At 73.0% G+C, this 42,079-nt stretch carries 38 protein-coding genes; 8 read left to right on the plus strand and 30 right to left on the minus strand.

The genetic code is table 11. The features are described 5' to 3' along the window. Positions 1-42: 42 nt before the first annotated feature. The 6 genes from der to ACFVZH_RS35365 form a co-directional block, all read right to left on the minus strand. Positions 43-1,491: a ribosome biogenesis GTPase Der gene (der, locus tag ACFVZH_RS35340; RefSeq protein ID WP_384903985.1), complete on the minus strand. Its 1,449-nt coding sequence runs from the start codon at positions 1,489-1,491 to the stop codon at positions 43-45. Positions 1,492-1,561: 70 nt separating this feature from the next. After that, positions 1,562-2,149 (minus strand): lysophospholipid acyltransferase family protein, encoded by a 588-nt coding sequence (locus ACFVZH_RS35345; protein ID WP_384904049.1) that lies wholly within the window; start codon positions 2,147-2,149, stop codon positions 1,562-1,564. A 53-nt stretch (positions 2,150-2,202) separates the two neighbouring features. Continuing rightward, the gene (gene cmk / locus ACFVZH_RS35350; protein ID WP_384903987.1) at positions 2,203-2,877 is read right to left on the minus strand and encodes a (d)CMP kinase; all 675 of its coding nucleotides are present in this window, start codon (positions 2,875-2,877) and stop codon (positions 2,203-2,205) included. A 693-nt stretch (positions 2,878-3,570) separates the two neighbouring features. Next, positions 3,571-4,659 (minus strand): prephenate dehydrogenase, encoded by a 1,089-nt coding sequence (locus ACFVZH_RS35355; protein ID WP_384903989.1) that lies wholly within the window; start codon positions 4,657-4,659, stop codon positions 3,571-3,573. Further along, complete coding sequence (gene aroH, locus ACFVZH_RS35360) at positions 4,656-5,018, minus strand: chorismate mutase (RefSeq protein WP_384903991.1); 363 nt, start codon at positions 5,016-5,018, stop codon at positions 4,656-4,658. The genes ACFVZH_RS35355 and aroH overlap by 4 nt, the downstream gene beginning before the upstream one ends. A 270-nt stretch (positions 5,019-5,288) precedes the next feature. Further along, positions 5,289-5,723, minus strand: coding sequence for a YidB family protein (locus ACFVZH_RS35365; protein WP_384903993.1), 435 nt, complete (start codon positions 5,721-5,723; stop codon positions 5,289-5,291). Between the two features lie 160 nt (positions 5,724-5,883). Between ACFVZH_RS35365 and ACFVZH_RS35370 the strand changes: the two genes are divergently transcribed. From ACFVZH_RS35370 to ACFVZH_RS35380, 3 genes are read left to right on the plus strand one after another with little or no spacing between them, the layout of a single operon-like run. Continuing rightward, positions 5,884-6,219 (plus strand): DUF952 domain-containing protein, encoded by a 336-nt coding sequence (locus ACFVZH_RS35370; protein WP_384903995.1) that lies wholly within the window; start codon positions 5,884-5,886, stop codon positions 6,217-6,219. Between the two features lie 46 nt (positions 6,220-6,265). Next, positions 6,266-6,775, plus strand: coding sequence for a Rieske 2Fe-2S domain-containing protein (locus ACFVZH_RS35375; RefSeq protein WP_384903996.1), 510 nt, complete (start codon positions 6,266-6,268; stop codon positions 6,773-6,775). A 10-nt stretch (positions 6,776-6,785) separates the two neighbouring features. Next, the gene (locus ACFVZH_RS35380; protein WP_384903997.1) at positions 6,786-7,475 is read left to right on the plus strand and encodes a DNA polymerase beta superfamily protein; all 690 of its coding nucleotides are present in this window, start codon (positions 6,786-6,788) and stop codon (positions 7,473-7,475) included. Here ACFVZH_RS35380 and ACFVZH_RS35385 read toward each other — a convergent pair. The 14 genes from ACFVZH_RS35385 to ACFVZH_RS35450 form a co-directional block, all read right to left on the minus strand. Then, a complete protein-coding gene (locus ACFVZH_RS35385) occupies positions 7,472-8,224 on the minus strand; it encodes a DNA polymerase beta superfamily protein (RefSeq protein WP_384903999.1) in 753 nt (250 codons plus the stop codon). The two genes, ACFVZH_RS35380 and ACFVZH_RS35385, sit on opposite strands and share 4 nt — an antisense overlap. 3 nt (positions 8,225-8,227) lie before the next feature. Then, positions 8,228-9,259: an ADP-ribosylglycohydrolase family protein gene (locus ACFVZH_RS35390; protein ID WP_384904001.1), complete on the minus strand. Its 1,032-nt coding sequence runs from the start codon at positions 9,257-9,259 to the stop codon at positions 8,228-8,230. Beyond that, positions 9,256-9,993: an NUDIX domain-containing protein gene (locus ACFVZH_RS35395; protein ID WP_384904002.1), complete on the minus strand. Its 738-nt coding sequence runs from the start codon at positions 9,991-9,993 to the stop codon at positions 9,256-9,258. The genes ACFVZH_RS35390 and ACFVZH_RS35395 overlap by 4 nt, the downstream gene beginning before the upstream one ends. Further along, positions 9,990-11,069: an AAA family ATPase gene (locus ACFVZH_RS35400; protein ID WP_384904004.1), complete on the minus strand. Its 1,080-nt coding sequence runs from the start codon at positions 11,067-11,069 to the stop codon at positions 9,990-9,992. The genes ACFVZH_RS35395 and ACFVZH_RS35400 overlap by 4 nt, the downstream gene beginning before the upstream one ends. Beyond that, positions 11,066-11,716, minus strand: coding sequence for a nicotinamide riboside transporter PnuC (gene pnuC, locus ACFVZH_RS35405; protein ID WP_384904005.1), 651 nt, complete (start codon positions 11,714-11,716; stop codon positions 11,066-11,068). Before pnuC ends, ACFVZH_RS35400 begins: the two co-directional genes overlap by 4 nt. 137 nt (positions 11,717-11,853) lie before the next feature. Beyond that, complete coding sequence (locus ACFVZH_RS35410; protein ID WP_384904007.1) at positions 11,854-13,257, minus strand: pseudouridine synthase; 1,404 nt, start codon at positions 13,255-13,257, stop codon at positions 11,854-11,856. Continuing rightward, positions 13,257-13,823 (minus strand): SMC-Scp complex subunit ScpB, encoded by a 567-nt coding sequence (scpB, locus tag ACFVZH_RS35415; RefSeq protein WP_384904050.1) that lies wholly within the window; start codon positions 13,821-13,823, stop codon positions 13,257-13,259. Before scpB ends, ACFVZH_RS35410 begins: the two co-directional genes overlap by 1 nt. A gap of 32 nt (positions 13,824-13,855) precedes the next feature. Continuing rightward, positions 13,856-14,908, minus strand: coding sequence for a segregation and condensation protein A (locus tag ACFVZH_RS35420; protein ID WP_384904009.1), 1,053 nt, complete (start codon positions 14,906-14,908; stop codon positions 13,856-13,858). A gap of 45 nt (positions 14,909-14,953) precedes the next feature. Continuing rightward, the gene (locus ACFVZH_RS35425) at positions 14,954-15,460 is read right to left on the minus strand and encodes a hypothetical protein (protein ID WP_384904011.1); all 507 of its coding nucleotides are present in this window, start codon (positions 15,458-15,460) and stop codon (positions 14,954-14,956) included. Beyond that, the gene (locus ACFVZH_RS35430; RefSeq protein ID WP_030212665.1) at positions 15,445-16,470 is read right to left on the minus strand and encodes a ParA family protein; all 1,026 of its coding nucleotides are present in this window, start codon (positions 16,468-16,470) and stop codon (positions 15,445-15,447) included. The genes ACFVZH_RS35425 and ACFVZH_RS35430 overlap by 16 nt, the downstream gene beginning before the upstream one ends. A 449-nt stretch (positions 16,471-16,919) precedes the next feature. Continuing rightward, positions 16,920-18,035, minus strand: a complete 1,116-nt coding sequence (gene ald / locus ACFVZH_RS35435; protein ID WP_384904012.1) for an alanine dehydrogenase — start codon at positions 18,033-18,035, stop codon at positions 16,920-16,922. Positions 18,036-18,183: 148 nt separating this feature from the next. After that, positions 18,184-20,169 (minus strand): AAA family ATPase, encoded by a 1,986-nt coding sequence (locus ACFVZH_RS35440; RefSeq protein WP_384904014.1) that lies wholly within the window; start codon positions 20,167-20,169, stop codon positions 18,184-18,186. A gap of 865 nt (positions 20,170-21,034) precedes the next feature. Beyond that, positions 21,035-21,661 (minus strand): NUDIX domain-containing protein, encoded by a 627-nt coding sequence (locus ACFVZH_RS35445; RefSeq protein WP_384904016.1) that lies wholly within the window; start codon positions 21,659-21,661, stop codon positions 21,035-21,037. An 87-nt stretch (positions 21,662-21,748) separates the two neighbouring features. Then, a complete protein-coding gene (locus ACFVZH_RS35450; RefSeq protein WP_026058638.1) occupies positions 21,749-23,407 on the minus strand; it encodes a CTP synthase in 1,659 nt (552 codons plus the stop codon). 545 nt (positions 23,408-23,952) lie between these two features. On the opposite strand from ACFVZH_RS35450, the gene ACFVZH_RS35455 reads away from it, so the two are divergent. Next, the gene (locus ACFVZH_RS35455; protein ID WP_384904018.1) at positions 23,953-25,755 is read left to right on the plus strand and encodes a glycoside hydrolase family 15 protein; all 1,803 of its coding nucleotides are present in this window, start codon (positions 23,953-23,955) and stop codon (positions 25,753-25,755) included. A gap of 76 nt (positions 25,756-25,831) precedes the next feature. Next, the gene (locus tag ACFVZH_RS35460) at positions 25,832-27,214 is read left to right on the plus strand and encodes an FAD-binding oxidoreductase (protein ID WP_384904019.1); all 1,383 of its coding nucleotides are present in this window, start codon (positions 25,832-25,834) and stop codon (positions 27,212-27,214) included. A gap of 6 nt (positions 27,215-27,220) precedes the next feature. Here ACFVZH_RS35460 and ACFVZH_RS35465 read toward each other — a convergent pair whose 3' ends face one another. Next, positions 27,221-28,861 (minus strand): flavin monoamine oxidase family protein, encoded by a 1,641-nt coding sequence (locus ACFVZH_RS35465; RefSeq protein ID WP_384904021.1) that lies wholly within the window; start codon positions 28,859-28,861, stop codon positions 27,221-27,223. 45 nt (positions 28,862-28,906) lie between these two features. Then, entirely contained in the window at positions 28,907-30,421 is a 1,515-nt protein-coding gene (locus tag ACFVZH_RS35470) for an APC family permease (RefSeq protein WP_384904023.1), read from the minus strand. A gap of 161 nt (positions 30,422-30,582) precedes the next feature. On the opposite strand from ACFVZH_RS35470, the gene ACFVZH_RS35475 reads away from it, so the two are divergent. After that, entirely contained in the window at positions 30,583-32,211 is a 1,629-nt protein-coding gene (locus ACFVZH_RS35475; protein ID WP_384904025.1) for a PucR family transcriptional regulator, read from the plus strand. Positions 32,212-32,289: 78 nt separating this feature from the next. On the opposite strand, the gene ACFVZH_RS35480 is transcribed toward ACFVZH_RS35475, so the two are convergent. The 6 genes from ACFVZH_RS35480 to ACFVZH_RS35505 form a co-directional block, all read right to left on the minus strand. Further along, positions 32,290-33,369, minus strand: a complete 1,080-nt coding sequence (locus tag ACFVZH_RS35480) for a glycosyltransferase family 4 protein (protein WP_384904027.1) — start codon at positions 33,367-33,369, stop codon at positions 32,290-32,292. Positions 33,370-33,478: 109 nt separating this feature from the next. Next, positions 33,479-34,264 carry a hypothetical protein gene (locus ACFVZH_RS35485; RefSeq protein ID WP_384904029.1) on the minus strand — a complete coding sequence of 262 codons (786 nt, stop codon included), beginning with the start codon at positions 34,262-34,264 and terminating at the stop codon, positions 33,479-33,481. Beyond that, a complete protein-coding gene (gene recN, locus ACFVZH_RS35490; protein ID WP_384904030.1) occupies positions 34,261-36,003 on the minus strand; it encodes a DNA repair protein RecN in 1,743 nt (580 codons plus the stop codon). Before recN ends, ACFVZH_RS35485 begins: the two co-directional genes overlap by 4 nt. 90 nt (positions 36,004-36,093) lie before the next feature. Next, on the minus strand, positions 36,094-37,017 hold the full coding sequence (locus ACFVZH_RS35495; protein WP_384904032.1) for an NAD kinase: 924 nt from the start codon (positions 37,015-37,017) through the stop codon (positions 36,094-36,096). Continuing rightward, on the minus strand, positions 37,014-37,829 hold the full coding sequence (locus ACFVZH_RS35500) for a TlyA family RNA methyltransferase (protein ID WP_384904034.1): 816 nt from the start codon (positions 37,827-37,829) through the stop codon (positions 37,014-37,016). Before ACFVZH_RS35500 ends, ACFVZH_RS35495 begins: the two co-directional genes overlap by 4 nt. A 7-nt stretch (positions 37,830-37,836) precedes the next feature. Beyond that, positions 37,837-38,097, minus strand: a complete 261-nt coding sequence (locus ACFVZH_RS35505) for a hypothetical protein (protein ID WP_384904036.1) — start codon at positions 38,095-38,097, stop codon at positions 37,837-37,839. A gap of 42 nt (positions 38,098-38,139) precedes the next feature. Here ACFVZH_RS35505 and ACFVZH_RS35510 point away from each other — a divergent pair, with 42 nt between their 5' ends. Beyond that, entirely contained in the window at positions 38,140-38,487 is a 348-nt protein-coding gene (locus tag ACFVZH_RS35510) for an SCP2 sterol-binding domain-containing protein (RefSeq protein ID WP_384904037.1), read from the plus strand. Here the strand turns inward: ACFVZH_RS35510 and ACFVZH_RS35515 are convergent. Continuing rightward, positions 38,476-39,342: an ABC transporter ATP-binding protein gene (locus ACFVZH_RS35515; protein ID WP_384904039.1), complete on the minus strand. Its 867-nt coding sequence runs from the start codon at positions 39,340-39,342 to the stop codon at positions 38,476-38,478. The genes ACFVZH_RS35510 and ACFVZH_RS35515 overlap by 12 nt on opposite strands. A 137-nt stretch (positions 39,343-39,479) precedes the next feature. Then, entirely contained in the window at positions 39,480-40,571 is a 1,092-nt protein-coding gene (locus ACFVZH_RS35520; RefSeq protein WP_384904041.1) for an HAD hydrolase-like protein, read from the minus strand. Between the two features lie 82 nt (positions 40,572-40,653). Between ACFVZH_RS35520 and ACFVZH_RS35525 the strand changes: the two genes are divergently transcribed. Further along, a complete protein-coding gene (locus ACFVZH_RS35525) occupies positions 40,654-41,946 on the plus strand; it encodes a DUF1015 domain-containing protein (protein WP_384904043.1) in 1,293 nt (430 codons plus the stop codon). Positions 41,947-42,079: the final 133 nt, after the last annotated feature.

The raw sequence follows: 42,079 nt of genomic DNA on the forward strand, positions 1-42,079 counted from the left end.
GGCATGAAGCCCCGGCCCTCGGCCGTTCCCGTCGCGCGGGTGCTACTTCTTGCGGCCGCGCTTCTCGCGGACCCGCACCGAGATGTGGATCGGCGTGCCCTCGAAGCCGAACTCCTCGCGCAGACGGCGCTCGATGAAGCGGCGGTAGCCGGCCTCCAGGAAGCCCGAGGCGAAGAGCACGAAGCGGGGCGGCTTGGTGCCGGCCTGCGTGCCGAAGAGGATGCGGGGCTGCTTGCCGCCGCGGACCGGGTGCGGGTGGGCCGCGACGATCTCGCCGAGGAAGGCGTTCAGCCGGCCCGTGGGGACACGGGTCTCCCAGCCGGCGAGGGCGGTCTCGATCGCCGGGACCAGCTTCTCCATGTGGCGGCCGGTCTTGGCGGAGACGTTGACCCGGGGCGCCCAGGCGACCTGCTGCATCTCGGTCTCGATCTCGCGCTCGAGGTAGTAGCGGCGCTCCTCGTCGAGCTCGTCCCACTTGTTGTAGGCGATGACGATGGCGCGGCCCGACTCGACCGCCGTCGTGATGATGCGCTGGTCCTGGACCGAGATGTTGTCGGTGGTGTCGATGAGGATGACGGCCACCTCCGCCTTCTCGATGGCGGCGGCGGTCCGCAGCGAGGCGTAGTAGTCCGCGCCCGCCTGGAGGTGGACCTTCTTGCGGATACCGGCGGTGTCGACGAACTTCCACGTCACGCCGCCGAGCTCGATCAGCTCGTCGACCGGGTCACGGGTGGTGCCGGCCAGCTCGTTGACGACGACACGGTCCTCGCCCGCCACCTTGTTCAGCAGGGAGGACTTGCCGACGTTCGGGCGGCCGATGAGGGCGATGCGGCGCGGGCCGCCGACGGCGTTGCCGAAACGCTGCTCCGGGGCCTCGGGCAGCTTCCGCAGGACCTCGTCGAGGAGGTCGCCGGTGCCGCGGCCGTGCAGCGAGGAGACGGGGAACGGCTCGCCGAGGCCCAGCGACCAGAGCGTCGACGCGTCGGCCTCGCCGGACTGGCCGTCGACCTTGTTGGCGGCGAGGACGACCGGCTTGCCCGCGCGGCGGAGCAGCCTGACGACGGCCTCGTCGGTGTCGGTGGCGCCGACGGTGGAGTCCACGACGAAGAGACAGGCGTCGGCGGCCTCGATGGCGTACTCGGCCTGGGCGGCGACGGAGGCGTCGATGCCGAGGACGTCCTGCTCCCAGCCACCGGTGTCGACGACCTTGAAGCGGCGGCCGGCCCATTCGGCCTCGTACGTGACGCGGTCACGGGTGACGCCCGGCTTGTCCTCGACGACGGCCTCGCGGCGGCCGATGATGCGGTTCACCAGGGTCGACTTGCCGACGTTCGGGCGGCCGACGACGGCGAGAACGGGAAGCGGGCCGTGCCCGGCCTCCTCGATCGCACCCTCGACCTCGTCGACGTCGAAGCCCTCTTCCGCGGCGAGCTCCATGAACTCCGCGTACTCGGCGTCGCCAAGTGCCCCGTGGTCGTGCTGGTCGTTCATGAAGTCCGTTCCTTGATCATTCGTGGTCGGTGGGTCCCCGGGCGGCGGGGCCCACTACTGAAAGTCTCGCTCAGCGCCCGGTGAGGCGCCTGGCGTTTTCCAGGTGAGCGGTGAGCTGTCCCTGGATCCGTACGGTCGCCTCGTCGAGCGCCTTGCGCGTGCGGCGGCCGGAACCGTCGCCCGCGTCGAACGCGTCGCCGAAGACGACGTCGACGCGGCCGCGCAGCGGAGGCAGCGCCTTGACCAACCGTCCCCGGCGCTCGGTGCTTCCCAGGACGGCCACCGGGACGATCGGCGCGCCGCTGCGGACGGCGAAGTACGCGAGGCCGGCGCGCAGCGAGGCGAAATCACCGTCCCCCCGGGTGCCCTCGGGGAAGATCCCCAGGACACCGCCCTGCTCCAGGACGCCCAGAGCGTTGCCTATCGCGTTGCGGTCGGTGCTGTCCCGGTCGACCTTGACCTGCCCGATGCCCTCCAGGAAGCTGCCGAGCGGGCCGACGAACGCCTCCTTCTTGATGAGGAAGTGCACGGGGCGCGGCGCGGTGCCCATGAGCATGGGGCCGTCGATGTTGTGCGCGTGGTTCACGGCGAGGATGACGGGGCCGGAGGCCGGCACCCGCCAGGCACCGAGGACGCGCGGTCTCCAGAAGCCGTACATCAGCCCGATGCCGATACGGCGGCCGACGGCGGCGCCCTTCCCTGAGGGCAGGGTCACTTGGCGGCCGTCCTCTTCTCGTCCACCAGGGTAACCACACACTCGATGACCTGGTCGAGCGTGAGATCGGTGGTGTCGACCTCGACGGCGTCGCCGGCCTTGGCCAGCGGGGAGGTCTTACGGCTGGAGTCCGCCGCGTCCCGCTTGATCAGGGCCTCCTTCGTCGCGTGCACGTCGACACCCTTGAGCTCGCCCGAGCGGCGGGCGGCGCGGGCCTCCGGCGAGGCGGTCAGGAAGATCTTCAGGTCGGCGTCGGGCAGGACCGTGGTCCCGATGTCCCGGCCCTCGACGACGATGCCGTGCTCCGCGCTCCTGGCGATCGTCCGCTGCAGCTCGGTGATCAGCGCCCGCACCTCGGGGACCGCGCTCACGGCGCTCACCTTGGAGGTGACCTCTTCGGTACGGATCGGGCCGGCCGCGTCGGCGCCGTCGACGGTGATCGTGGGCCGGGCCGGGTCCGTACCCGAGACGATCACCGGCTTGGCGGCCGCGTTGGCCACCGCCTCGGCGTCCCGCACGTCCACCCCGTTGCTGATCATCCACCACGTGATCGCACGGTACTGCGCACCGGTGTCGAGGTAGCTCAGCCCCAGCTTGGCGGCGACCGCCTTCGAGGTGCTCGACTTGCCCGTGCCGGAGGGCCCGTCGATGGCGACGATCACGGATTCCACGGTGGGAACACCTTCCTGGGGTGAGTGGCGGCGCCCGGCGGAGATGCAAGGGCCCCCACAAGGTTACCGAGTCCCCAACCCCCCTTCGGCCCCACCACCGCCCCACCCCCACACGACCCCGCACTTTGGACCGCCCCCACCCCCGTGTGGGCCCGCACCACGGGACCGAGCCCCGCCCTGCCCCACCCTCGTGTGGGCACACGCCATGAGACCGAGCGCCGCCCTGCCCCACCCCCGTGTGGGGCCCGCACCACGGGACCGACCCCCGCCCTGCCCCACCCCCGTGTGGGGCCCGCACCACGGGACCGACCCCCGCCCTGCCCCACCCCCGTGTGGGCACACGCCTTGAGACCGAGCGCCGCCCTGCCCCACCCCCGTGTGGGCAATCGTCCCGCTGGGCGGGACGGGTGGGCACACGGGACGGCGCCCTTGGCGGGTGCGTCCGCCCCTTGTGCCTGGGCCCGCACCAGGTTGTGCGCCGTGCTGTCGGTGCGGGTTCGGGCGCGGAAGCCTAGGCCCGGCAACGGGCGCCGTTCCGTTGTGCCCACCCGTTCCGCCCCAGCGGAACAGTTGCCCACAACGAGGGGGGCCGACCTCCCGGCGGGCGTAGGCCCGCAACGGGGGCGGGCCTACGCCCCGGCTCAGCGGGTGCCCGCGACGGGGCCGCAGGCCCAGCGCGGGGCGCGGGTGGGGTCAGGTTGTGCGGAGGGACCAGCCGCGGTCTTGGAGGGCGGCACCGAGGACGGGCGCGGCATGCGGCTCGACCATGAGCTGGACGAGACCCGCCTGCTGCCCGGTGGCGTGCTCGATACGGACGTCCTCGATGTTCACACCCGCCCGCCCCGCGTCGGCGAAGATGCGGGCCAGCTCGCCCGGCTGGTCGCTGATGAGGACGGCGACGGTCTCGTAGACGGTGGGGGCGGCGCCGTGCTTGCCGGGGACGCGGGCGCGGCCGGCGTTGCCGCGCCGCAGGACGTCCTCGACGCCCGCGGCGCCGTCCCGGCGCTTGTCCTCGTCGGCGGACTGGAGGGAGCGCAGGGCGCGGACGGTCTCGTCGAGGTCGGCGGCGACGCCGGAGAGGACGTCGGCGACCGGGCCGGGGTTGGCGGAGAGGATGTCGATCCACATGCGCGGGTCGGAGGCGGCGATGCGGGTGACGTCGCGGATGCCCTGGCCGCAGAGGCGTACGGCCGATTCGTCGGCCTCTTCGAGGCGGGCGGCGACCATGGAGGACACGAGCTGCGGGGTGTGGGAGACGAGGGCGACCGCGCGGTCGTGGGCGTCGGCGTCCATGACGACGGGGACGGCCCGGCAGAGGGCGACGAGTTCCAGGGCGAGGTTGAGGACCTCGGTGTCGGTGTCCCGGGACGGGGTGAGGACCCAGGGGCGGCCTTCGAAGAGGTCGGCGGTGGCCGCGAGCGGGCCGGAACGCTCCTTGCCGGACATCGGGTGCGTACCGATGTAGGCGGTGAGGTCGAGGCCGAGCGCTTCGAGTTCCCGCTTCGGCCCGCCCTTGACGCTGGCCACGTCCAGGTAGCCGCGGGCGAGCCCGGCGGTCATGGCCTCGGCGAGGGTGGCGGCGACGTGTGCCGGGGGGACGGCGACGATCGCGAGGTCCACCCGTCCTTCGGGTTCCTCGTCGGTGCCCGCGCCGAGGGCGGCGGCCGTGCGGGCGCGCGCCGGGTCGTGGTCGCGGAGGTGGACGGTGACGCCCCGGCCCGCGAGGGCGATCGCGGCGGAGGTGCCGATCAGTCCGGTTCCGATGACGAGCGCTGTTCTCACTGGGCGATGTCCTTGCGCAGGGCGGCCGCGGCGCCGAGGTAGACGTGCGCGATCCGGGACTTGGGCAGTTCGGTCTCGACGTGGGCGAGGAGCCGGACGACCCTCGGCATCGCCCCCTCGATGTCGAGCTCCTGTGCGCAGATGAGGGGGACGTCGACGATCCCGACGTGCCGGGCCGCGGCGGCGGGGAAGTCGCTGTGCAGATCGGGCGTGGCCGTGAACCAGATGCTGATGAGGTCGTCGTGGGTGAGCCCGTTGCGGGTGAGGACGGCGGTGAGCAGTTCCTCGACCTGCTCGCGCATGTGTCCGGCCTCGTCCTTTTCGAGCTGGACGGCTCCTCGGACCGCTCGTACCGCCACGTCGTGCTCCTTCGCCTGCGTCAAGTGCTCCGTTCAGCCTAGTCAGCGGTGGGGTCGGCGCGTCGCGGCGCCCGCCCTCCGAGACGTGCGGGGCGGGGGGGCGGTGCGGCGGACGGTGCCGGGCCGACCGTCCGGAACGGCTGCCGGAGAGTCGGCGCTGCCAGTGGGGAGTCGGCGCTGCCGCCGGGGAATCGGCGCTGCCAGTGGGGGGTCAGCGCTGCCGGTGGGGAAGCAGTCGCTACCGGCGGGGCCAGTCGTTGCCGGCGGGGGTCAGAGCTGCTGCCGGCGGATGATGTCCTCCAGGGAGCCGCCCTGGGGCAGCGAGCCGTTCGGGGTGAGTTTGTCGACGGCCTGCGGGAGTGACTGGGCGATCTCGTCGGCGGCCTCCTGCGGGCTGACGCCGGCCTCGGCCGCGACCTTCTGCAGGGTCTCGTCGGGGAGGGCCTCGGCGATCTGGGCGCCGCTGACGGGCTGGTTGTCGCCGGTGGCGACCCAGGACTGGGCCTGGTCGACGAGGCCGGACTTGGTCAGCATGTCGAGGAGGCCGCCGAGCGGGTTCGTTCCGTTGCCGGCGCCCGCGCCGCCCTTGCCGCTCGCGAGGGCGCCGATCAGGGAGCCGAGGATGCCGCCGGCGCCGCTGCCGCCGCTCTGTCCGCCGCCTCCGAGGAGGCTGCCGAGAAGACTGCCGAGGTCGTTTCCCGCCATGGTTCTGCCTTTCGTACGGTACGGAACACGCCCAATGTCACCCGAACCGGTGTGCTCCGCCACTCGGCGTACACGTCGGGGCCCGCGTCGGCCGAGGCGGGGCGGGGGACGCGGGGCCCGGGGCGCAGGGCGGGGGCATGGGGCGGGGTAGAACTGTCGGATGCTGCTGCACGTCGTACCGCTGGCCGACTGGTCCGCCGCCCCCGAGGCCCCTTACGCTCCTCCGTCGCTCGCCGCCGAGGGCTTCGTCCACTGTTCGCCGGACGGGGCCGCGGCCCTGGCGATCGCCGACGCCCACTACCGGGACGTGCCAGGGCCGCTTCTGGTGCTCGTGATCGACGAGGCCCGGCTCGGGGGCGAGGTCCGCTGGGAGGGCTCGGGGGACGTGCTCTTCCCGCATGTGTACGGACCGGTGGAGCGGGCCGCGGTGACGTCGGTCCTGGAGGTGCGGCGGGACGCGGACGGCCGTGCGAGGGAGCTGGTCCACCGGGCGTAGGCGTGTTGCGGGTGTCCGGCGGCGGCCCGGCGCCAAGCTGGGCCGTATGACTTCACGCGCCACGAACCGCCGTACCGTCCTTTTCGCCGCCGCGGCCCTGACGACGGGCTGCGGCTCGGACGGCGGGGGCGACAGCGGCACGCAGACGTCCGCCGCCCCGGCGCCGACGTCCGTGATCACGACGTCGGGGGCGGCCACCACGTCCGCGCCGGCGTCCCCCACGACGTCCGCACCGGCGTCCCCCACCGCGACCGCGCCGAGCGCGGGCGCCTCGGCGCTGGCCACGACGTCCGAGATCCCGGTCGGCGGGGGCATGGTCTTCGCGGAGCAGAAGGTCGTCGTCACCCAGCCCGCGGCCGGCGAGTTCAAGGCGTTCTCCGCGATCTGCACCCATCAGGGCTGCACGGTGAACAAGGTCGCGGACGGCACCATCGACTGCCCCTGTCACGGCTCCAAGTACCGCATCGCCGACGGTTCGGTGGCGGCGGGACCGGCTCCCCGCCCGCTGCCGGCCGAGAAGATCACCGTCTCGGGGGAGACGATCACTCTCGCGTAGCCTGACCGGCATGACTCCGGACGAGCTGGTGCGCGAACACACGATCTACTCCTGTGTCATGGGCTCGCGCGCCTTCGGTCTCGCGACGGAGGACAGCGACACGGACGTCCGGGGCGTCTACCTCGCCCCGACACCCCTGTTCTGGCACTTCGAGAAGCCCCCGGCCCATGTGGAGGGGCCGGCCGAGGAGCAGTTCAGCTGGGAGCTGGAACGCTTCTGCGAACTCGCCCTGCGCAACAACCCGAACGTCCTGGAGTGCCTCCACTCCCCCGTCGTCGGGTACGTCGACGACCTCGGCCGCGAACTCCTGTCGCTGCGCGCCGCCTTCCTCTCCCGGCAGGCGCACTCGACCTTCGTCCGTTACGCGGGCGGCCAGCGCCGCAAGCTCGACGCCGACGTCCGCCAGTACGGCCACCCCCGCTGGAAGCACGCCATGCACCTGCTCCGTCTCCTCACCAGCTGCCGTGACCTCCTGCGCACCGGCGAGCTGCGCATCGACGTCGGCGAGGAGCGCGAGCGGCTCCTCGCGGTCAAGCGCGGCGAGGTGTCCTGGGCCGAGGTCGAGTCGTGGATGAACCGCCTCCAGGACGAGGCCGACCGCGCCCACGACACCACTCCTCTCCCGGACTCCCCCGACGTCGCCCGCGTCCAGGACTTCCTGATCCGCGCACGCCGGGCCTCGGCCCTGGACGCCTCCTAGGGCCGCCGCGCCCGTACGACGAGCTCGTGCAGCGCGTCGTGGGCACCGGCCGCCTGCTCCGGCAGCCGGGACGTCGCCTGGGCGTGGTCCAGGACCGCGTGCAGGGTCTCCGTCTCGGCCCGTACGTCCTCGACGGCGACCTCGGCGCGGCCGTGCTCGGCCGCCTCCTTCGCCGCGACGAGGTCGGGCAGCCGCGCGGGCGCCTCGGCCACCTCCTCGACGAGGGACGGCAGATGCGCCTGCACCTCGCCCGACCGCATCAGATGGATGCCGGTGAGCAGCGCCCGGTAGGTGTAGAGCAGCGGCTTGAGTTCACCGCTGCTCTCGAAGAGCCGCCACTGCGTGCCGGCGAAACCCCGGTAGTGGTGCGCGTGGTGACGGGTGAGGACCCCGGGTACCAGGGAGACCAGCTCCGCGTGGGTCTGCGTCGTGTGGGCCACGAGCGGGGAGGTGAGCTGTTCCAGGACGTAGCCGTTGCGCCGCAGCATCAGCCGGGCGAACTTGCGCAGGTCGTGGGTGACGAGGTCCATCTCGACGCCGTCCCGGTCCCACATGCGGGTCCGCGTCTCCTCGGGCTCCCGCAGTCCGGTCAGCGCCTCCACCGGCAGCAGGTGCGCACCGCGCAGGTCCACGTCCGAGTCGCGGGACGGGAAGCCGTAGAGGTGCGCGCCGGAGACCGTCGCGAAGAGCAGGGGGTCGGGCTGTTCGGCGACGACGGCCGAGAGGTCGAGGTCCAGGGTGAGCGTCATGGATCAAGCGTCCCAGAGTGCGCCGAAGGTGAGCAGGTCGCTGCGGTACTCGACGCTCTCCGACCATTCCTTCGGCCAGGCGTCGGCGCCGAGGTGGGCGCCGGCGAAGGCGCCCGCGAGGGCGGCGATCGAGTCGGAGTCGCCGCGGGTGCAGGCGGCGCGGCGCAGGGCGGTGAGGGGCTCGCCGGGGAAGAGCAGGAAGCAGAGCAGGCCGGTCGCGAGCGCCTCCTCGGCGATCCAGCCGTCGCCGGTGTACGCGCAGGGGTCGAGCTCCGGGTCGGCCGTGCGCTGGACGGCGTCCAGGCGCTCCAGGACGGCCAGGCATTCGTCCCAGCCACGCTGGACGAAGGAGAGGGCGGAGGGGTCCTGGGAGCGGGTCCAGAGGTCGCCGAGCCAGTGCTCGTGGTAGCGGGAGCGGTTCTCGTACGCGTACGAGCGCAGCTGTCCGACGAGCCCGGCCGGGTCGACGCCCTGGGCGAGCAGGAACACGGCGCGGGCGGTGAGGTCGGAGGCGGCGAGCGCGGTCGGGTGGCCGTGGGTCAGGGCGGCCTGGAGCTGGGCGGCGCCCGCGCGCTGTTCCTCGCTGAGCCCGGGGACGAGTCCGATGGGGGTGACGCGCATGTTGGCGCCGCAGCCCTTGGAGCCGATCTGGCTGGCGTCCTGCCAGGGACGGTCGCCGTCGAGGAGTCCGCAGGCGCGCAGGCAGGTGTTGCCGGGGGCCCGGTTGTTCTCCGGGGAGTGGTACCAGGCGACGAACTCGTCGCGGACGGGCCGGGCGAGCGCGTGCGGGGAGAGCACCTCCCGGTCCATGGCCGTGCGGATGCCCCGGGCGAAGGCGAGGGTCATCTGGGTGTCGTCGGTGACGTACGCCGTCCCCCCGGTGACGGGCAGGGCCATCTCCCGCCAGGGTCCGGCCTTCGCGAGGATCGACGGCACGTCGTGGAACTCGGTGGGGAATCCCAGCGCGTCGCCGAGCGCCAGTCCGATCAGGGAGCCGGTCGCGGCCTGCTTGGTCGCGGTGCGTGCGAGGTTCACGTGGTTCGTCCTTCCGGTCGCAGGAGGGGCGGGTGGAGGGTCGTGGCCTCGCCCGCCCGGTAGAGGGCGGCCGGTTTCCCCCGTCCGCCGGTGAGGCGCGGCGGCCCTTCCACGGCCTGGACGAAGCCAGGCGTGGCGAGGACCTTGCGCCGGAAGTTGGGGCGGTCGAGTTCGACGCCCCAGACCGTCTCGTAGACCTGCCGCAGCTCGCCGAGGGTGAACTCGGGCGGGCAGAAGGCGGTCGCGAGGCAGGTGTACTCCAGCTTGGCGCCGACCCGTTCGTGGGCGTCGGCGAGGATCCGGTCGTGGTCGAAGGCGAGCGCCCGGACGGTGTCGTACGGCACCCAGCGCGCCTGCGCCGCGTCGCCGCCGCCGCGCGGTTCCGGTGGGTCCGGTACGAGGGCGGTGAAGGCGACCGAGACGACCCGCATCCTCGGGTCGCGGTCCGGGTCGCTGTAGGTGCGGAGCTGTTCGAGGTGGAGGCCGGCGACGGTGCTGCCGGACAGCCCCGTCTCCTCGGCGAGTTCCCGGCGGGCGGCCCGTTCGGCGGACTCGCGGGGCAGTACGAAGCCGCCGGGCAGGGCCCAGGAGCCGGCGTAGGGCGACGCGCCGCGCTCGACGAGCAGGACGTGGAGGCGCTCCTCGCGGACGGTGAGGACGGCGAGATCGACGGTGACGGCGAACGGCTCGAAGGCGTGCGGGTCGTACCCCTCGGGTTCGCGGGGCCCGGTCATCGGCGCTCCGGCAGGGGGTCCGCGAGCCGGCTGCCCTCGGCGAGGAGGTCGTCGACGGCGGCGACCGCCGCCGCGAGCCGCTCCTCGTGGGGGCCGGTGAGGACGGCGGTGCGGCGGTGGGTGTGCGCGAGCTGGGTGAGGAAGCGGGCGGTCATCCAGGGCCGCAGGTGCTCACCGTCGCGCAGTCCGTCGTCCTCGAAGTCGACGCCCCGGTGGTCGGTGAGCAGCCAGAGGTGCTGCCGGCCGCGGGCGGCGATCTCGCCGGTGCCGGGGCTGGCGGTGCCCATGTACCGCTCGTGCCAGATGGTGGTGGCGAAGGCGTCGGTGTCGCAGAAGAGGACGGGCGAGCCGTCCCGGGCGGCCGCTTCCTCCAGTTCGGCCTGGCGCTGGGCGATGACGGGGAAGTCGGAGGAGCGGAAGGCGACGTCGGACCAGGTGGCGCCGGGGCGTTCGGCGCGGAGTTCGGCGAGTTTGAGTTCGCTGTACTCGCGCCCGTACTCGGGTACGTACCGTGTCCGGGCCCACACGCCGCCGCGCCGCCGGTAGTGGTCGGCCAGGGCGAGGGCCATGGTGGTGGTGCCGGTGGACTCGGCGCCGAGGACGACGATCCGGCGGGTGAGGGCGGCCCGTACGGGCGGCTCCAGGAAGTCCCAGCAGGCGGCGGGGTCCGCGCGGACGGCGGTGCCGGAGACGGGGAAGCGGGTGCGGTCGGGGTCGACGCAGACGGAGTCGGCGCCGAAGCGGCGGCCGAGCTCCTCCCCGTACGGCTCCGAGGTGAAGACGGCGTCGACGGGTTCGGGCACGGCGGCGCGGAAGACGGCCATGTGGGCGGCCCACACGTCGGGGTCGTGGAGGTCGACGGGGATGTCGTCGACGGCGCCGACGACGAGGACGTCGGGGTGGATCTCGCGCATCCAGGCGACCCGTTCGGCGAGCGGCACGGACTCCACGGAGGCGGCGCAGACGAGCACGGTGAGGCGCTCGCAGCGGTCGCGGGCGGTGCGGACGAGGTGGTGGTGGCCGGCGTGCGGCGGATAGAACTTGCCGAGGACGAGGCCGTGCCCGTAGCGCTTCACGCCGCCTCCCCCACGAGGCGCCGGGAGCCGGCGAGGTCCTTGGTCCAGCCGCGCAGGCCGATGACGCAGAGCGTCATGAAGCCGACGTACAGCAGCGAGGTCAGGTACAGCTCCTTGTACGCGTAGAGCGGTACGTAGACGACGTCGGCCGCGATCCAGAGCCACCAGGACTCCAGCCGCTTGCGGCACTGGCCGTAGGTCGCCATGAGGGAGAGCGCGGTCGTGAGGGCGTCCCAGAAGGGGACGGTCGAGTCGGTGACGCGGTCGAGCAGCAGGGTGAGCGCGAGGGTCCCCACCACCCCCGCCGCGAGCAGCCACGTCCACTCGGTGCGCGTGGTGCGGCGCACCGGGAGGGCGTCGGAGCCTGGTCCACCCCCGTGGGTCCAGGTCCACCAGCCGTACACGGCGAGGGTGATGAAGACGATCTGGAGGCCGGCGTCGGCGTAGAGCCCCGCCTGCGTGAACAGCAGGACGAAGAAGAGGTTGTTGGCGATGCCGATCGGCCAGTTGGCCACGTGCTGGCGGGCGACGAGCCAGACGCAGAGCGCGCCGCTGCCGAATCCCAGGACCTCGGTCCAGCTGACCGGGGTGTCCAGGACGGTGACGAGCGGTTGCTGCAGTGGTTCGAGGATGTTCGCGAGGCTCACGCCCGCCTCCTTAAGAGTCATGTTGACTATAAAGGCGGACGGTCCGCGGCCACAAGCCCGGAATCCCCGGCGGGAGACGGAGAAGCCCGTGACCGCCGGGCGGTCACGGGCTTCCTCGCAGGACGGGCCATGGGGCCTTACATGCCGACTTCCTTCATCAGCATGCCGACCTCGGTGTTGGTGAGGCGGCGCAGCCAGCCCGACTTCTGGTCGCCCAGGGCGATCGGGCCGAAGGCGGTGCGGACCAGCTTCTCGACCGGGAAGCCGGCCTCGGACAGCATCCGGCGCACGATGTGCTTGCGGCCCTCGTGCAGGGTCACCTCGACCAGGTAGTTCTTGCCGGTCTGCTCGACCACCCGGAAGTGGTCGGCCTTGGCGTAGCCGTCCTCCAGCTGGATGCCGTCCTTGAGCCGCTTGCCGACCTCGCGGGGCAGCGGACCGGTGATGGCGGCCAGGTAGGTCTTCTTCACGCCGTACTTCGGGTGCGTGAGGCGGTGGGCCAGCTCACCGTGGTTGGTGAGCAGGATGATGCCCTCGGTCTCCGTGTCGAGCCGGCCGACGTGGAACAGCCGGGTCTCACGGTTGTTGACGTAGTCGCCGAGGCACTGGCGGCCGTCCGGGTCCTCCATGGTGGAGACGACACCGGCGGGCTTGTTCAGCGCGAAGAACAGGTGCGACTGGGTGGCGACGGTCAGGCCGTCCACCTTGATCTCGTCCTTCTCCGGGTCGACGCGCTTGCCCTGCTCCAGGACGACCTCGCCGTTGACCTCGACGCGGGCCTGCTCGATGAGCTCCTCGCAGGCACGCCGCGAGCCCATGCCGGCCCGGGCGAGGACCTTCTGCAGCCGCTCGCCCTCCTGCTCGGCACCCGGGAAGGTCTTCGGGGTCTTGATCTCCGGCCGGCCCTCGTACCGCTCCCGGTTGCGCTGCTCGATCCGGGCCTCCAGCTCGCGCGAACGCGCCGGGGCCTGCCGCTGCCCGTGCGGGCCGCGACGGGGCGGGGTGCCGCCCTGGGGGGCCTTGGGGCCGCCCTTGGCGCCGCCGCGGGCCGCGGAGCCGCGGCCCTTCTTCGGGGCCTCGGCGGGGGGGCTCACGTCGTAGGAGCGCTCCTCGGGGCGGGGCCGACGCGGGTTGCTCGGGCGCTGGTCGTCACGGCCACCGCCGCCGCCCCGGTAGCCGCCGCCGGAGCCGCCGGAGCCACCGGAGTACCCGCCGCCGGAGCCGGAGCCGCCGGAGCCGCTGGAGCCACTGCGGTACCCGCCGCCGCCACCGGAGCCGCTGGAGCCACCGCGGTACCCACCGGAGCCACCGGAGCCACCGGAGCCACCCCGGTACCCGCCGCCGCCACCGCTGCCACCGGATCCGCCGCGGTAGCCACCGCCGCCGGAGCCGCTGCCGCCGGAGCCACCCCGGTAGCCGCCGCCCCCGCCGGAGCCGCTGCCACCACGGCCGCCGCCGCTGCTGCCGCCGCGGCCGCCGCTGTTGCCACCACGGCTCCCGCCGTTGTTTCCGCTGCTGTTCCTGCCGCTGCTGCTTCGCATCAAACTTCCGTCTTGTCGTCGTCCTCACGATCCGGTGCATCCGGATCGAACGTCGGAACCCCTTCGAGCGAGTCCGGCTCGACCGCCTCCGCCTCGGGGAGGAAGGGCGCGAGCTCGGGGAGTTCGTCCAGGCCGCGCAGGCCCATCCGCTCCAGGAAGTAGTTCGTCGTCCTGTACAGGATCGCACCTGTTTCGGGTTCCGCGCCCGCCTCCTCCACCAGACCCCGCTGGAGGAGGGTCCGCATCACGCCGTCGCAGTTGACTCCGCGGACCGCGGAGACCCTGGAACGGCTGACCGGCTGGCGGTACGCGACGACCGCCAGGGTCTCCAGGGCCGCCTGGGTGAGCCGGGCCTGCTGCCCGTCGAGCACGAACGCCTCGACGGCCGCCGCGTGGGAGGCGCGGGAGTAGTAGCGCCAGCCGCCGGCCACCTGCCGGAGCTCGAAGCCGCGGCCCTGGACCGTGTACTCGTCGGCCAGCTCGCGCAGGGCGTCGGCGACCTCGCGCGGGGCGCGCTCCAGGACCTTGGCGAGGTGGGCCTCGGTGGCGGGCTCGTCGACGACCATCAGGACGGCTTCGAGGGCGGGCTTGAGGTCGCTCACGCGGTGGCCTCCTGGTCGAATTCGTCGGTCACGGCCCCGGACGGGTCCGTCTCCCCGCCCGTCCAGGAGACCGTGAGGTCGCCGAGGGCGGTCTCCTGGTCCAGGGCGACGGCCTTCTCCCGGTAGAGCTCCAGGAGGGCCAGGAAGCGGGCGACGACGGTGAGGGTGTCGCCCGCGTCCTCGATCAGCTCCCGGAAGACCGCCGTCCCGCGCTCGCGCAGCAGGGCGACGACCACCGCGGCCTGCTCGCGGACGCTGACCAGCGGGGCGTGGATGTGGTCGACGTACACCTGGGGCTCGGGCCTGGGCCGCATGGCCTTGACCGCCAGCTTCGCGAAGCCCTCGGCGCCGATGGAGATGACCACCTCGGGCAGCAGCTCGGCGTGGTGCGGTTCGAGCCCGACGGTACGGGGGTGGCGCCGGCCCTCGGCCTCCCAGCGCTCCTCGAAGATCGCCGCGACGCGTTTGTACGCCCGGTACTGGAGGAGCCGGGCGAAGAGCAGGTCGCGGGCCTCCAGGAGCGCGAGATCGGCCTCGTCCTCCACCTCGGCGGCCGGCAGCAGTCGGGCGGCCTTGAGGTCGAGCAGGGTGGCGGCGACGACGAGGAACTCGGTGGTCTGGTCGAGGTCCCCGTCGGGGCCCAGCGCCCGCAGATGCGCCATGAACTCGTCGGTGACCTGGGAGAGGGCCACCTCGGTGACGTCGAGCTTGTGCTTGGTGATCAGCTGGAGGAGCAGGTCGAACGGCCCCTCGAAGTTCGCCAGCCGCACGGTGAAGCGCCCGTCCCCGGCCTCGGCGGCCCCACTGACCCCACCGGTCTCGGCGGTCTCGCCGGTCCCGGTGATCTCGCCGGTCCTGGCGGTCTCGCTCTCCCCGCCGTCGACCGCACCCGCCTCCACGGGCTCCGGAGGCGGTACGGGCTCCGGCTCCGCGTCCGCGAGTACGGGCTCGGGCTCGGGCTCCGCGGGTACGGGCTCCGGCTCGCCCGGGCCGCGGCCCAGAAGGCGGCGGCGCGGCGGGCGGGACGTTTCGTCAGGGGCGTGGTGCATGGAGGTCCAGGAAGAACGGGAAGCGCGGCAGCCCGCAGGCTACCGTCAGCGGCCGCGCAGACGGCGGACGAGGATGCTCGCGTCGCCGCGGGACTCCAAGTCCGCCAGGACGACCGCCACGGCCTCCCGGACGATCCGGCCCCGGTCGACGGCGAGGCCGTGCTCGCCGCGGAGCACCAGCCGGGCGTGCTCCAGGTCCATCAGCTCCTCGGCGGAGACGTAGACCGTGATCTTCTCGTCGTGGCGCTCACGGCCGCTGGGCCGCCGGTTCGGGGTACGGCCGCCGCCGCGCCGCCGGGCCGCCGCCGGGGCGGGGACCGCCGCGGCCGGCGCGGCCTTCGGAGCCGCGCTCTCGGGCTCCGCCGTCCGGGCACGTGGTTCCGACGCCTCGGAGTCGGCGGCCGTGTGCTCCGCGGAGCCCTCGGCCGCCGCCGTGTCGCTCTCGCCCGCCGGTGCCGGGACGGCCCGGCGGGGTGAGGACGACTGGAGCGCCGTCCCCCCGGTCGTACGGAAGAGTTCGTCGGCGCCGGGCAGACTCACTCGGCGTGACACCGGGCGAGCACCTCCCTGGCGAGCTGGCGGTAGGCGGCGGCGCCCACGGAATTGGAGGCGTAGGTGGTGATGGGCTCGCCGGCGACCGTGGTCTCCGGGAAGCGCACGGTCCGCCCGATGACCGTGTGGTACACGTGGTCGTCGAATGCCTCGACGACGCGCGCGAGGACCTCGCGGCTGTGCACCGTACGGGAGTCGTACATCGTGGCGAGGATGCCGTCGAGCTCCAGCTCGGGGTTGAGCCGCTCCTGGACCTTCTCGATGGTCTCGGTCAGCAGCGCCACTCCGCGCAGGGCGAAGAACTCGCATTCCAACGGCACGATGACCTTGTGAGCCGCCGTCAGGGCGTTCACGGTCAGCAGGCCGAGCGAGGGCTGACAGTCGATCACGATGTAGTCGTAGTCGTTCATCAGCGGCTTCAGGGCGCGCTGGAGCGTGGACTCGCGCGCGACCTCGCTGACCAACTGGACTTCGGCGGCCGAGAGGTCGATGTTGCTCGGCAGCAGGTCCATGTTGGGCACAGCGGTCTTGAGCAGGACCTCGTCCGCCGACATGCCCCGCTCCATGAGCAGGTTGTAGACGGTGAGGTCGAGCTCCATCGGGTTCACGCCGAGGCCGACCGACAGGGCTCCCTGCGGGTCGAAGTCGACGAGCAGCACTCGTCGTCCGTACTCCGCGAGCGCGGCACCCAGGTTGATGGTCGACGTGGTCTTGCCGACGCCGCCCTTCTGGTTGCACATCGCGATGATCTTCGCGGGTCCGTGGTCGGTCAGGGGACCCGGGATCGGGAAGTACGGCAGCGGCCGTCCGGTGGGGCCGATCCGCTCGCGGCGCTGGCGGGCAGCGTCGGGTGCGAGGGTGGCCGCGTACTCCGGGTCGGGCTCGTACTCGGCGTCGGGGTCGTAGAAGTGCCCCTCGGGCACCTCGTCATAGGCGGCGAAGTGGGTGGACTCTCGGCCCATCTCGTTGCCGGCCGTGGCGTTCACGTGTAGGCCGTCCATCGTCTTCATCGTGTGGGCACTCGTCATGGGCTGGTGCGTCGCGAAGGTCCGCACCGCGACGGAGCCGATCGGAGCACCTGGCGCACCGCTCCCGGGAGTAATTGTCGACTCATTCACAAGTCGTCTTACCTCCTTGGATGTCACCAGGAACATTTATCGATAGGTCAGCGTGGCACCATGCCGACGGTTGGCGACTCTATGGCGTGTCACCACTCCGCAGCAACACAATCCGCCGGACCCGGCCCGATGTGTCGGCAACCGAACACGTCTCTGTCAAGGGTGCGCAGCCATGCATCCACACGTTTCAGGGGTGTGCGAAACGGTTAAAGGGTTACGTTCGAGGCGAGTTGCCCGAACGTTTCGGCGTGGCCGGAGACACAGCCGGCCGGACCTTGTCGAACAAGGTCCGGCCGGGGGTGCGGCATTGACGGCACGCGTTGACGGCGGTGCCGCGCGGGTCAGCCCAGGAGGGTGCTGATCTCGACGTGCTCGAGGCCGTGCGCCTCGGCGACCTCCTTGTAAACCACCTTGCCGTCATGGGTGTTGAGGCCCAGGGCGAGGGCGGCGTCGCGGCGCAGCGCCTCGACCCAGCCGTTGTTCGCCAGCGACACGATGTAGGGCAGCGTGGCGTTGGTGAGGGCGTAGGTGGAGGTGTTCGGGACCGCGCCCGGCATGTTGGCGACGCAGTAGAAGACCGAGTTGTGGACCTGGAAGGTCGGCTCGGCGTGGGTGGTCGCGTGCGAGTCCTCGAAGCAGCCGCCCTGGTCGATCGCAATGTCGACAAGGACACTTCCGGGCTTCATCTTGGCGACGAGCTCGTTGGTGACCAGCTTCGGGGCCTTGGCGCCCGGGATGAGGACGGCGCCGATGACGAGGTCGGCCTCGACGACGGCCTTCTCCAGCTCGTAGGCGTTGGAGACGATCGTCTGCACCTTGGTGCCGAAGATCTTGTCGGCCTCGCGGAGCTTGTTGATGTCACGGTCGAGCAGGGTCACGTGGAAGCCCATGCCGACGGCGATCTGGGTGGCGTTCCAGCCGGAGACGCCGCCACCGATGACGACGGCCTTGCCGGCGTGGGTGCCGGGGACGCCGCCGGGGAGGACGCCGCGGCCGCCGGCCGAGCGCATCAGGTGGTAGGCGCCGACCTGCGGGGCCAGCCGGCCCGCGACCTCGGACATCGGGGCGAGCAGCGGGAGCGCGCGGTTCGCGGTCTCGACGGTCTCGTACGCGATGGCGGTGGTGCCGGACTCGAGCAGCGCGTCCGTGCACTCGCGGGAGGCGGCGAGGTGCAGGTAGGTGAAGAGGGTCTGGTCCTTGCGGAGACGGTGGTACTCCTCCGCGATCGGCTCCTTGACCTTGAGCAGCAGGTCGGCGGTGGCCCAGACCTCGTCGGCGGTGGGGAGGATCTCGGCGCCGGCGGCGACGTACTCCTCGTCCGTGATCGAGGAGCCGACACCGGCGTTCTGCTCGACGAAGACCTGGTGGCCGTGGCGGACGAGCTCGTGGACACCCGCAGGGGTGATGGCCACGCGGAACTCGTTGTTCTTGACCTCGCGGGGGATGCCGACCTTCATCGTCGATCACGGTCCTTGAATCAGGGGGGATACATGGGGCACTGCGATACATACCCGGATGCACTGCGGCGCACCGGGGCAGACCACGTTCGAACGCGGCGCAACCCAGTCTAATGAAGGAGTTCCCGGTGTCTAGCCTTTCAAAGTACTAATCTTTCTCGAACCCACTGCGGATTTCGTAGGCCGCAAGGTCCGATTCCAGCAGTCTCTCCGCCGCAGACCGATGCAGCCCGGCGGCAGCCGGGTCCCCCAGCCGGTCGAGCGTGTCGGCCAGCCGCAACTGGAGCGCCGCCTGGAGCCGGATGTCCTGGGCCCGGCGCGCCCACTCCACCGCCTCCTCGCAGGTCCGCAGCGACTCCTCGGGCCTTCCCGCGTACTCCTGGACCCGGGCCACCTCACTCAACGCCCGCGCGTGGCCCGGGAGATCGGCCAGTCGCCGGTAGCCGGCCGCGGCGGCCCGCCAGTTCCGCAGGGCCTCGCCGTACCGCCCCGCATAGGTCTGCACGGCGCCGAGGCGGGCGTACAGCCGCGCCTGGTCCGCACGCTCGTCCCGGGCCAGGCGCTGGGCGAGCGCCCGCCCGTACCAGTCGCCGGCCCGCTGCCAGTCCCCCAGCTCCTGATACGCCCCACCTACGGATTCCATCGCGCGACCGGTCGCGTACGGGTCATTTGCTGCGCGTCCGGCGTCCAAAGCCGACCGATATCGCAGCAGAGCATCCTGAGTCCGGCCGGTACGGGCATCGAGATCGGCCAGGTTCAGCAGGGCCGCGGCACGCTCACGGTGCAGCCCGCGCCGCTCCGCCACGTCCAGGACCAGCCGGTGCAGCCCGTACAGCTCGGGCGCCGCCGCCTCCGCCCCCCGGTGCGCGGCGAACGCCCTGACCAGGGAGGCCACCAGCCGACGGGCCAGAGTGTCCAGCTCGCCGTCCGCGACCGCGAGACGAGCGGACGCCAGCAGGACCTGCCGGCGTGAGTTCAGCCACGCGGCACCCGCCGCCGCGTTCGGGAAACGCAGGGCCCTCGGCAGCCCCGCCAGCTTGCGGCGGGCCGGCGAGCCCTCGGGTTCGGTGACCGCACGGCACGACTGGAGAAGCCGTACGGTCCGCTCCAGCATCCGGGCCCGGGCGAGCTGCACCTCGGCCGGCCGGTCGCGCTCCTCCAGCTGAGCACGGAGCAGAGGGACGAGGTGCCCCGGCACCTCGTACTGTCCGTCCTCGCCGACCGCGACCAGCCCCACGGCGGCGAAGTCGGCGAGCGTGGTCGTGGCCGCCGAGACCGAGCAGCCGGCCAGCGCCGAAGCCGTATGGGCGTCGGCCCGGCCGAGCGGGGCCAGCGACAGAAAACGCAGTATCCGGGCGGCGGACCGGTCCAGACCCTCGTGGGCCAGAAGGAAGGCACGGGTCAGCGGATCGCCGCTCAGCGCGCGCAACCGCTTGGCGAGATCGGCGACGGACGCCTTCGGACGAGCCGAGAGCCAGCCACCGGCCAGCACCACCGCCCCCGGCAGCCCACCGCACTCCTCCACCAGCGTCTCGGCGGCCTGCGGATCGACGGTGATACGGACGGAACCCGTGAACGCGGTCAGCAGCTCGATCGCCGACTTCGGGTCGAGACCCCCGAGCGTGCACGGCCGCACGTCCGGGATGCCGGTGAGCGGGCCCCGGGCCACTCCCACCACCAGGGCGTCCGGGTTGTCCGGGATCAGCGGATCGGCCTGCTCGGCGTCCACGGCGTCGTCCAGGACCAGGACCGCTCGGCGCGCGCCGAGCGCGCCCCGGACCAGTTCGGTCAGCTCGTCCTCACCCGCCCCCGGGGGTTCCGCGACCCCCAGTGCCGCCAGCAGTTCCTGCGCCGCCCGGCCGGTCGGAACGGGATCGCCACCGGGCTCCGTCAGCCGGGCCCGGAACACCCCGTCGGGGTAGCACTCCGCCAGTCCGGCGGCCAGCTCCTCCGCCAGCGCCGTACGGCCGGAACCCGGCTTGCCCGCGATCAACAGGACCCTGGCCCGGGGTGCCTTCCGGCCGGTGAGCGTGTCCAGGCCGGTCCGTTCGATGTCGGCGCGCAGTGCCTTCAACTCCCGTTGCCGGCCGAAGAACTGCCGGCTGCCCGCCGCCGCCACCGCCTGATCCGTCACGGGCCACGCTCCCGTCCACCTGCGCACGAGCCGATCCCGCGGGGGGCTCCGCACGGGCGTTCCCGAGCGTAGTTCAGCCCACCTGTCCGCCCCCGCACAGCACGACCACCGCATCCCCCAATCGGATCAGCCGATCGTCACACCACCCCCGCCCCCGTTGCGGTCAACGGTTCCACCGGGGCGATGCCCGCCCCCGCCGAGGCCCACCCCTATGGCGGGCCCACCCCCGCCGGCCAGTGCGGGCCCGCCCCCGTTGCGGGCCTACGCCCGCCGGGAGGTCGGCCCCCTCGTTGTGGGCAATCGCTCCGCCGGGGCGATGCCCACCCGCCCCCGTTGTGGGCAATCGTTCCGCTGGGGCGGAACGGGTGGGCACAACGGAACGGCGCCCGTTGCCGGGCCTAGGCTTCCGCGCCCGAACCCGCACCGACAGCACGGCACCGTACGGGTGCGGGCCCAGGCACAAGGGGCGGAGGCGCCGCCAAGGGCGCCGTCCCGTGTGCCCACCCGTCCCGCCCAGCGGGACGATTGCCCACACGGAGGAGGGGCGGCAAGCCCGCGGGCGCGTCCACACACGGAGGTGGGCGCGGCCAGCTGAGACGCGAGGCCACACGGAGTCTCGGCCGACCCGGCCCCATGCCGCGGGGCCACCCGCATGCGGAGCCGGGCGGCCCCAGAGCCAAACCCGGACGCGGACCCAGACGCGAGCGCGGGCCCGGACGCGGACCCAAGGCGCAGGCCCAGACGCGGGCGCGGGCCCAAACGCGTACGCGAGCCCCGGCCCGGGCACGGACCCATCAAGCGGGCCCAGGCACGGACCATGGCGCGGGCCCAGCCCCAGACGCGGCCGCAGGCACCGCCCGGCGGGTCAGGTGGTGAAGGGGCGGGCGGGCCAGGGGGTGTCGGCGGGGCGGAGGGCGGAGAGGCCGTCTCCGGCGCGCGCGGCGGCGAGTGCGAGCACCCCCACGACCAGGCAGCTGTTGTGCAGCTCCCCCGCGAGCACCCCCCGCACCAGTTCCCCGACCGGAACCCGCGCCAGCTCCATGTCGGCCTCCTCGTCGGAGACCTCGTAGCGTTCGCCCTCCGCCTCGGCGAGATCGCGGGCAAGGAAGATGCGGACGGCTTCGTCGGTGCCGCCGGGGGAGGTGTAGACGTCGGTGAGGACGCGCCAGTTCTCCGCTTTGACGTGCGCCTCTTCGTACAGCTCGCGCTGGGCGGCGTGCAGCGGGTTCTCGCCGGGTACGTCGAGCAGTCCGGCGGGGATCTCCCACAGCTTGTGCCGTACGGGGTGCCGGTACTGCTTGAGCAGCAGGACCCGGTCCTGCTCGTCGAGGGCGAGGACGGCCACCGATCCGGGGTGGACCTGGTAGTCGCGGCGGGCGACGGTGCCGTCCGGCATGACGACGTCGTCGGTGCGGACGCTCGTCTTCTTGCCCTGGAAGGGGGTCGTCGTCCCGGCGACCCGCCATTCCTCCGGGGTGTCCTGCAGCTCCATCTGGTCCTCCCACATACGAATGCCGGGGTACGGGTCCGTGAGGACCGGTACCCCGGCAACGTTAACGCCGGACGCCGACGGCGCCGGTCACTTCGCGGGCTTGCCCGTCTTGCGCTCGACGGCCGCCTTGACCAGGCCCGCGAAGAGCGGGTGCGGGCGGGTGGGGCGGGAGCGGAGCTCCGGGTGCGCCTGGGTGGCGACCAGGTAGGGGTGGACCTCGCGCGGGTACTCGACGTACTCGACGAGCTTGTTGTCGGGGGAGGTGCCGGAGAAGACCAGGCCGGCCTTCTTCTCCAGCTCCGCGCGGTAGGAGTTGTTGACCTCGTAGCGGTGGCGGTGGCGCTCGTCGACGTACGGCTGGTCGTCGTAGACCTCGCGGACGATCGAGCCCTCGGCGAGCTTCGCCGGGTAGAGACCGAGGCGCATCGTTCCGCCCAGGTCGCCGGCGCCCTCGACGTAGGCCAGCTGCTCCTCCATCGTGGAGACGACGGGGTGCGCGGTGGCCGGGTCGAACTCGGTGGAGTTGGCGTCCGGGATGTCCGCGAGGTTCCGCGCGGCCTCGATGACGATGCACTGCAGGCCGAGGCAGATGCCGAGCAGCGGCACCTTGTTCTCACGGGCGTACTGGATCGCGCCGATCTTGCCGTTCACACCGCGGTCGCCGAAGCCGCCGGGGATGAGGATGGCGTCGACGTCGCCGAGCTGCTTCTGCGCGCCCGCCGGGGTCTTGCAGTCGTCGGAGGTGACCCACTTGACCTTGACGCGGGCCTTGTTGGCGAAGCCGCCGGCGCGCATGGCCTCGGTGATGGAGAGGTACGCGTCGGGCAGGTCGATGTACTTGCCGACGAGCGCGACGGTGACCTCGTGCTCCGGGTTGTGGACGCGGTCGAGCAGGTCGTCCCAGGTGGACCAGTCCACGTCGCGGAACGGCAGGTCGAGCTTGCGGACGACGTAGGCGTCCAGGCCCTCGGTGTGCAGCACCTTGGGGATGTCGTAGATCGACTTGGCGTCGATGGCGGCGACCACGGCGGCCTCGTCGACGTCGCACATCAGCGAGATCTTGCGCTTGATGGCGGTCGGGACCTCGCGGTCGGCGCGCAGCACGATCGCGTCCGGCTGGATGCCGATGTTGCGCAGGGCGGCGACGGAGTGCTGGGTCGGCTTGGTCTTCAGCTCGCCGGAGGGGCCGATGTAGGGCAGCAGCGAGATGTGCACGACGAAGACGTTGTCGCGGCCGACCTCGTGGCGGACCTGGCGGACGGTCTCCAGGAACGGCAGGGACTCGATGTCGCCGACCGTGCCGCCGACCTCGGTGATGACGACGTCGACGTCGTCGGTCGCCATGCGGCGGATCCGGGACTTGATCTCGTTGGTGATGTGCGGGATGACCTGCACGGTGTCGCCGAGGTACTCGCCGCGCCGCTCCTTGGCGATGACCTGCGAGTAGACCTGGCCGGTGGTGACGTTGGCCGAGCCGTCGAGGTCGACGTCGAGGAAGCGCTCGTAGTGGCCGATGTCCAGGTCGGTCTCGGCGCCGTCGTTGGTGACGAACACCTCACCGTGCTGGAAGGGGTTCATCGTGCCGGGGTCGACGTTCAGGTAGGGGTCGAGCTTCTGCATCGTGACCCGCAGGCCGCGGGCCTTGAGGAGCGCACCCAGGCTGGAGGCGGTCAGGCCCTTGCCGAGGGAGGAGGCGACACCCCCGGTGACGAAGATGTGCTTGGTCGTCGTGGTGTTGGGCGGCATCGCCAAGAGGGGGCTCCCGTGGTCGCGTTCTGGAGGTGCGTACCGGCGTCCCCTCCGGAAGAATCGGGGGGTGCCGTCGCTGCGGTTTCGGTGTCCTCGGCTGTCGCCGTTTCCCACCGGTCCACGGGGTACCAGGGTATCAGCGACATCGGGAGACCGCTTCCGGCCACACGCGGCAGTCGGGTGTTCACGCACGGCGACGCGAACGGCCGGGCGAGCGGCGGTACGAGTGCGGGGCGACCCGCCCACCAGCGGAAATCGGTGTCGGCCTGACCCGCCCAGGAGGGGACGGGGGCCGTTCACCTGATCGGAGCAACGCCGTTACCGGCGTGATCACCGGGTCACTAGGGTGCGACGTATCCTGCTCGGACACAGCCCACCGAGCCGGCCGGCCAGGGCACCACCCCGCCTGTCACCCGGACCAAGAGCTCGTCGAAGATCCCTTGACCGCTGACACACACGGATCATGCGGCCGTCACCCGGCCGGATCGGTCCGAGCAAGCGCCCCGCGGGGCGGACATGGCCGTTCGACTGGAGTGAAGCACGTGGCCGGGCGCATCGAGGATTACGCACTCATCGGAGACATGCAGACCGCTGCCCTGGTCTGCCGGGACGGCAGCGTCGACTGGCTGTGTCTCCCCCGCTTCGACTCGCACGCGGTCTTCGCCGGACTGCTCGGCACCGAGGAACACGGATTCTGGCGGGTGGGACCCGCCGGTCCCGCGGACGCCGAGCCGGCCTTCGCCGACCGGCGCCGCTACCTGGGCGACTCGCTGATCCTGGAGTCCGAGTGGGACACCCCGCGCGGCACGGTCCGGGTGACCGACTTCATGCCGCCGCGCGACGGCGCCCCGCAGCTGATCCGGATCGTCGAGGGCGTCTCCGGCCGGGTGCGGATGCGTTCCTCGCTGCGGATGCGGTTCAGCTACGGACGGATCGTGCCCTGGGTGCACAAGGTCGGCGAGCGCACGGTCGCCGTCGCCGGACCCGACTCGGTATGGCTGGACACCGACGCCGAGACCCACGGCAAGGACCTCACGACCTACTCCGACTTCACCGTCACCCCCGGTGAGCGGATCACCTTCACGCTGTCCTGGCAGCCCTCCCACAAGGAGCCGCCGGCGCTGCCGGACCCGCAGGGCTCCCTGGAGGCGACCGCCGACTTCTGGCGCGAGTGGGTCGAGCACTGCACGTACCACGGCCCCTATCGGGAGGCGGTGGTCCGCTCGCTGATCACGCTGAAGGCGCTGACGTACGCGCCGACCGGCGGGATCGTGGCCGCGCCGACCACCTCGCTGCCCGAGGAGATCGGCGGCGTGCGGAACTGGGACTACCGCTACACCTGGCTCCGGGACGCGGCGATCACCCTCTCCTCGATGCTGCGCACCGGTTACCGCGAGGAGGCCCGCGCCTGGCGGGACTGGCTGCTCCGCGCGGTCGCGGGCGACCCGGAGAACCTCCAGATCATGTACGGCATCGCCGGCGAGCGGGAGCTCGGCGAGGCGGAGCTGGACTGGCTGCCGGGGTACGAGAACTCCGGCCCGGTCCGGGTCGGCAACGGCGCCGCCAACCAGCTGCAGCTGGACGTCTACGGCGAGGTCACCGAGGCCCTCCACCTCGCCCATATGACGGGGCTCTCCCGCAACGACTACGCCTCCCTCCTCCAGATCAAGCTGATCAACTACCTGGAGAAGCACTGGGACCAGCCCGACGAGGGGATCTGGGAGGTGCGCGGCCCGCGCCGCCACTTCGTGCACTCCAAGGTGATGGCCTGGGTGGCGGTCGACCGCACGATCAAGCTCATCGAGTCCGGCGACGCCGACGGCCCGCTGGAGCGGTGGCAGCAGTTGCGCGACGACATCCACCGGGACGTCTGCGAGAAGGGCTACGACAAGGAGCGGAACACCTTCACGCAGTCCTACGGCTCCAAGGAACTGGACGCCTCGCTGCTGCTGATCCCGCAGATGGGTTTCCTGCCGCCGGACGACAAGCGGGTGATCGGCACGATCGAGGCGATCCAGCGGGAGCTGTCCACGGAGGACGGTTTCGTGCTGCGCTATCCGACGGCCGGCGAGGAGGCCGGCGTCGACGGCCTGGAGGGTGACGAGGGCGCGTTCCTCGCCTGCTCGTTCTGGCTGGCGGACGACCTGGCGATGATCGGCCGGGTCGACGAGGCGCGCACGCTGTTCGAGAAACTCCTCTCGCTCCGCAACGACCTCGGGCTGCTCGCCGAGGAGTGGGACCCGCGGCTCCAGCGCCAGGTGGGCAACTTCCCGCAGGCGTTCAGCCACGTCCCGCTGATCGACACCGCGCTGCGGCTGACGGCGAGCGGGGCGTACGGCGGCTGAGACGGCCCCGCGCGGGGGACGGCGCCCGGACCTACGATGAGAGGGTCCCGTCCCCCCGTACGAAAGGGGGGCTCCCATGGCTCCCCATGTCTCCGAAAGCGCCCTGGCCGGACTGGTCGAGGACCTGGCCGGCGAGGTGATCGTCCCCGGTGATCCGGGCTATGACGAGGCCCGTGCCCTGCACAACGGAATGATCGACCGGCGCCCGTCGGTGATCGCCCAGTGCGCCACGCAGGCCGATGTGTCCAACGCGATCCTGTTCGGGCGCGCGGCCGAGCTGCCGATCGCGGTGCGCGGCGGCGGGCACAGTGTCGCCGGGTCCTCCATGATCGACGGCGCGCTGATCGTCGACCTCCGCCGCATGCACGGGGTCGTCGTGGACCCGGAGGACATGACGGTGCGGATCGAGGGCGGGGCGACCATGGCCCACCTGGACCACGCGTGCCAGCCGTTCCAGGTGGCGACGACCGGCGGGCGGGTGTCCACGACCGGTGTCGGCGGCTTCACGCTGGGCGGCGGCTCGGGGTGGCTGGAGCGGAAGTACGGGCTGGCGAGCGACAACCTGCTCGCCGCCGACCTGATCACCGCCGAGGGCAAGCACGTCCACACGGACGAGGAGGAGAACCCGGAGCTGTTCTGGGCGCTGCACGGCGGCGGCGGGAACTTCGGGGTGGCGACCTCGCTGACGATGCGGCTGCACCCGCTGCCCCGGATGAGCGTCGCGATGCTGTTCTTCCTGCCCGACAACGCGCCCGAGGTGGTGCGCACCTTCCGTGATCTCGGCGCCGGCGCACCCGACGAGATGGGCGGTGGGGCGATCTACCTGCCCGCACCCCCGGAGCCGTTCATCCCGGAGGACCTGGTCGGCAAGCTGGTCTGCGGGACGCTGCTCACGTACACGGGCCCGGTCGAGGAGCTCCGCGACCTCGCGGCGCCGCTGTTCGCGCTGAAGCCGGTGGTCGAGATCGTCACGGACATCCCGTACGTGGAGCTGCAGTCGATGCTCGACGACCCGCCGGGGCTGCGGAACTACTGGTCCGCCGAGTACCTGCGGGACTTCCCCGACGAGGCCGTGGACACCTTCTGCGACCGTGGCGCGCGGATCCCCGCGTCCACGGCCACCCAGCACGTGCTGTTCCTGATGGGCGGGGCCGTGGCCGCCGGGCCCTCCCGGTATCCGCAGCCGTGGCGCACCGCGCCGTGGGCGGTGCACCCGTTCGCGACCTGGGAGGACCCGGCGTACGACGAGCAGGCGAAGCAGTGGGTGCACGACGTGCGGGCCGACGTGCGGCCGTGGGCGCTCGAGGCGACGTATCTGAACTTCGTCGGCGCCGAGGGCGAGCAGCGGATCGTCTCCTCCTACGGAGCGAGGAACTACCGCCGGCTCGCCGCCGTGAAGGCCGCGTTCGACCCCGACAACGTGTTCCGCTTCAACCAGAACATCGTGCCGGCCGGCTGAGCCGGCTCACCTCAGGACGGCGATCACCTCCTTGGCGGCCCGCTCGCCCTCCGTGGCGCCGCCTTCCATGAAGCCCTGGAAGTCGTACGAGCAGTGCTCGCCGCCGATGTGGACGTTGCCCTGCGCGGTCCCCTCGTACTTCGCGTAGCGGTGGAGGTAGCCGACGGGCCAGCAGGAGTACGCGCCGAGCGAGTACGGGTTCTTGTGCCAGGCGGAGAGCTGGGCGCGGCCGGTGTACGCCCGGGAGGTGCCGGGGAAGAAGGCGTCGATGCCGGCCAGGTAGCGGTCGACCAGGTTCCGGACGTACGGGTCGGACTCGGTGGAGAAGGGCCCGGCCGGGTTCAGGTTCCGGGCGAGGCTGCCGCCGCCGTACTGGAGGAGGATGCCGCCGGTGCCGCCCTGGATCTTGGTGGTGTCCCAGGTCTGCTGGACCTCGGAGTCGGTGAAGCAGTCACCCGCGGAGACGCCGGGCCAGGGGCCGGTGCCGCGCCAGGGGCGGGTGCCGAACTGCATGTTGAGCTTGGTGCAGTGGCCCATGCGGGCGTCTCGCAGGAGGTTGCGCATGAGCGGGTCGAACCCGGCCTGGGAGAGGTCCAGTTGCTGGAGGATCGGCAGCGGGACGCACAGGATCGTGTGGTCGGCGGTGACGGTCCGGGTGGCGCTGCCCTCGGTGAAGGTCAGGGTCTGGGTGCCGTCGGTGCCGGCGCGTACGGCGGTCAGTGACCAGCCCATGCGCAGGGTGCCGGGGGCGAGGGCGCCGGCGACGGCGTTCGGGAGCCGGTCGTTGCCGCCGACGATGTGGTAGCGCTCGTTGGACAGGCCCCAGACGTTGAAGTTGCCCGGATTGGTCTGGTAGCCCATGAGCAGGACGAGGGCGAGCGAGGACTGTTCGGTGGTGTCGGCGCCGTACTCGACGTTGTAGGCGACGTCGATGAACGTGCCGAGCGGCGAGGAGTGGCCGCCGGGGACGCGGCTCTCGATCCACTCGTACAGCGACATGTTGTCGAGGGCGGTGCCGGTGGGGGTGGTCTGGTTCCAGGTGACCTCTCCCGCCGCGGAGAGGTCGCGGCGCAGTGCCTGGTAGACGGCGTTGAAGTCCTCGTCGGCCTGGCTGCGCGGGTAGTAGGCGCCGCCGAACCAGAGGACTTCCTCGGCCCCGTTGGGTCCGCCGCCGAGGAAGTCCTCGGTGGTGAGGTCGAAGCGGCGGCAGAGCTCCAGGATCTTCTTGTGGCTGGTGTCGATCAGCTCGCCGCCGATCTCGGAGGTCTGTCCGTACGCCCAGTGGGCGCGCTGGGTCCACATGCGGCCGCCGACCCTGGCCGGGTTCGCCTCGTAGAGCACCGGGCTCAGGCCGGCGTCCTGGAGGGTGAGGGCGGCGGTGAGGCCGGAGATGCCGGCGCCGACGACGGCGATCCGGGCGGTGCTCTTGACCGGCGGGGACGGGGTGGCGGCCGCGGCGGGGGCGGCGGCGGCCGCACCCGCGCCGACCGCGATGCCGGCGGCGGCGGCGTACTTGAGCAGGGACCGGCGGCCGACGGCGTCGGCGCGCATGCCGCGGAGCTCGTCGACGGGCAGTCCGAGCCGTCGGGCGTCGGCGTGCTCGGCGGCGAGGTGGTTCAGGAGGTGCATCGGGTTGGTGCGTGCCATGGGGCGCTCCTGGACGAAGGGGGACGGGTACCCGGGAGGGGAGGGTCAGCTCTGGGGCACGGGGGCGGGCGCGGTGACCTCTTCGGCGGGGCGTTCGGCGGCGTCCTCCAGGACGATCCGGCCGATGATCTCGTACCGCTCGGGCCGCTTGGCCTTGAGATAGAAGCCGAGGCCGAGGCCGCCGAAGAAGACCAGGCCGACGATCCAGGGGATCGCCTTGAAGAAGAGGGAGTCCGCCGCGAGCCCGGCCGCGGTCTCCATGTTCATGACCAGCAGGACGACGACGGCGATCATGCCGACGCCGCCGAGGAGCGGTGCGGTGAGGGTCCTGAACCAGTGCCGGTCCTCGGGGTGGTTCTTGCGGAAGTAGCCGATGACGGCGAAGGAGCAGAGGGTCTGGACGATGAGGATCGCCATCGTGCCGAGGATGGCGAGGAGGGTGTACAGGTGGATGTAGGGGTCCTGGCCGGTCAGCCAGAAGGCGGCCACGAGGGCCACGGCGATCGCGCTCTGGACGTACGAGGCGATGTACGGCGAGCCGTGGCGGGTGTGGGTGCGGCCGAGCGCCGGGTGCAGGAAGCCCTCGCGGCCGATGGCGTAGAGGTAGCGCGAGGCGCACTGGTGGAACGCCATTCCGCAGGCGAAGGAGCCGGTGAGCAGCAGCCACTGGAAGGCGTCGACCGCCCAGGCGCCGATGAAGGTCTGGGTGGGGGCGAAGAACAGGTCGAGCGGGCTGGCGGACGCGGACAGCTTCACCGAGCCGCTCAGGCCGTTGCCGGCGATCGTCATCCACGACACGTAGATGTAGAAGAGGCCGACGCCGATGACGGAGACGAGGGTGGCGCGCGGGATCACCCGCTTGGGGTCGCGGGACTCCTCGCCGTACATCGCGGTCGACTCGAATCCGACCCATGACCAGAAGGCGAAGAAGAGGCCGAGTCCGGCGGAGGTGCCGGTGAAGGCGTTCTTGGGGTTGATCGGCTCGACGGGGATGCCGTCGGGGCCGCCGCCGGCGATCAGGACGGCGGTGGCGACCGCGAAGAGGACCGCGATCTCGGCGACGAGCATCACGCCGAGCGCCTTGGCGGTCAGGTTGATGTCGAAGTACGACAGGACGGCGGTGACGGCGAGCATGACGGCCGCGTAGACGATCCAGGGCAGGTCGACGCCGAGCTGATCGGCGACGGTCGTCCTGGCGAAGTAGGCGAAGACACCGACGATCGACGCCTCGAAGACGATGTACGCGAGGACCGCGAGCATGCCGGAGGCCATGCCGGCGATCCGGCCGAGACCGTGCGAGATGTAGCCGTAGAAGGCACCGGCGGCGGTGATCCGCTTGGCCATGGCGACATAGCCGACCGAGAAGACGGTCAGGACGAGCGTCGCGAAGAGGTATCCGGCGGGAGCGCCGGTGCCGTTGCCGAAGCCGACGGCGATGGGGAGGTTTCCGGTCATCGCGGTGATCGGGGCCGCGGTGGCCACGGCCATGAAGACGACACCGACGAGGCCGACCGAGTTCGCCTTCAGCCGGTGGACCTCTGGGGTGGGGTTCTCTGTCATGGCGCGAGAGCATCCTCGCGTGTGACACAGGCCACAATCGACATGCGGTCGCACAATTCCCGCCACGGCACGACGAGTTGTCGCCCCGGTGTACGAAGTGTCCGGTCCCGTGACCGTCGGGTGATGTCGCCGGAACGCGGACGCGGGTAGCGTCCCGGCCCATGGACAATCAGGGCGGGATCACCGTGCAGCGGGCGCTCGAACTCCCGGGCCTCCGCGGCGGGCTCCCGGAGGTCGTCGCCGGCGCCGACCGGCTGCACCGCACCGTGCGCTGGGTGCACGCGGGCGAGGTGCCGAACATCGCGTCACTGCTCAAGGGCGGCGAGCTGCTGCTGACCACCGGCCTCGGGCTCGGCACCCGGCCGGCCGAACAGCGGGCCTTCGTGCGGCGGCTGGCCGACCGGGGCATCGCGGCCCTCGTGGTGGAGCTGGGCCCCCGCTTCGCGCGGCTCCCCGCGACGATAGTGGAGACCGCCCGGACGGCCGGCCTGCCCCTCGTCCAGCTCCACCGCGAGGTCCCCTTCGTCGCCGTCACGGAGGAGATCCACACCGAGATCGTCAACGGTCACTACGCGCTCCTGCGCCAGGCCGAAGAGGTCCACCGGCAGTGCACCGAGGCCCTCCTCGGCGGCGGCGGGATCCCGCAGGTCCTGCGCATCCTCTCCGACTTCGCCGCCAACCCGGTCTTCCTGGAGACCGCCGACGGCCAGCTGCTGTACGCGGCGGGCACCGAGTCCGCCCCCGCCGACCCGCTCCAGGTGTGGGACGGGCTCCGCGGCCAGCGGGCGGCCCGCGAATCGGGCCCGCCCACCGGCACGGTCCTCGTCGACGTGCCCGGCGGCGGCCCCGGTACGGCGTCGGTACGGGCCCGCCTCGTGCTCCTCGCGGTGTCCGGCGCCCTCTCCCCCGTCCACCGGATGGCCGCCGAGCGGGCCGCCGGCCTCCTCGCGGTCGTCCTCATGCAGGCCCGCCAGGAGGAGGAGCTGGCGGCCCGCGGCCGCGGCGACTTCCTGACGGACCTCGCGGAGGGCCGGATCACGGCCGAGGCGGCCCCGGCCCAGGCCCGCGTCCTCGGCTTCAAACCGGGCGACGGCCCGCTCCTGCCGGTGGTCATGCGCCTGGCCTCGGAACTCTCCCCGTCGGGCAACTGGGCGCTCCTGGCCCGTGCCGTCCTCGAAGAGCTCTCCTCCGTCGGCGTCCCGGTCCTCCTCGGCGTCCGCCCGGTGGAGGGCCGGGTCCCCCTCCTCCTCGGACTCCGCTCGGAGACGGAGCGCACGGCGGTCGCGGACCGTGTCGCGGCGGCGCTGCGCGCGGGAGTGGAGCGGGCCGGCCTGGAACGCGCCGGGGCGCACCCGCCGGTCGTCGTCGTGGGCGTCGCCGGCAGCTGGGCGGCCGCCTCGGCGGGCCTGCGGCACGCGGCCGAGACGGCGACGGCCGCCCAGGGCCTCTCGGACCTCCCCTGGTACGACGCCCGCCGACTCGACATCGACCTCCTCCTGTGGCGCCTGCACTACCACGGGGACACCGTCCTGCCCGCCTTCGTGGACCGCGCCATCGGGCCCCTGCGCGAGCACGACCGCACGTCCCGCCCGCCGCTCCTCCCGACCCTCGAGACGTACCTCGCCCACGCGGGCCGCAAGGCGGAGACCGCCCGCGAGCTGCACCTCAACCGCCAGACCCTCTACAACCGTCTCGCCCGCATCTCCGAGCTCCTCGGCACCGACCTCGACGACCCGCAGACCGTCCTGGCCCTCTCCCTGGCTCTCAGAGCCCGCCGCCACACGTCATAGCGCCCGCCGCGGCCGAGCCCGGGGCGCGGGCCCCGCCAGGGGTCACCGCCCCGCAAGGCGTCACCGCCCCGCCAGGGGTCACCGCCCCGCCAGCTCGTCGTACACGCTCAGGACGTGCGCCACGGTCTCGTCCTCCGTGGGCCAGGACCCCGCCTGCACCCGCCCGGCCGCCCCCAGGTCCATCCGCCGCTCCACGTCGTCCAGCAGCCCCCGCACCGCCCCCGCCAGCGCCCCCGCGTCGCCGTACGGCACGAGTTCCGCCGCGTCCCCCACGAGTTCCGGGACGCCGCCGACGGCCGTCGCGACGAGGGGAACGCCCAGCCGGAGGGCCTCCTGGGCGAGCAGGGAGCGGGCCTCCCACCGGGACGGCAGGACGGCGACGTCCGCCGCGGCGAGCAGTTCGGCGACGTCCTCGCGCCGCCCGATGAGCCGCACCGCGAGGCCCTCCGACGCGATCCGCCGTTGCAGGAAGGCCCGTTCGCGCCCTTCGCCGGCGATCACGAGCAGCGGCTGCGGGTCGAGGTCCCGCCACTCCCGTGCGGCGTCGAGCAGCGTCCGGTATCCCCGGCCGCGTTCGAGCGCGCCGACGGCCATGAGCAACGGGCGGTCGACGGCGCCGAGTTCGGCCCGGGCCTTGCCGTCGTGGAGGCAGACGGGCCCGCGCGCGGCGGGCACGGTGACGGGCGCGAGCCGGGCGTCCCGGGCCCCGCGCCGCCGGGCCCGGTCGACGAGTTCGGAGGAGGTGGCGAGGACGACGGCGGCGGCGCGCACGGTCCTGCGCTCCAGGAGCCGCTGGACGCCGCCGCGCGCCCCGTCGAGGTGGCTGCGGCTGTGCCAGGTGGTCACCAGGGGCGCCCGGGCGTCGCCGGTGAGCGCGAGCGCGGCCCGGACGGATGCCTGCAGGCCGTGCGCGTGGACGACGTCCGCGCCGATGAAGGCGTTGCGGAGCGCGGTGACGGCGGCGGGGTCGCCGAAGCGCGGCAGGGGCACGAAGTGCGCGCCGGCGCCGAGGTAGTCGTAGACGCGGTCGAGTTCGGCCGGGGCGCACACGGTCACCCGCACGCCCCTCGCCACCAGCCCCGAGGCAAGTGATCGGACGTGAGCGCTGCTGCCCGCGCTGCCGCCGCCCAGCACTTGGACCGTACGGAGCTGTGTCACGCGCCCAAGGATGCCAGTACGTGCCCCCGACCGTACGCACGTTCCGGCAGCGAAGTGGCGTCGTTCCCTTGTGCGGAACGCGTCCGGCGTACGGACTCACCCCACGGGTTCACTCACACGGGTGAGCGCACGGCGAACTCTCCACGCCCCCGCTCGGCGACGGGCGCTCTCCCCTGGCGCTGCGGCGCTCTCCCCACACGGCGGCGGCGATCAGCCCGGCCGCGTGCGCGGCGAGCCCGAGCCGCCCGTTCCCGGCGGCGATCGCACCGCCGACGGAGGCCCCGAGCGCGTGCGCCCCGGCGTCGCCCAGCATGGTCCGCTCGCCCAGGTCGTCGCCGAGGAGCGCCGCCGCGGCACCCATCGGGGCGGCGGCGAGCGACCCCCGCACCAGGCCCGGCGCGCCGAGCCCGAGCACGGTCAGCCCCGCGTACCCGGGCCGGACGTCCACGAGGTTCACCAGGTGCGCGGTGCCGGCGATGACGACCCCGGCGAGGAGCCTGTCCACGGGCTTCTCCTTGAGGAGGGCCCCGGCGACGAGCGAGGCGGCACCGATGCCGACGAGCTTGACGGTCCCGCTGGTCACCTCGCCGCCCCGAAGCGCCGTCAGGTGCGCCCGGAAACCGCGCCGGTGGTCGCCCCGCAGGTCGTCGTACCGCCCGCACACGGACGCCGCGGCGACGGCGAGCGCGACGCCCGGCGCGCCGGGCAGGACGGCGGCCGCCGAGCCGAACGCGGCGGCGGGACCCGCGTGGAGGGCCACCGGACGGCCCGCGTGGTTGGTCCGCTCCCAGGCGTGAGGGCCGCCCGGCGGCCGGCGCCTCAGCTGCCCGTACGCGAGCCGGGTCGCGCCGAAGGCCGCGGCGAACGTCCCGATCCGTCCCGGGCCCCGGTTCACGCGTCCGCCCTGGCCGTGGCCAGCAGCTCCTCGGCATGCGCCCTGGCCGTCTCCGAGTCCTCCTGGCCCGCGAGCATCCGGGACAGCTCGCGCACCCGCTCCTCGCCCTCCAGGACGGTGACACCGGACCGGGTCACGGAGCCGTCGTTGGTCTTCTCGACGAGCAGCTGCCGGTCGGCGAAGGCCGCGACCTGCGGAAGGTGGGTGACGACCACGACCTGCGCGGTCCTGGCCAGCTTGGCGAGCCGGCGGCCGATCTCGACGGCCGCCTTGCCGCCGACGCCCGCGTCGACCTCGTCGAAGAGATACGTCGGCACCGGGTCCGTCCCGGCGAAGACGACCTCGACGGCCAGCATCACCCGGGACAGCTCGCCGCCGGACGCGCCCTTGGCGATCGGCCGCGGCGGGGCGCCGGGGTGCGGGGCGAGCAGCAGCTCGACCTCGTCGGCCCCGGACGGACCGTAGGCGACACGGCGGCCGCCGATCTCGACGCCCTCCGGGTCCTCGGTCTGGCCGATGGCGAAGGACACCCGCGCGTGCGGCATGGCGAGCGAGGCGAGCTCCGCGGTGACCGCGTCGGCGAACCGGTCGGCCGCCTCCGTACGGGCGTCGGTGAGCCGCTGCGCGAGCACCGACAGGTCGTCGCGCAGCCGGTCCCGCTCGACGGTCAGCTCCTCGATGCGGTCGTCGTCGCCGTCGAGCTCGCCGAGCCGCGCCGCGCTCTCCTCCGCCCAGGCCAGTACGGCGGCGATGTCCTCGCCGTACTTCCGGGTGAGCTGGGTGAGCGCCGCGCGCCGCTCCTCGACGGCCGCGAGCCGCAGCGGGTCGGCGTCCAGGTCGTCGGCGTATCCGGCCAACTCGGTGGCCACGTCGCCGAGCAGGATGGAGATCTCCCCCATCCGGTCGGCGAGCGCCGCGAGGGCCGGGTCGTGCGACCGTACGGCTTCCAGGGCCCGGCCGGCGCCGGCGACCAGCGTGGTCGCGTCGACGGACTCGGGGTCCTCGGGGTTGCCGGCGAGCGCGCCGTGCGCGAGCGCCGCGGCAGAGGCGAGGGCCTCGGCGTGCCCGAGCCGCTCGGCCTCGGCGGCGAGTTCGGCGTCCTCCCCGGACAGCGGGGCGACGGCCTCGATCTCGCCGAGCCCGAACCGCAGCAGATCGGCCTCCTGGGCGCGTTCCCGGGCCCGGGTGGTGATCTCCTCCAACTCTCCGGTGACGGCCCTGAGGCGCTTGTACGCGTCCCCGTAGGCGGTCAGCGGCACGGCGACGGCCTCGCCCGCGTACCGGTCGAGCGCGCCGCGCTGCCGGGCCGGCTTGAGCAGCCCCTGCTGGTCGGTCTGGCCGTGGACGGCGACGAGTTCGTCGGCGAGCTCGGCGAGCAGTCCGACGGGCACGGAGCGGCCGCCGAGGTGGGCCCGCGAGCGGCCCTCGGCCGAGACGGTACGGCTGACGAGCAGCACACCGTCGTCGAGTTCGGCCCCGGCCTCCTCCGCGCGTACGGCGGCGGGCGCGCCCGGGGGCACGCTGATCCGCCCCTCGACCACGGCCGACGCCGCGCCGATCCGCACCAGGGCCGGGTCTGCCCGTCCACCGAGCAGCAGGCCCAGGCTGGTCACCACCATGGTCTTGCCCGCACCGGTCTCACCGGTCACCGCGGTGAAGCCGGGCGACAGCTCGACCACCGCGTCGTCGATGACCCCGAGCGACCGTATCCGCATCTCCTCCAGCACGCCCCAGACCATACGAGGTTTCCCCGGTCCGATGCGACATCGCCCCCGCGCGTAACCCTCCGGCGCGCCGCTCGTTCGGGCCGGCCGGAGGACGCGGGCGGATCAGTGCGGCGCGCCCCGCCACCCCGACACCGGCAGGGCGAACTTGGCGACCAGCCGGTCCGTGAAGGAGGCGTGGTGCAGTCGGGCCAGCCGCACGGGCACGGCACCCCGCCGCACCTCGACGCGGGCTCCGGCGGGAAGTTCCACGGTCCGCCGCCCGTCGCACCACAACACCCCGTGGGGCGTGTGCGGCTCGACCTCGACGGCGAGCACCGACTGGGGGGTGGTGATCAGCGGCTTGGCGAAGAGCGCGTGGGCCCCGATCGGGACCATGAGCAGGGCCTCGACCTCGGGCCAGACGACGGGCCCGCCCGCCGAGAAGGCGTACGCGGTGGAGCCCGTCGGTGTCGCGCAGATCACCCCGTCGCAGCCGAAGCCGGTCACCGGACGCCCGTCGATCGCGAGGACGACCTCCAGCATCCGCTCCGGGGAGACCTTCTGCACGGCCGCCTCGTTGAGCGCCCAGTCGCGGTACAGGACGTCGCCGTTCTCGTACACGACGACGTCGAGGGTCATCCGCTCCTCGACCTCGTACGCCTTCGTCACGACCCGGTCCACGACCTTGTCGAGGTCGTCGCGCTCGGCCTCCGCGAGGAAGCCGACGCGCCCCAGGTTGACGCCGAGCATCGGCACGCCGGAGGCGCGGGAGAACTCGGCGCCGCGCAGCAGCGTGCCGTCCCCGCCGAGGACGACGAGGAGTTCACAGCCGTCGAGCGCGTCGGAACAGGCTTCCGGCACCCTCTCGACGGACGGCGGCAGCGGCAGGTCCGATGCCTCGGCCTCCAGGACACGGACGCCGATGCCGCAGCGCAGCAGCCCCAGGACGACCAGTTCGGCGCTGCGCACGGCGGCCGGCCGGCCGGTGTGCGCGAGCAGGAAGACGGTACGTGGTGCGGTATCTGGTGCTGCTGCCGTTGAGCTCAACGAGGTCCCTCCGCCACGGCGCGGTCGACATCCGCCGGATCCAGCGCGGGCGCGCCTGCCCGCAGCCACAGAAAGTACTCGACGTTGCCGGAGGGGCCGGGCAGCGGGCTGGCGGTGACGCCGAGCACGCCGAGGCCGAGCTCGGCGGCCCGCCGCGCCACGTTCTTCACCGCGTCGGCCCGGAGTTCGGTGCTCCGGACGACCCCGCCCGTGCCGAGCCGCTCCTTGCCCACCTCGAACTGCGGCTTGACCATGAGGACCAGGTCGGCGTCGGGCGCCGTGCAGGCCGCCAGCGCGGGCAGGACGAGGCCGAGCGGGATGAAGGACAGGTCGCCGACGACGAGGTCGACCGGGACGCCGTCGATCGCGTCGAGTGTCAACTCGCGTACGTTCGTGCGGTCCTTCACGGTGACGCGCTCGTCGCTCTGCAGCGACCAGGCGAGCTGCCCGTAGCCGACGTCGACGGCGACGACATGGGCGGCGCCCGTGCGCAGCAGGACGTCCGTGAAGCCGCCGGTGGAGGCTCCGGCGTCCAGCGCCCGCCGGCCCTCGACCCGCAGCCCCTGCGGGACGAACGCGGCGAAGGCGCCGGCGAGCTTGTGCCCGCCGCGCGAGACGTAGTCGGGATCGGAGTCGTCCTGGACGACGACGATGGCCGCGGCGGTCTCCACCTGGGTGGCGGGCTTGGTGGCGACGGTCTTGCCGACGGTCACCCGGCCGGCGGCGATCAGCTGGCTGGCGTGCTCGCGCGAGCGCGCGAGCTTGCGCCGGACCAGCTCGGCGTCGAGACGGCGGCGTGCCACTCCTGCCACGTTCGGTTCAGCTCCTGTTGTCGTACGGACGGGGGGCGGGGTGCGCGTCCAGCGAGGTCAGCTCCGCGCGCAGCCCACGGTGTACATCCTCGTACACCTCCAGGTGTCCGTCCGCCGGGAGGTGGTCCACCTCGGCGAGACGCTCCAGGTGCGCGTCGACGGGGCCGTGGCCGGTGAGCTCCCGGGCGACGCCGAGCGGAGCGGGCCCGGCGGGCGCGTACGGCTCCTCGGCGGCCTGGTCGGAGGGGTCCGGCATCTCGTCGCTCATGCCCCGACGCTACCGCGAAGCACTGGGGTACCGTCGACGGCGATGGCGACGATCACCGAGTGCCGCGGCGCACTGGACAGACTTTCGGACAATCTCGCGCGGGCCGACGGCGACGTGCGGGGTGCGGCCGCCTTCGACCGCACCCTGAGCTGCCACATCACGGACCTCGACACGACCTTCACGGGCCGTCTCGCCGACGGCCGCATCGAGGTCGCGGACACGGTGCCGGGCCCGCCGCGGGCCAAGGCCCAGATCCGGCTCGCGATGTCCGGCGACGACCTGGTGGCGATGGTGGGCGGCGAACTGAAGTTCGCGAAGGCGTGGGCCTCGGGCCGGGTCAGGCTGGAGGCGGGCTTCCGCGACCTGATCCGGCTCCGCTCACTTCTGTAGCGCGGGCTCCTGGGCCGCGGGCTCCTGCGCCTGAGCCACCACGGTCCGGCGGGCGCGCGCCTTCCGCCCGGCCGGTACGACCAGCGGTGTGCCCGTCTCCGGGTCGTCGATGACCTGGCAGCGCAGCCCGAAGACCCGCTCGACCAGCTCGGCGGTCACGACCTCGGACGGCGGCCCCGCGGCGACGATCTCGCCGCCGCGGACCGCGATGAGGTGGGTCGCGTACCGGGCCGCGTGGTTGAGGTCGTGCAGGACGGCGACGAGCGTCCGGCCCTGCGTCTCGTGCAGCTCGGCGCAGAGGTCGAGGACGTCGATCTGGTGCTGGATGTCGAGGTACGTGGTCGGCTCGTCGAGCAGCAGCAGCGGCGTCTGCTGGGCGAGCGCCATGGCGATCCAGACGCGCTGGCGCTGGCCGCCGGACAGTTCGTCGACGTACCGGTCGGCCAGTTCGGCGACGCCCGTCGCCTCCATCGACTCCTGGGTGATCCGCTCGTCCTCCGGGGACCACTGGCGCAGCAGCCCCTGGTGCGGGTAGCGGCCGCGCGCCACGAGGTCGGCGACGGTGATGCCGTCGGGGGCCACGGACGACTGGGGCAGCAGGCCGAGGGTCTTGGCCACCTTCTTCGCGGGCATCGTCTGGATGGACTGCCCGTCGAGCAGGACCCGCCCCGCGCTGGGCTTCAGCATCCGGGAGAGGGCGCGCAGCAGCGTGGACTTGCCGCAGGCGTTCGGCCCGACGATGACCGTGAAGGAGTTGTCGGGGATCTCGACGGACAGATCGCGGGCGATGACCCGCTGCTCGTACGCGAGGGTGACCGATTCCGCGCTCAGCCGCTGTCCCTGCCGACCGTCCATGCCCGTACTCCTGATGTCCGTCAACCCAGAAAGAGTTAGGTTAGCCTACCCAACTTTCCCAAGGGTCGACCGGGGGCCGGGAGGGGTCCGCGGACCCCAGCCCACGACCCCCCGGAACCGGACCGCGCCGAAGGCCCTCACACCCCCAGCCGCGCCAGCGCCTTCCCCGCGTCCGGCACGGCACCGCCGGCGTCCGCCGCCGACCACGCCGCCCCGCACAACGCCCTCACCGCGTCCATCGGATCCGCTCCCCCGGAGACCGACGCCTCGGCCGCAGCCTCCTCCAGAACCAGCTCACCGGCGCTCACCGACGCCCGCCACGCCCCGCACCCGAACCCGCCGTCCGCGTCCACGACCACCTCCGGCTGCCCCACGAGCAGCCCCCGCAGATCGGCCGCCACATACGTCGGCCGGTGCTCCGGCACCGCCGCCAGCAGCTGCGCCACGTCCGTCACCCCGGTCAGCACCAGCAGCGAGTCCACCCCGCCGTTGAACGCCCCCTCGATGTCCGTGTCCAGCCGGTCCCCGACCACCAGCGGCCGCTCCGCACCCGTCCGCAGCACCGTCTCCCGGTGCATCGGCGGCAGCGGCTTCCCCGCGACCTTCGGCTCCGCGCGGCCGCCCGTCGCGATCCGCACGACCTCCACCGCCGCCCCGTTCCCCGGCCCGATGCCCCGCGCCCCGGGAATCGTCAGATCCGTGTTCGAGGCGTACCACGGCACGCCCCGCCCCACGGCGTAGGCCGCCTCCGCGAACCGCCGCCACGGCAGCTCCGGCCCCCCGTACCCCTGCACGACCGCCACCGGCTCGTCGTCCGCCGACTCCACCGGCACCAGACCCCGCTCCCGCAGCGCCACCCGCAGCCCCTCCCCGCCGACGACGAGCACCCGGGACCCGGGCGGCACGTCGTCCGCGATCAGCCGGGCGACCGCCTGCGCCGAGGTGACCACGTCCCCGGCCTCCGCCCCCGGCACCCCCAGCTCGGTGAGGTGCGCGGCGACCTCCTCCGGCGTCCGCAGCGCGTTGTTCGTGACGTACGCCAGATGCATGCCGCCGGCCCGCGCCACGCCGAGCGACTCGACGGCGTGCGGAACGGCCTCGCCCCCCGCGTACACCACGCCGTCCAGGTCCAGGAGCGCCGTGTCGTACGCCTCGCTCAACGGCACCGCGCTGCCGCCCGGACGATTCCTGTCGCCGTCACGCCGCCCCTGGCCGATCCGCACCGTCACCGCACACTCCTCGCCTCACCGGGTGAAATTCCCCCGCTCCCCCGATCATCGCTCATGGCCACGGCCCACATACGATGACGAGATGAACACCTCAGGTCACGCGGCCGCCGACGTCCGCGACGACACCGCAGGGCTGCGCCTGGCCCCGTTCCGCGGACTCCGCTACGTCCCCGAACGGGTCGGCAGCCTCGCCGCCGTGACGTCCCCGCCCTACGACGTCGTCGTACGACCTGACGGGCTGCTCCATCTGGAGTCGGCCGACCCCCACAACATCGTCCGGCTGATCCTCCCGCAGGCCATCACCGCCGGCACCCGCCACCGCAAGGCCGCCGTCACCCTCGACCGGTGGCTCGCCGACGGCGTCCTCGCCCCGGACCCGGAGCCCGCGCTCTACGTGTACGAGCAGCACGGCGACGGCATCCTCCAGCGCGGCATCATCGGGGCCCTGGAGCTGTCCACCCCGGACGCGGGCATCGTCCTCCCCCACGAGGACGTCATGCCGCACGTCGTCGAGGACCGCGCCGCCCTCATGCGCACCACCGCCGCCAACCTGGAGCCGCTGCTCCTCACCTACGTCGGCGAGGGCGACGGCGCCGACGCGGTCGTCGAACGCACCGTCCGGCGCGAGCCCCTGCTCTCCACGACCACCGAGGACGGCTTCCACCACCGCCTCTGGTCCGTCACGGACCCCGCCGAGCTGGCCACCGTCGCCGGCGAGCTGGCACGGCACCAGGCGCTCATCGCCGACGGCCACCACCGCTGGGCGACCTACCTGCGCCTGCGCGAGGAACACACCGCCCCGGGCCCCTGGAACTACGGCCTGGTCCTCCTCGTCGACACCGCCCGCTACCCGCTCCGGGTCCGCGCCATCCACCGTCTCCTCAGCCGCCTCCCGGTCACCGACGCCCTCGCGGGCCTGTCCGGCTCCTTCCGGGTGCGCCGCATCGAGCAGCCCCTGCCGGTGGCCCTGGAGGCCCTCGCGACCGCCGCCGCCGACGGCAACGCCTTCCTCCTCGCCGGCGACGGCGCCTTCCACCTCGTCGACCTCCCCGACCCCGCCCTCCTCGACCGCACGATCCGCACCGACCGCCCCCAGGCATGGCGCACCCTCGACGCGACCGTCCTCCACTCCACCCTCCTGGAGAACGTCTGGCACATCCCGGACGCCCCCGAGGACATCGCCTACATCCACGACGCCCAGGCCGCCGTCGAACAGGCCGAGCGCCGCGGCGGCACGGCCGTCCTCATGCACCCCGTCCAGGAGGACGTCGTCCGCGACCTCGCCCGGCAGGGCGTCACCATGCCCCGCAAGTCGACCTCCTTCGGCCCGAAGCCGGCCACCGGCCTGGTCCTGCGAAGCCTCGCCCTGGACTGACGCGCAACCCCGGAAACGAAGAAGGGCGGCACCCCTGGGGTGGCGCCCATCACACAGCTCAAACCCCTCAGCCCCGGTCGCCGGCGCGCGCGTCGGCGCGCGCGTCACGCACGGCGCGCGCGGCGGCGCGGGG

Origin of the sequence: Streptomyces sp. NPDC059534 (genome assembly GCF_042743475.1) — a bacterium.
Classification (GTDB): Bacteria; Actinomycetota; Actinomycetes; order Streptomycetales; family Streptomycetaceae; genus Streptomyces.

What these genes read in the sequence shown, in the direction of transcription:
- der (WP_384903985.1), bottom strand. Translation starts at nt 1,491, where the DNA reads ATGAACGACCAGCACGACCACGGGGCACTTGGCGACGCCGAGTACGCG.
- ACFVZH_RS35345 (WP_384904049.1), bottom strand. Translation starts at nt 2,149, where the DNA reads ATGTACGGCTTCTGGAGACCGCGCGTCCTCGGTGCCTGGCGGGTGCCG.
- ACFVZH_RS35365 (WP_384903993.1), bottom strand. Translation starts at nt 5,723, where the DNA reads ATGGCGGGAAACGACCTCGGCAGTCTTCTCGGCAGCCTCCTCGGAGGC.
- ACFVZH_RS35370 (WP_384903995.1), top strand. Translation starts at nt 5,884, where the DNA reads ATGCTGCTGCACGTCGTACCGCTGGCCGACTGGTCCGCCGCCCCCGAG.
- ACFVZH_RS35375 (WP_384903996.1), top strand. Translation starts at nt 6,266, where the DNA reads ATGACTTCACGCGCCACGAACCGCCGTACCGTCCTTTTCGCCGCCGCG.
- ACFVZH_RS35380 (WP_384903997.1), top strand. Translation starts at nt 6,786, where the DNA reads ATGACTCCGGACGAGCTGGTGCGCGAACACACGATCTACTCCTGTGTC.
- ACFVZH_RS35385 (WP_384903999.1), bottom strand. Translation starts at nt 8,224, where the DNA reads ATGACGCTCACCCTGGACCTCGACCTCTCGGCCGTCGTCGCCGAACAG.
- ACFVZH_RS35395 (WP_384904002.1), bottom strand. Translation starts at nt 9,993, where the DNA reads ATGACCGGGCCCCGCGAACCCGAGGGGTACGACCCGCACGCCTTCGAG.
- ACFVZH_RS35410 (WP_384904007.1), bottom strand. Translation starts at nt 13,257, where the DNA reads ATGCGAAGCAGCAGCGGCAGGAACAGCAGCGGAAACAACGGCGGGAGC.
- scpB (WP_384904050.1), bottom strand. Translation starts at nt 13,823, where the DNA reads ATGGTCGTCGACGAGCCCGCCACCGAGGCCCACCTCGCCAAGGTCCTG.
- ACFVZH_RS35420 (WP_384904009.1), bottom strand. Translation starts at nt 14,908, where the DNA reads ATGCACCACGCCCCTGACGAAACGTCCCGCCCGCCGCGCCGCCGCCTT.
- ACFVZH_RS35430 (WP_030212665.1), bottom strand. Translation starts at nt 16,470, where the DNA reads ATGAAGACGATGGACGGCCTACACGTGAACGCCACGGCCGGCAACGAG.
- ald (WP_384904012.1), bottom strand. Translation starts at nt 18,035, where the DNA reads ATGAAGGTCGGCATCCCCCGCGAGGTCAAGAACAACGAGTTCCGCGTG.
- ACFVZH_RS35445 (WP_384904016.1), bottom strand. Translation starts at nt 21,661, where the DNA reads ATGGAGCTGCAGGACACCCCGGAGGAATGGCGGGTCGCCGGGACGACG.
- ACFVZH_RS35450 (WP_026058638.1), bottom strand. Translation starts at nt 23,407, where the DNA reads ATGCCGCCCAACACCACGACGACCAAGCACATCTTCGTCACCGGGGGT.
- ACFVZH_RS35460 (WP_384904019.1), top strand. Translation starts at nt 25,832, where the DNA reads ATGGCTCCCCATGTCTCCGAAAGCGCCCTGGCCGGACTGGTCGAGGAC.
- ACFVZH_RS35465 (WP_384904021.1), bottom strand. Translation starts at nt 28,861, where the DNA reads ATGGCACGCACCAACCCGATGCACCTCCTGAACCACCTCGCCGCCGAG.
- ACFVZH_RS35470 (WP_384904023.1), bottom strand. Translation starts at nt 30,421, where the DNA reads ATGACAGAGAACCCCACCCCAGAGGTCCACCGGCTGAAGGCGAACTCG.
- ACFVZH_RS35475 (WP_384904025.1), top strand. Translation starts at nt 30,583, where the DNA reads ATGGACAATCAGGGCGGGATCACCGTGCAGCGGGCGCTCGAACTCCCG.
- recN (WP_384904030.1), bottom strand. Translation starts at nt 36,003, where the DNA reads ATGGTCTGGGGCGTGCTGGAGGAGATGCGGATACGGTCGCTCGGGGTC.
- ACFVZH_RS35505 (WP_384904036.1), bottom strand. Translation starts at nt 38,097, where the DNA reads ATGAGCGACGAGATGCCGGACCCCTCCGACCAGGCCGCCGAGGAGCCG.
- ACFVZH_RS35510 (WP_384904037.1), top strand. Translation starts at nt 38,140, where the DNA reads ATGGCGACGATCACCGAGTGCCGCGGCGCACTGGACAGACTTTCGGAC.
- ACFVZH_RS35515 (WP_384904039.1), bottom strand. Translation starts at nt 39,342, where the DNA reads ATGGACGGTCGGCAGGGACAGCGGCTGAGCGCGGAATCGGTCACCCTC.
- ACFVZH_RS35525 (WP_384904043.1), top strand. Translation starts at nt 40,654, where the DNA reads ATGAACACCTCAGGTCACGCGGCCGCCGACGTCCGCGACGACACCGCA.